The sequence below is a fragment of the Streptomyces sp. GL_140 genome, from assembly GCF_057834465.1.
Genome location: NZ_CM174404.1, coordinates 8,157,035 through 8,214,705, shown reverse-complemented (window position 1 = coordinate 8,214,705; position 57,671 = coordinate 8,157,035). Strand labels below are relative to the sequence as shown.

The 57,671-nt window shown below is 71.8% G+C and carries 15 protein-coding genes and 4 pseudogenes (2 of these 19 running past the window's edge); 11 read left to right on the top strand and 8 right to left on the bottom strand.

What is annotated here, in order from left to right; translation table 11 throughout:
• A pseudogene (locus AC3IYJ_RS38060) lies at positions 1–8,832 on the bottom strand (SDR family NAD(P)-dependent oxidoreductase) (its annotated part extends 829 nt beyond the left edge of the window); the annotation flags it as partial.
• A gap of 5 nt (positions 8,833–8,837) precedes the next feature.
• Positions 8,838–37,607 (bottom strand): type I polyketide synthase, encoded by a 28,770-nt coding sequence (locus tag AC3IYJ_RS38055; RefSeq protein ID WP_489399071.1) that lies wholly within the window; start codon positions 37,605–37,607, stop codon positions 8,838–8,840.
• A 450-nt stretch (positions 37,608–38,057) separates the two neighbouring features.
• Between AC3IYJ_RS38055 and AC3IYJ_RS38050 the strand changes: the two genes are divergently transcribed.
• The 3 genes from AC3IYJ_RS38050 (at position 38,058) to AC3IYJ_RS38040 (ending at position 42,356) form a co-directional block, all read left to right on the top strand.
• The gene (locus tag AC3IYJ_RS38050; protein WP_489399070.1) at positions 38,058–39,599 is read left to right on the top strand and encodes an ISL3 family transposase; all 1,542 of its coding nucleotides are present in this window, start codon (positions 38,058–38,060) and stop codon (positions 39,597–39,599) included.
• A 1,097-nt stretch (positions 39,600–40,696) separates the two neighbouring features.
• Positions 40,697–41,239: a hypothetical protein gene (locus tag AC3IYJ_RS38045; RefSeq protein WP_489399069.1), complete on the top strand. Its 543-nt coding sequence runs from the start codon at positions 40,697–40,699 to the stop codon at positions 41,237–41,239.
• Positions 41,240–42,182: 943 nt separating this feature from the next.
• Positions 42,183–42,356 (top strand): hypothetical protein, encoded by a 174-nt coding sequence (locus tag AC3IYJ_RS38040; protein ID WP_489399068.1) that lies wholly within the window; start codon positions 42,183–42,185, stop codon positions 42,354–42,356.
• Between the two features lie 307 nt (positions 42,357–42,663).
• On the opposite strand, the gene AC3IYJ_RS38035 is transcribed toward AC3IYJ_RS38040, so the two are convergent.
• Positions 42,664–43,101 carry a helicase associated domain-containing protein gene (locus tag AC3IYJ_RS38035; protein ID WP_489399067.1) on the bottom strand — a complete coding sequence of 146 codons (438 nt, stop codon included), beginning with the start codon at positions 43,099–43,101 and terminating at the stop codon, positions 42,664–42,666.
• Between the two features lie 1,147 nt (positions 43,102–44,248).
• Positions 44,249–44,931, bottom strand: a pseudogene (locus AC3IYJ_RS38030) (hypothetical protein); the annotation flags it as partial.
• A 679-nt stretch (positions 44,932–45,610) separates the two neighbouring features.
• Between AC3IYJ_RS38030 and AC3IYJ_RS38025 the strand changes: the two are divergent.
• The 3 genes from AC3IYJ_RS38025 to AC3IYJ_RS38015 all read left to right on the top strand — a co-directional run bounded on the left by AC3IYJ_RS38025 (position 45,611) and on the right by AC3IYJ_RS38015 (position 49,529).
• On the top strand, positions 45,611–46,405 hold the full coding sequence (locus AC3IYJ_RS38025; protein ID WP_489399066.1) for a hypothetical protein: 795 nt from the start codon (positions 45,611–45,613) through the stop codon (positions 46,403–46,405).
• A 170-nt stretch (positions 46,406–46,575) separates the two neighbouring features.
• The gene (locus AC3IYJ_RS38020) at positions 46,576–48,495 is read left to right on the top strand and encodes a hypothetical protein (RefSeq protein ID WP_489399065.1); all 1,920 of its coding nucleotides are present in this window, start codon (positions 46,576–46,578) and stop codon (positions 48,493–48,495) included.
• A 92-nt stretch (positions 48,496–48,587) separates the two neighbouring features.
• Positions 48,588–49,529 (top strand): phosphotransferase, encoded by a 942-nt coding sequence (locus AC3IYJ_RS38015; RefSeq protein WP_489399064.1) that lies wholly within the window; start codon positions 48,588–48,590, stop codon positions 49,527–49,529.
• Between the two features lie 243 nt (positions 49,530–49,772).
• On the opposite strand, the gene AC3IYJ_RS38010 is transcribed toward AC3IYJ_RS38015, so the two are convergent.
• Positions 49,773–50,351, bottom strand: coding sequence for a TetR/AcrR family transcriptional regulator (locus AC3IYJ_RS38010; protein ID WP_489399063.1), 579 nt, complete (start codon positions 50,349–50,351; stop codon positions 49,773–49,775).
• Between the two features lie 106 nt (positions 50,352–50,457).
• Between AC3IYJ_RS38010 and AC3IYJ_RS38005 the strand changes: the two genes are divergently transcribed.
• Positions 50,458–51,645: a serine hydrolase domain-containing protein gene (locus AC3IYJ_RS38005; protein ID WP_489399062.1), complete on the top strand. Its 1,188-nt coding sequence runs from the start codon at positions 50,458–50,460 to the stop codon at positions 51,643–51,645.
• Positions 51,646–51,918: 273 nt separating this feature from the next.
• Positions 51,919–52,189, top strand: a pseudogene (locus tag AC3IYJ_RS38000) (transposase); the annotation flags it as partial.
• 232 nt (positions 52,190–52,421) lie between these two features.
• Here AC3IYJ_RS38000 and AC3IYJ_RS37995 read toward each other — a convergent pair.
• Complete coding sequence (locus AC3IYJ_RS37995; protein ID WP_489399061.1) at positions 52,422–53,651, bottom strand: N-acetylmuramoyl-L-alanine amidase; 1,230 nt, start codon at positions 53,649–53,651, stop codon at positions 52,422–52,424.
• A 655-nt stretch (positions 53,652–54,306) separates the two neighbouring features.
• Here AC3IYJ_RS37995 and AC3IYJ_RS37990 point away from each other — a divergent pair.
• Entirely contained in the window at positions 54,307–54,783 is a 477-nt protein-coding gene (locus AC3IYJ_RS37990) for a hypothetical protein (protein ID WP_489399060.1), read from the top strand.
• Here AC3IYJ_RS37990 and AC3IYJ_RS37985 read toward each other — a convergent pair.
• A pseudogene (locus AC3IYJ_RS37985) lies at positions 54,749–55,128 on the bottom strand (hypothetical protein); the annotation flags it as partial. The gene AC3IYJ_RS37990 and the pseudogene AC3IYJ_RS37985 overlap by 35 nt on opposite strands.
• A gap of 261 nt (positions 55,129–55,389) precedes the next feature.
• Between AC3IYJ_RS37985 and AC3IYJ_RS37980 the strand changes: the two are divergent.
• On the top strand, positions 55,390–55,722 hold the full coding sequence (locus tag AC3IYJ_RS37980) for a histone-like nucleoid-structuring protein Lsr2 (RefSeq protein ID WP_489399059.1): 333 nt from the start codon (positions 55,390–55,392) through the stop codon (positions 55,720–55,722).
• Between the two features lie 138 nt (positions 55,723–55,860).
• Here the strand turns inward: AC3IYJ_RS37980 and AC3IYJ_RS37975 are convergent, their stop codons facing one another.
• Positions 55,861–56,892, bottom strand: a complete 1,032-nt coding sequence (locus AC3IYJ_RS37975) for an alcohol dehydrogenase catalytic domain-containing protein (protein WP_489399058.1) — start codon at positions 56,890–56,892, stop codon at positions 55,861–55,863.
• Positions 56,893–57,049: 157 nt separating this feature from the next.
• On the opposite strand from AC3IYJ_RS37975, the gene AC3IYJ_RS37970 reads away from it, so the two are divergent.
• Positions 57,050–57,671: the 5' portion of a thymidylate synthase gene (locus AC3IYJ_RS37970; protein ID WP_489399057.1), read on the top strand. 566 nt of this gene lie beyond the right edge of the window; the window shows 622 of its 1,188 coding nt (coding positions 1–622); it begins with the start codon at positions 57,050–57,052; the stop codon falls past the right edge of the window.

The window sequence follows — 57,671 nt, the reverse complement described above, 5'->3', positions numbered from 1 at the left end:
CAGCACGCCGGACAGCGCGTCCCGGTCGGCTGCATCGCACGCGACGACCGAGACCTCCGCACCGGCGGCGGCCAGCTCGTCCCGCAACTCCACCGCACCCGGAGCATCCAGCCCCCGACGCGACACCAGCAAGAGGCTCCGCACCCCATGGACGGCCACCAGATGCCGGGCCACCTCACGGCCCAGACCACCCGTACCACCCGTCACCAGGACCGTGCCGTCCCCCAACTGGACCTCCACCAGGCCCACGTCGCGACCCAGCCGGGCCAGCCGGCCCACGTGCACCACGCCATCACGGACCAGCACCTGCGACTCACCCGCCGCGAGCACCTCCGCCACCGGCAGCTCGCCACCGCCCTCGATGTCCACCAGCAGGAACCGCCCCGGGTTCTCCGACTCCGCCGCCCGCACCAGACCCCACACCGCGGCACCCGCCAGATCGGCCCCCGACACCGCGCCCCGCGTCAGAACGACCAGACGCGAACCCTCCGGCTGCTCCCCCGCCAGCCACTCCTGCACTGCACCGAGAACCTGGGCCGTGGCCTCGTGCACCGCCTTCGGCGACTCGCCACCGGGCACCGGGAAGACCGTGAGCGGCACGTTCTCGCTTCGGGCGGTCGTCTGCGTCTCCGTCGACACCATCCACTCCAGGCACAGCAGCCCCTCGCGACCCGGTGTGACCCCCACCGGCAGTACCGGTGCCCCGAGAGCAACCTCCGCCACCGACAGCACCGGCTCGCCCTCGGCATCCACGAGCTCGACCGCCAGCAGGTCCTCGGCGGTCGGCACGATCCGCGCCCTGACCACCGATGCGCCCGCCGCATGCAGCGAAACGCCCCGCCAGGACACGGGCGCCAACTCCCGCTCCCCCACGACCGCCCGTAACACTTCGGCGAGCAACGCCGGATGCAGACCGTAGAGGCCCGCCGCCTCGCCGCGGCCCGGCAGGGCGGCGTCCACGACCAGGCCGCCGTCGCCGGTCGGACTCGCGGCGGTCGCCTCGGGCGTCAGCCGTCCGGTGGCGTGGCAGGACCACGGTCCGTCGGGTGTCTCCTCGGGGCGCGAGTAGCACCCGACCGTACGAGCACCGGTGCCGTCCGGAACACCGACCGTCACCTGGACGACCACGGCGCCCGTCTCGGGCAGGACGAGCGGCTGGGCGGTGAGGGCGAGTTCCGCGATGTGCTCGCAGCCGGCCTGTTCACCGGCCCTCAGCACCATCTCCAGCAGCCCCTCACTCGGGAAGACCGCAGGCCCGCCGGTGAGTCCGTCCGCCAGCCAGGGCAGCGCCGCCAGGGCCAGGCGGCCGGTGAGCAGCAGGCTCCCGCCGGAGTCGGCGGGAGCCACCGCCGCGCCCAGGAGGGCGTGCCCGGTCGGGGCGAGGCCGACGCCCGACACGTCGCTCGTGCGGACGGCCGGAACGGGCCAGTACCGGTCGCGCTGGAAGGCGTACGTCGGCAGGTCCACCCGTCGGGCGCCCGTACCGTCGTACAGGCGCGTCCAGTCCACCGCCACGCCCGCACAGGAGAGTCGCGCCAGCCCCTCGACGAGCGTGCTCTCCTCCTCCCGTCCCTTGCGCAGCACCGGGGAGAACACGACGTCCGCAGAGCCCTCCCCGCCCAGGACCTCCTGGGCGAGGGCGGTCAGCACGCCGTCCGGGCCGAGCTCGACGAAGGCCGTCGCACCCGCCGTGTGCAGGGTGCGTACGTCATCGGCGAACCGCACGGTCTCGCGGACGTGCCGCACCCAGTACTCCGGGTCGCACACCTGCTCCGCGCCGGCGCCCAGTGCGATCCGCGGGGCCGAGAAGGACAGCCCCGACACCACGGCACGGAACTCGTCGAGCATCGGGTTCATCAGCGGGGAGTGGAAGGCGTGCGAGACCCGCAGTCGGGTGACCTTGCGGCCCATGCTGCCGAAGTGCGCGGCGATCTTCTCTACGGTGTCCTCGGTGCCGGAGACGACCAATGAGGTCGGACTGTTGATGGCGGCGATGGATATGAACTCACCGAGCAGTGGCTGGACTTCGTACTCCGTGGCCTGGACCGCGAGCATTGCACCGCCCTCCGGCAGCGCCTCCATCAGCCGACCACGAGCCGCGACCAACGCACACGCGTCCGCCAGCGACAACACCCCCGCCACATGCGCGGCCGCAATCTCACCCACCGAATGCCCCGCCACAAAGTCCGGCCTCACACCCAACGACTCCACCAACCGGAACAACGCCACCTCGACCGCGAACAACGCCGACTGCGCGAACCCAGTCCGGTCCAACGCCTCGCCGTCCCCACCCCACACCACATCCCGCACCGGCACGCCCAACGCGCCACACACCGCATCGAACGCCGCCGCGAACACCGGGAAACGGGCATACAGCTCCCGCCCCATCCCCAACCGCTGCGAACCCTGCCCCGAAAACAGCACCGCCAACGACCGCTCACGCGCGACCCCCCGAGCGATCTCGGCACCGCCCACCAGCACCGCCCGATGCGCGAACCGCGCCCGGGAAGCCGCCAGCGAGAAGCCCACGTCCAACCGGGAATCCGTCACCGCGGCCATGCGCTCCAGCTGCGCGTCCAGCGCCGCCTCCGACTTCCCCGACACCACCCAGGGCGCCACGGTCCGCACATCCGACGGTTGGGCTGCCGCTTCGACCGCCTGCTCCAGGATGACGTGCGCATTGGTGCCGCTGAGTCCGAACGAGGAGACACCCGCCCGCCAAGGCCGGCCCGCATCGGGCCAGGCCGTGGCCTCGGTGAGGAGGCTGATGGAGCCTGCCGACCAGTCGACGTGGCTGGACGGCGCATCCACGTGCAAGGTGCGCGGCAGCACGCCCGCCCGCATCGCCATCACCATCTTGATCACACCCGCCACACCGGCAGCCGCCTGCGTGTGTCCGATGTTCGACTTCACCGAGCCGAGCAGGAGCGGAGGCCGACCGGCCTCCCCCCGCTCCCGGCCGTACGTGGCCAGCAGCGCCTGCGCCTCGATCGGGTCACCCAACGGCGTACCCGTACCGTGCCCCTCCACCACATCCACATCAGCCGCAGACAGACCGGCCGCCGCCAAAGCCTGCCGGATCACCCGCTGCTGCGACGGACCGTTCGGCGCGGTCAGACCGTTCGACGCACCGTCCTGATTCACCGCAGAGCTACGAATCACGGCCAGTACCTCGTGACCATGACGGCGGGCGTCCGAGAGCCGCTCCAGGACCAGCACGCCCACACCCTCCGACCAGCCCGTACCGTCCGCCGCATCCGCGAACGCCTTGCACCGCCCGTCACCCGCCAGCCCGCCCTGCCGACTGAAGCCGAGGAAGCTCATCGGCGTGGACAGGACGGTCACACCACCGGCCAGGGCGAGTGAGGACTCTCCGCTGCGCAGCGACTGGGCGGCCAGGTGCATGGCGACGAGGGAGGAGGAACAGGCGGTGTCGACGGTCACGGCCGGGCCTTCCAGCCCGAAGGCGTACGACACCCGCCCGGAGATCACGCTGTTCGCCAGACCCGTGCTGGCGTGGCCCTCCACGTCCTCGCGCGAGTTCATGACGAGCGAGGCGTAGTCCTGCCCGGTGGTGCCCACGAAGACGCCGGTCCGGCTGCCGCGCAGCCGCGACGGGTCGATGCCGGCGCGCTCGAAGGCCTCCCAGGACGTCTCCAGCAGCAGCCGCTGCTGGGGGTCCATGGCGAGGGCCTCGCGCGGCGAGATCCCGAAGAACGCGGCGTCGAAGTCGCCGAGCGCGGAGAGGAATCCGCCGCGCCGGGTCGCGCTCGTTCCCCGGTTGCCGGGGGCGCTGTCACCGAAGAGGGCGGCCAGGTCCCAGCCTCGGTCGGTGGGGAAGTCGGTCATCCCTTCCCGGCCGTCCAGAAGCATCTCGAACAGTGCCTCCGGGGTGTACACGCCGCCGGGCATCCGGCATGCCATGCCGACGATCGCGATCGGATCGTCGGCGTCCGGCGCCGCGGGCGCGGCCTCGTCCACGGCCTGGTGCTCGTCGAGCAGTTCGGCCAGGAGGTGGGCGGCGAGCACGCTCGTGGTGGGGTAGTCGAAGACGAGGGTGGCGGGCAGCCGCAGGCCGGTGACCTGGCCCAGCCGGTTGCGGAGTTCCAGCGCGGTCAGGGAGTCGACGCCCAGGTCCTTGAACTCCCGTTCCGGATCGAGCGCCGTGACCGAGGTATGTCCGAGCACTCCGGCGACTTCAGTACGTACGAGGTCCAGCACGTGCCGGAGCCGCTCGGCCCGGGCCAGGCCGCCGAGCCGCAACCCGAGCGCGCCGGCGGTCGTCGACACGGCCATCCGGCGGGCGCCCTTGAACAGCCCGCGGAACAGCGGGGGCACTTCAATGCCCGGGCGCTGTTCGGTCCCGAGGCGGCCTAGGGGCACGAGGTGGGCCACGTCGGTGGCCATCGCCGCGTCGAGGAGGGCCAGCCCCTGCTCGACGGAGAGCGGCGGGACACCGGAGGAAGCAATCCGCTGCCGGTCGGCCTCGGACAGGGTCGCGGTCATACCGCCCGTGGGCGCCCAGGCACCCCATGCGAGGGACTGGGCCGGCAGACCCTGAGCACGGCGGTGTGCGGCGAGAGCGTCCAGGAACACGTTCGCGGCCGCGTAGTTGCCCTGCCCGGCCGAGCCCATCACACCCGATATCGACGAGAAGAGGACGAACGCCGAGAGGTCCATGGCCCGGGTCAGCTCCTGCAGGTTCCAGGCCGCGTCCACCTTCGGACGCAGGACCTTCGAGATCCGATCGGCCGTCAGAGAGGTCACCACACCGTCGTCGAGCACGCCTGCGGTGTGGATCACCGCCGACAACTCCACCCCGGCCAGCACGCCGGACAGCGCGTCCCGGTCGGCTGCATCGCACGCGACGACCGAGACCTCCGCACCGGCGGCGGCCAGCTCATCCCGCAACTCCACCGCACCCGGAGCATCCAACCCCCGACGCGACACCAACAGCAGACTCCGCACCCCATGAACGGCCACCAGATGCCGGGCCACCTCACGACCCAGACCCCCCGTACCACCCGTCACCAGCACGGTCCCGTCACCCAACGGGGACTCCACAACACCGAGCAAGGAGTTCAACCGGGCCAGGCGGCCCACGTGCACCACGCCATCACGGATCCGTACGTGCGACTCGCCCGCCGCGAGCACCTCCGCGACCGGCAGCTCGCCGCCGCCCTCAATGTCCACCAACAGGAACCGGCCCGGGTTCTCCGACTCCGCTGCACGCACCAGACCCGAGACGGCGGCACCCGCCAGGTCGCCCCGCACCACGACCACCAGGCGGGCATCCGTCGGCCGGTCCTGCGCCAGCCACTCCTGCAGCGCACCCAGCACGCCGGCACAGGCTTCGTGCACCGCCTCGGCCGTCTCACCGCCCTCGACACGCAGAACCGACAGCGCCGGCTCATCAACGGCGGAGGCCGCCGACACCTCGGCCGGAATCCACTCCAGACACAGCAGCCCCTCCCGCCCCGGCACTCCCCCCGCCGGCAGCACCGGAGTCCCGAGGAGCAACTCCTCGACCGTCAGTACCGGTCCGCCTTCGGCGTCCACCAGCACCAGCGAAGCCGCGTCCTCCGCCGTACGGCCGATCCGCGCCCGCACCACCGACGCACCCGCCGCATGCAGCGAAACCCCCCGCCAGGAGACGGGCACCAACTCCCGCTCCCCCGCGACCTCCCGCACCACCTCGGCCAGCAACGCCGGATGCAGACCAAACCGATCGGCCTCCCGCGCCACCCCACCCGACAACGTGAACTCCGCCTCGGAACCGACGACGTCAGTCGTCGGCTGGTCGGTGACGGCAGCGGGAGCAAGTACGCCCGTCGCGTGCTCCGTCCAAGTCCCGCCATCCACCCGTGAGAAGAAGGCGACCGTACGGGCACCAGACTGGTCGGGCTCCCCCACCCTGACCTGGACAATGACGCTGCCGTCCAAGGGCAGGGACAGGGGTGCGGTGTGCACCAGGCGTTCCACGCGGTCGCAGCCGACGTGGTCTCCGACGCGGAGAGCGAGTTCCAGCAGACCTGTCGCCGGTGTCGTCTGCCCCACCAGCCACGGCTGGGAGTGGGTGGAGAGGCGGCTCGTGAAAACCACGCCTTCCGACTGGGCGAGCGGAAGGACCGCCCCGAGCATGGGGTGTGCGTCGGCGATCAGTCCGGCCGCGGTGACGTCACCGGCATCCGGAGTGAGTGCCGGCCAGTAGCGCTCGTGCTGGAAGGCGTACGTCGGCAGGTCCACCCGCCGGGCACCCGTACCGTCGTGCAGGCGCTCCCACTCGACCCCCACACCTGCGCAGTACAACTTCGCCAGGCCCTCGACGAGCGACCTCTCCTCGTCCCGGCCCTTGCGCAGCACCGGGACCGCGACCACGGCCTCCACGCTCAACTGCGCCAGCGCGCACAGACTTCCGTCCGGGCCGAGCTCGAGGAAGGTGTCCACACCCTGCCCGGCCAGCGAACGCACCGCATCGGCGAACCGTACGGACTCCCGCACGTGCCGCACCCAGTACTCCGGGTCACACACCAGATCGGCATCAGCCGCCAGCGCGATCTCCGGCGCCGAAAACGTCAGCCCCGACACCACCGCACGGAACTCATCCAACATCGGGTCCATCAGCGGGGAATGGAAAGCATGCGAAACCCGCAGCCGCGTGACCTTGCGACCCAACCCCTCGAAATGAACCCGCACAGCCTCCACCGCATCCCGCGCACCCGAGACCACCACAGCAGACGGACCGTTGACAGCGGCGATGGACACGAACTCACCGAGCAGCGACTGGACTTCGTACTCCGTGGCCTGGACCGCGAACATTGCACCGCCCTCCGGCAGCGCCTCCATCAGCCGACCACGAGCCGCGACCAACGCACACGCGTCCACCAGCGACAACACCCCCGCCACATGCGCGGCCGCAATCTCACCCACCGAATGCCCGGCCACAAAGTCCGGCCTCACACCCAACGACTCCACCAACCGGAACAACGCCACCTCGACCGCGAACAACGCCGACTGCGCGAACCCGGTCCGGTCCAACGCCTCGCCGTCCCCACCCCACACCACATCCCGCACCGGCACGTCCAACCCGCCACACACCGCATCGAACGCCGCCGCGAACACCGGGAAGCGCCCGTACAACTCCCGCCCCATCCCCAACCGCTGCGAACCCTGCCCCGAAAACAGCACCGCTAGCGACCGCTCGCGCGCGACCCCCCGAGCGATCTCGACCCCGTCCACCAACACCGCCCGATGCGCGAACCGCGCCCGGGAAGCCGCCAGCGAGAAGCCCACGTCCAACCGGGAATCCGTCACCGCGGCCATGCGCTCCAGCTGCGCGTCCAGCGCCGCCTCCGACTTCCCCGACACCACCCACGGGGCGAGCACTGCCGCGTCCGAGGGGACAGGGGCAACCCCGGCCGGGCCTTCCTCCAGCACCACGTGCGCGTTCGTGCCACTGATCCCGAACGAGGACACGCCCGCCCGGCGCGGACGGTCGCCGGCCGGCCATTCGGCAGCCTCCGTGAGCAGCCGTACGTCGCCCGCGGACCAGTCGACGTGCCGCGACGGCGCGTCCACGTGGAGGGTGCGCGGCAGCACGCCCGCCCGCATCGCCATCACCATCTTGATCACACCCGCCACACCGGCAGCCGCCTGCGTGTGTCCGATGTTCGACTTCACCGAGCCGAGCAGGAGCGGAGGCCGACCGGCCTCCCCCCGCTCCCGGCCGTACGTGGCCAGCAGCGCCTGCGCCTCGATCGGGTCACCCAACGGCGTACCCGTACCGTGCCCCTCCACCACATCCACATCAGCCGCAGACAGACCGGCCGCCGCCAAAGCCTGCCGGATCACCCGCTGCTGCGACGGACCGTTCGGCGCGGTGAAACCGTTGCTGGCGCCGTCCTGGTTCACGGCGGAGCCGCGGACGACGCCGAGCACGTGCCTCCCGTTGCGCAGGGCGTCCGACAGGCGCTCCAGGACCAGTACGCCCACACCCTCCGACCAGCCCGTACCGTCCGCCGCATCCGCAAACGCCTTGCACCGCCCGTCACCGGCCAGGCCACCCTGTCGGCTGAACTCCATCAGGGAGCCGGGCGTGGACATGATGTTCACGCCGCCGGCCAGGGCGAGCGAGCATTCGCCGGCCCGCAGGGCCCGGACGGCCCAGTGCAGGGAGACCAGGGACGAGGAGCAGGCGGTGTCCACGGTCACCGCGGGGCCTTCCAGGCCCAGTTGGTAGGCGAGTCGGCCGGAGACGGCGCTGGCCGCGATGCCGGTGCCGATGTCCCCGGTGGCATCGTCGAGGGACCGGACGAGGAGGTAGGCGTAGTCCTGGCCGTTGGTGCCCATGAACACGCCGGTCCGGCTGCCGCGCAGCCGCGACGGGTCGATGCCGGCGCGCTCGAAGGCCTCCCAGGACATCTCCAGCAGCAGCCGCTGCTGGGGGTCCATGGTCACGGCCTCCCGTGGCGAGATGCCGAAGAAGTCCGCGTCGAAGCCGGCCACGTCGTCGAGGAATCCGCCGCCCCGGCTCACGCCGTGGCCGCGCGCGTCGACTCCGGCGCCGCGCAGGGCGTCGAGGTCCCAGCCCCGGTCGGCCGGGAAGTCCGACATGGCATCGGTTCCGGCCGCCACCAGGTCCCACAGGTCCTCGGGCGAGTGGACCCCGCCCGGGTAGCGGCAGCTCATCGCCACGATGGCGATGGGTTCCGTGGCGGCGGCGACCAGGCTCAGGTTCTGGCGCCGCAGCCGCTCGGTCTCCTTCATCGAGGAGCGGAGCGCTTCGACGACCTTGTCGTGGGGCGTGGGCATGGCCATGTTCTGCTCCGTCAGCTCCGTCAGCTCCATCGGTCCTGCGGTTCGTCGCGGTGGGCCGGTGCGGATGAGGGGTTGGATGTCGGGTCGGACGTCCGGTCCGATGTCGGGTCGGATGCGGGAGTGTTCAGGGCTGCCCGGACCAGTGCGTCCAGGTCCATCGCGTCGATGGAGTCGGCGTACGCGGCTGCCTCTGCCTCGCCCGCCCCGTCGGCGGGCTGTTCGCCCCGGCCGGGTTCGGCGGCCAGCTTCAGCAGCGGCTCCAGTACACCGATGCGGCGCAGCTGTTCCACGGACACGGAGGCCAGGAGGGCCCGGAGCCGTGCCTGGTCCACGTCCTGCGGCTCGGCGGTGTCGCCGGACGCCGCCGGGTCCAGCTTTCGGGCGATGTGCTCGGCGAGCTCGGCCGGGGTGGGGTGGTCGAAGACGAGGGTGGCGGAGAACTCCAGGCCGGTGGCAGCGGTGAGTTGGTTGCGCAGTTCCACGGATCCGAGGGAGTCGAAGCCCAGGTCACGGAACGCCTTCTCCGCGCCCACCGCTTCGGTTCCGGTGAGGCCGAGGACCTCGGCGGCCCGGGTCCGTACGAGGTGGAGCACGGCGACCCCTCGCCGGCCCGCGGGCAGTGCGGCCAGTTCGGCGCGCTGCTGCGGCACCGACGCCACCGCTACGGGGGCGGCCCCGGCAGAAGCTTCGTAGGGTACGGGAAGGCCGCTGAGCAGCCTGCTCGGGCGTACGGACGTGAAGGCGCGTACGAACCGGCCGGGGTCCACGTCGGAGATGACGGTGGTCGCCTCGGGCCCCATCACGGCGCGGCGCAGCGCCGTGACTGCCAGGTCCGGATCCAGGGGCCGGATGCCGGCCCGGTGGGCGGCTCCGGTCGCCCGGTCGGCGGCCGCCATGCCCGCACCGCCCCAGGCTCCCCAGGCGACGGAGGTGGCGGCGAGGCCGCGGGAACGGCGCTGCTCGGCGAGGGCGTCGAGGACGGCGTTGGCCGCCGCGTAGTTGCCCTGGCCGGGGTTGCCGACGGCTGCCGAGGCGGAGGAGAAGAGGGCGAATACCGACAGGTCCAGGTCCCGGGTGAGCTCGTCGAGGAGCAGCGCGGAGGTGACCTTGGCGTGGAAGACGGCGGTGAACCGGTCCGGGGTGAGGTTGTCGATGACCGCGTCGTCGACAACGCCGGCGGCGTGGACGACCGCGGTCAGCGGTGCGTGGTCCGGGATGGCGGCGAGGACGCCGGTCAGGGCCTGTCGGTCGGCGGCGTCACAGGCGGTGAGGGTGACCTCGGCGCCCGCTTCGGCCAGATCGGCGCGCAGGGCGGTGGCGCCGGCGGCGTCCGGGCCCCTGCGGCTGAGCAGGATCAGGTGGCGGGCTCCGGCGGCGGCGAGGCGGCGGGCGACGTGTGCGCCCAGGGCTCCGGTGCCGCCGGTGATGAGGACGGTGCCTTCCGGGTCCCAGGTACGGGCCGGAGGCGGGACGGGGGTACGGTCGGCCGTCATCGGGCTCAGGCGGCGGCCGTGGAGCGCACCGGTTCGGACGGCGACCTGGTCCTCCCCGTCCGGTGCGGCGAGGAAGCCGGTGAGCCTGCCGAGGGCCGCGGGTTCGGTGTGGAGGTCGGCCGGGAGGTCGATGAGACCGCCCCACCGCTGCGGGTGTTCGAGGGCGGCGACCCGGCCGAGGCCCCAGACGGCGGCCTGGGGCAGGCCCGGTACGGGTTCGCCGGGGCTGACCGCGACCGCGCCCCGGGTGACGCACCACAAGGGAGCGTTCAGGCCGGCGTCGCCGAGGGCCTGGAGGAGGGTTGCCGTCAGTGCTACGCCCTGTGGTACCTCGCCCGCCTCTTCGAGGGCGAGCAGGGAGACGATGCCCGTGAACGGTCCGCCCGAGGCGGCGGCGAGCTCGTGCAGTCGCTTCGCCATCCGTTCCCGGCCCGCGTCGGCATCGGCATCGGCGTCCGGGGCGACCTCGTAGCGGACGGTGTCCGGGCCGAGGTGGCCGAGGAGGGCCACCGTCCAGGGGTCGTCCGCGTGTGCTTCGGGGAGGACGACGAGCCAGGTCCCGGCGAGCGGGACGGTGCGGCTCGGGGTCCCGGAGAGCGGCTGCCAGGTGATGTGCTGCCGCCAGCCGTCCACGGTGGTCTCCTCGGCGCGCCGGTGCCTCCATTCGTCGAGGGCGGGCAGCACCTTGGACAGCGCCTCGCTGTCGACGTCGAGGGCGCCGGCGAGCGAGTCGAGGGGCTCGGAGCGCACGGCGCTCCAGAAGGCGTCGTCCGTGCCGGTGTCGGTGGCGACGGCCGCCGTGGCGATGGCCGGGCCCGTGTGGGCCCAGTACCGCCGGCGCTGGAAGGCGTACGTCGGCAGCGGCACCCGGCGGGCTCCGGTGCCGGTGAAGACGGACGGCCAGTGGAGCGCGCAGCCCTCGACGTGCAGCCTGGCGACCGCGGCGAGGAGGGTGTCCTGCTCGCCGCGCCCCTTGCGCAGGGCCGGTACGGCGGTCACGGAGGGGGCGCCCGGCCCGCCGTCGGTGTCCTGCGCCAGAGCGGACAGGGTGGCGTCCGGGCCGAGTTCGAGGAAGCGGGTGACGCCGCGGGCGGCGAGGGTCCGCAGCCCGTCGCCGAACCGGACGGTCTCCCGGACGTGCCGCGCCCAGTAGTCGGGGGTGCACACCAGCTCGGCGTCGGCCGGTTCCCCGGTCAGGTTCGACACGAGGGGCAGGCTCGGGGCGGTGTAGGTGATGCCCCGGGCCACCCGTGCGAAGTCGTCGAGCATGGCGTCCATGTGCACGGAGTGAAATGCATGGCTGACCCGCAAACGCCTAGTCTTGCGGCCCGCGTCCGCGAAGCCCCGGGCGATCCGGGCCACGGCGGCCTCGTCGCCGGCGATGACGACGGCCCGGGGGCCGTTCACCGCCGCCACCGACACCCCTTCGGCACCGGATTCGGCCTCGGCTTCGGCGAGGCGTTCGCGCACCTCGTCCTCGGTCGCCTGCAGGGCGGCCATCGCGCCTCCCGTGGGCAGTGCGGCCATCAGCCGAGCCCGGGCGGTCACCAGGGTGACGGCGTCGTCGAGGGAGAACACGCCCGCCACGTGGGCGGCGGCGATCTCGCCGATGGAGTGCCCGGCCACGAAGTCGGGGCGCAGGCCCCAGGATTCGACGAGCCGGTAGAGGGCCACCTCGAGGGCGAACAGTGCGGGCTGGGTGTAGTCGGTGCGGTCGAGCAGGGCGGCCTCCGGGGTGCCCTCCTCGGCGAACAGCATTTCGCGCAGCGGCCGGTCCAGCTCCAGGTCGAACCGGGCGGTCACCTCGTCGAGGGCCTGCGCGAACACGGGCTGCCGGGCGTGGAGTTCGCGGCCCGCGCCGGGGCGCTGGGCGCCCTGGCCGGAGAAGAGGAAGGCGGTCTTGCGGCTGTGGGCGGCGGCATCGCCGCGCAGCAGGTGGGGCCCGGTGCGGCCGTCGGCGAGGGCCGCGAGCCCGGCGAGGAGTTCGTCGCGGTCGCCGACGAGGACGGCGGCCCGGTGGTCGAAGGCGGACCGGGTGGTGGCGAGGGAGTAGCCGAGGTCGGTGACCGAGAGGGAGGGCCGCTCGGTGACGTGGGCGTGCAGGCGGGCGGCCTGGGTCCGCAGCGCCTCGGGGGTGGTGGCCGAGAGGGGTACGGGGATGCGTACGGCCGTCGTACCCGCGCCGACGGCCGGTTCCGGCAACTGTCGTGCGTCGGTGAGGGTGAGGGGTTCGTCGTGCACGGGGTCGGTCGCCTGTTCCAGGATGACGTGGGCGTTGGTGCCGCTGGCGCCGAAGGAGGAGATGCCTGCGCGGCGCGGGCGGCCGGTGTGCGGCCAGGAGGTCGCCTCGGTGAGGAGGTCCACCGCCCCGGCCGTCCAGTCGACGTGCGAGGAGGGCGTGTCCAGGTGGAGGGTCTTAGGCAGGACGCCGTACCGCATCGCCATGATCATCTTGATCACTCCGGCGACGCCCGAGGCGGCCTGCGTGTGCCCGATGTTGGACTTGACCGCCCCGAGGAGCAGCGGCCGCTCCGCGTCCCGGCCCCGGCCGTAGGTTGCCAGCAGGGCCTGCGCCTCGATCGGGTCGCCCAGCTTGGTGCCGGTGCCGTGCGCCTCGACGGCGTCCACTTCGGCGGCGGTGAGCCGGGCGTTGGCCAGGGCGCGCCGGATGACGCGCCGCTGGGAGGGGCCGTTCGGCGCGGTGAGGCCGTTGCTCGCGCCGTCCTGGTTGACGGCGGAGCCGCGCAGGACGGCCAGTACGTCGTGGCCGTGGCGGCGGGCGTCGGAGAGGCGTTCGACGACGAGGATGCCGACGCCCTCCGACCAGCCGGTGCCGTTCGCCGAGTCGGCGAAGGCCCGGCAGCGGCCGTCCGGCGACAGGGCGCCCATCTCGCCGAACTCGACGAAGCCGACGGGGCTGGACATGACGGTCACGCCGCCCGCCACCGCCATGGAGCACTCGCCGGCCCGCAGGGCCTGTGCGGCCAGGTGCAGGGCGACCAGCGAGGAGGAGCAGGCGGTGTCCACGGTCACCGAGGGCCCTTCCAGGCCCAGGGTGTAGGACAGCCGGCCGGACAGCAGGCTGGCGGACTGGGCGGTCTCGACGTGGCCGAGCTGGCCGATGGCGGGCCGGTAGTCGCCGCTGCCACCGCCGATGAACACGCCCGTGTCGCCGCCGCGCAGGGTGTGGGGGTCCACCCCGGCCCGCTCCAGGGCCTCCCAGGCCGTTTCCAGCACGATCCGCTGCTGCGGGTCGACGATCATCGCCTCGCGCGGGGAGATGCCGAAGAAGGCGGCGTCGAAGTCGGCGACGTCGTAGAGGAAGCCGCCGTTGCGGGTGACGCTGCGGCCACGGCCGTCCGCGTCACCATGGGCCAGCCTGTCCAGGTCCCAGCCGCGGTCGGCGGGGAAGGGGCCGATGGCGTCGACCTCGGCGCGCAGCAGCTCCCACAGGTCTTCGGGGGACTGCACGCCGCCGGGGTAGCGGCAGCTCATTCCGACGATGACGACCGGGTCCTGCGCGGTGTCGCCGACCGTACCGGCGGCCGTACCGGCGAACGTACCGGGTGCGGTCTCGGGGGCGACCTCCTCCGCTTCCTCCAGCAGTTCCAGGCGCAGCTGTGCGGCAAGGGCCGTCGGCGTGGGGTGGTCGAAGGCGAGCGTGGCCGGAAGGGTGAGGCCGGTGGCCCTGCCGAGTTGGTTGCGCAGGTCCACGGCGGTGAGCGAGTCGAAGCCGAGGTCCTTGAAGGCCTGCCCGGACGGGATGGCCTGCGCGTCCTGGTAGCCCAGTACGGCGGCCACTTCGCGGCGTACGAGGGCCAGCAGCACTTCGTCGCGCTCGGCGCCCCCGGGGCGGGCCAGCAGTTCGGCGCGCAGCGCGGCAGCGGCGCCGGTGGTGGCGGTCGCCGTCTCCGTGGCGGTGCCGGTCGGTCCTTCGGTGGGTGTCAGCGCGGCGCGGGCCTCCGGGAGTTCGGCGAACAGTCCGCTCGGCCGGGCCTGCCCGAAGGCGGGCGCGAAGCGTTCCCATTCCACGTCCGCGACGACCACCGTGGCTGTGCCGTCGCCGGTGCCCCGGCGCATGCCAGCCAGGGCCCGCTCGGGGTCCATGGCGGGCAGCCCGCTGAGCCGCAGGTGCCGGCCGAGGGAGTCGTCGGTGAGTCCGCTCCAGGCTCCGTAGGCCACGGAGAGGGCGGTGCGGTGGGTGGCACGGCGGCGTTCGGCGAAGGCGTCGAGCCAGGCGCTCGCGGCGGCCCCCTGCCCCTGGCCGCGTACGCCCCAGACGCCGGCGATCGAGGTGAACAGGACGAAGGCATCCAGGTCCCGGTCCCCCAGGGCGTCTTCGAGGGCGCCTTCCAGACATTCCACGCCGGCCCGGACCCGGTCCGGCCCTGTCGCCTCGGCGCCGTATCCGGTGTGGATCACCGCGGTGAGCGGCATGTCGGACGGGATCGCGGCCAGGGCCGCGGTCAGCGCGGACCGGTCGTCGGGGGCGGCGGTGGCCAGGGTGAGCGCGGCTCCGTGTTCGGCCAGCAGGTGGCCGAGCCCGGCGGCCCGGGCGGCGTCCGGTTCGCCTGTGCCTACGAGCAGCACGTGGGCCGCGCCCTGACGGGCCAGCCATCGGGCGGTGTGCCCGCCGAACTCGCCGGCGTCACCAATGACCAGCACGGTCCCGGACGGGGTCCAGAGCCCGGCCGTCGGGTCGGCGGCCGAAGACCGTACGAGTCGGCGTGCGTACGCGCCGGAGGGGCGCAGCGCCAGCTGGTCCTCCCGACCGGCACCGGCACCGAGCAGGGAGCGCAGCCGGGCGGCCGTGCGCGCGTCGGGTACGTCACTCACGTCGATCAGTCCGCCCCAGCGGGCGGGGTGTTCGAGGGCCGCGACCCGGCCGAGGCCCCAGACGGCGGCCCGGGCCGGATCGGCCGGCGCGTCGGCGCGGCCCACGGCCACCGCCCCCCGGGTGACCCACCACACCGGGGCCTCGACGCCGGCCTCCGCGAGGGCGTCCATGAAGCCGTCGGGCAGGTCGGGCAGCAGGGACAGCACACCGTCGAAGTGCCGGCCGAACCCGGCCAGCCGAGCCGCGAGGGCTTCACCATCGACCGGATCGACCGGATCGGACGGGTCGACCACGACGCGCACCGCGTCCTGTCCGAGGGCGTCCACGATCCCGGCCGCCCACGCGTCGTCCGGGTGGCTCTGCGCGACGAGCGCCAGCCAACTGCCCTCCAGGGCGTCGGCCGGGGCCGCGGCGAACGGTTTCCAGGTCACCCGGTAGCGCCAGCCGTCCGACACCGTGCTCTCGTCGTGGCCGCGGCGCCACGCGGACAGCGCGGGTACGAGCGCCGACAGCGACGCCTCGTCCCCGGACAGGCCGAGGGTGGCGGAGAGTTCGGGCAGGTCCTGCCGTTCCACCGCCTCCCAGAAGGCGGCATCGTGCACGTTCCGCTCCGGCGCCGCCCGCCCGGGGACGGGGAGGGCCGCGGGCTCGGGCCAGTACAGCTCCCGCTGGAAGGGGTAGGTGGGCAGGTCGGTGCGGCGGGCGCCGGTGCCCTCGTAGAGCAGGGTCCAGTCGACCCGTACGCCCCCCACGTGCAGCCGGGCCAGCCCGGTGACGAGCTCCGGCTCCTCGGGGCGGTCCCGGCGCAGGGCCGGGGTGACCACGAGGCCCCCGTCCGTCAGGTTCTGCTCGGCGAGGGCGGCCAGGACGCCGTCCGGGCCAAGTTCGAGGAAGGCGCCGGCCCCCGCACCGCCGAGGGCGCGGACGCCGTCGGCGAAGCGGACGGTGTCGCGGACGTGCCGGACCCAGTACTCCGGGTCGCACACCAGCTCCGCCGTCGCGAGCCCGCCCGTCACGTTGGAGACGAGCGGCAGCGCCGGCGCGGTGAAGGACAGCCGGGAGACGACCTTCCGGAAGTCGTCCAGCATCGGCTCCATGAGCGGCGAGTGGAAGGCGTGCGAGACCCGCAGCCGGGTCGTCCTGCGTCCCCTCCGCTCGAACTCGGCCCGTACGGCCTCCACCGCGTCGGCCGCACCGGAGACGACCACCGAGGCCGGCCCGTTCACGGCGGCGAGGGACACGAACTCGCCGAGCAGCGGCCGCACTTCGTCCTCCGCCGCCTGGAGCGAGGCCATGGCGCCGACCTCGGGCAGGGCCTCCATCAGCCGACCGCGCGCGGCCACCAGGGTGCAGGCGTCGGCGAGCGTGAGGACGCCCGCGACGTGCGCGGCCGTCACCTCGCCGATCGAGTGGCCGGCAACGAACTCGGGCCGCACGCCGAGCGATTCGACCAGCCGGTACAGCGCGACCCCGACCGCGAACAGCCCAGCCTGCGCGTACTGCGTACGGTCGGCCAGGGCGGCGTCCGTCCCCCAGACCACCTCGCGCAGCGGGCGGTCCAGGTCCCGGTCCAGTCCGGCGCAGGCGGCGTCGAAGGCTTCGGCGAACGCGGGGAAGCGCTCGTACAGTTCGCGGCCCATGCCCAGGCGTTGCGAGCCCTGGCCGGAGAAGAGGACCGCGAGGGACCGCTCGGCGGCCGTCCCGCGGGCGACCTCGGCCCCCGACACGAGCACGGCCCGGTGCGCGAGGTGCGCGCGTCCGGCCGCGAGGGAGAGGCCGACGTCCGGCGCGGACGTCTCCGGCATCCCGGCGAGCCGTGCCAGTTGCGCGTCGAGCGCGGCCTCGGACTTCGCGGACACCACCCACGGCGCCACCGACGCCACCACGGAGGGGATGTCGGCGGCCGGCGACTGCGGCGCCTGCTCGACGATCACGTGTGCGTTGGTGCCGCTGACACCGAAGGCGGAGACACCCGCCCGGCGCGGACGCCCGGTCGCGGGCCAGGCCAGCTCCTCGCGGACCAGGGCGACTGCCTCGTCGGCCCATTCCACGTGCGTGGACGGGGTGTCCATGTGCAGGGTGCGCGGGAGGACGCCGTGGCTCATGGCCATGACCATCTTGATGACGCCGGCCATGCCGGCGGCGGCCTGGGTGTGGCCCAGGTTGGACTTGACGGCGCCGACGAGCAGCGGCCGTTCGCGGTCCTTTCCGTACGCGGCCATCAGTGCGCCGGCCTCGATCGGGTCGCCGAGCGGGGTGCCGGTGCCGTGCGCCTCCACCGCGTCGACCTCGGCCGGGGCCAGACCCGCGTCGGTCAGGGCCTGACGGATGACCCGCTGCTGGGCGCGGCCGTTGGGTGCGGTCAGTCCGTTGCTGGCGCCGTCCTGGTTGACGGCGGCGCCGCGCACCACGGCGAGGACGGTGTGGCCGTGGCGGCGGGCGTCGGAGAGGCGTTCCAGGACGAGGACGCCCGCGCCCTCCGACCAGGAGGTCCCGTCGGCCGCGTCGGCGAAGGACTTGCAGCGGCCGTCGGGGGCCAGCCCGCCCTGAGCGGAGAACTCGATGAAGGAGTCGGGGCTCGACATCACCGACACGCCGCCGGCGAGGACGAGGGAGCACTCGCCGCCGCGCAGGGCGCGGACACCGAGGTGCAGCGCGACGAGCGAGGAGGAGCAGGCGGTGTCGACGGTGACTGCCGGGCCCTCCAGGCCCAGGGTGTAGGAGAGGCGCCCGGACATCACGCTGGCGGTGTTGCCGGTGGCGACGTGGCCCTGGACGTCTGCGGTGCCTCGGCGCAGGACGGAGGTGTAGTCCTGGCCGTTGGTGCCGATGAACACCCCGGTGGGGGTGGAACGCAGCGAGTCGGGGGCGATGCCGGCCCGTTCCAGGGCCTCCCAGGAGGTCTCCAGCAGCAGGCGCTGCTGTGGGTCCATGGCGAGGGCCTCGCGCGGCGAGATGCCGAAGAAGCGGGCGTCGAAGCGGCCGACGCCGTCGAGGAATCCGCCCTCCAGGGTGGCGGAGCCGCCCCGGTCGAGGGCGTCCAGGTCCCAGCCCCGGTCGGGCGGGAAGGCCGAGATGGCGTCCTCGCCGTTCGCCAGCAGCCTCCACAGGTCCTCGGGCGATGCGACGCCGCCCGGGAACCGGCAGCCCATGCCGACGATCACGACCGGGTCCTGGTCCGTGGCGGTCCCCGTCCCGGCGGTTCCCGTGCCGGAGGTCTCCGTCCCGGCGGCCGCCGGGGCTTCGTCCTGCGGCTCCGGGTCGCCCAGCAGCTCTGCGAGCAGGTGCGCGGCGAGGTCCTGCGGGGTCGGGTGGTCGTACACGAGGGTCGCGGGCAGCCGCAGACCGGTGGTCGCGGTGAGGGTGTTGCGCAGTTCGACGATGGTCAGCGAGTCGAAGCCGAGGTCGGTGAAGGCCTGGTCCGCGCCGATGGCGACGGCGTCGGCGTGACCGAGTACGGCGGCCACCTGGGCCCGCAGGAAGTCCAGGGCGAACTTGGCGCGGCCGGCCGCGGGCAGGGCGTTGAGCCGTTGCCGCAGGCCGCCCTCGTCCCCCGCGGCCGGCTTCGCCGGGGCCGCGGTACCCCGGACCTCGGTGAGGTCGGCGATCAGCGGGTTGGGCCGGGGCGCGGTGAACACCTGGGCGAACCGGGCCCAGTCGATGTCCGCCACGGTCAGCGCGGCCGGGTCGCCGTGGTCCAGGGCCCGGGTCAGCGCGTCGAGGGCGAGCTCCGGCGCCATGGGTGTGTAGCCACCCCGGCGGACCCGGTCCGCGATGCCGGTTCCGTCGCCGGTCATGCCGGTGCCGGCCCAGGGGCCCCAGGCGAGGGAGGTCGCGGGCAGGCCCTGACCGCGCCGGTGCTCGGCGAGGGCGTCGAGGAAGGCGTTCGCGGCGGCGTAGTTGGCCTGTCCGGCGGCGCCGAGGCTCGCCGCGGTGGACGAGAACAGCACGAAGGCCGCCAGGTCGCTCTCGCGGGTCAGCTCGTGCAGGTGCCGTGCCGCCGTGGCCTTCGGGCCGAGTACGGCGGCGAACGCGTCCGGGGTGAGCGTGTCGAGGACTCCGTCCTCGACCACGCCCGCGGCGTGGAAGACCGCGGTGAGCGGCAGGTGATCCGGTACGTCGGCCAGGACGCGGGCGAGCCCGTCGCGGTCGGCGATGTCGCATGCGACCAGGGTGACCCGGGCGCCCAGCGCGACGAGTTCCGCACGGAGTCCCCCGGCGCCCGGCGCGTCGGCGCCGCGCCTGCTGACGAGCAGCAGGTGTGCGGCGCCCCGGGCGGCGAGCCTACGGGCGACGTGCGCGCCGATCCCGCCGGTGCCGCCGGTGATCAGGACGGTTCCGGTGGGGGCGTACGGGCGTGCGTCGGCGCGGTCGGCCAGCGGGAGGCGGGTCAGCCGGCGGGCGTACACGCCCGCGGCGCGCACGGCCACCTGGTCCTCGCCGCCGGTGCTGCCGGTGCTGCCGGTGCTGCCGGCGCCGCCGGTGCTGCCGGTGCTGCCGGTGCCCACTGTCTGCGCGAGCAGTCCGGAGATCCGCCGTACAGCGGCCCGGTCCAGGGTCTCGGGCAGGTCCAGCAGGCCGCCCCAGCGTTCGGGGTGCTCCAGGGCCGCGCTGCGGCCCAGCCCCCAGACCGCAGCCTGCGCGGGCCGGCCGAGCGGGTCGGAGCGGCCCACGCTGACGGCGCCCCGGGTCAGGCACCACAGCGGGGCCCCGATCCCGGCGTCGCCCAGGGCCTGGACGGCGGTGGCCGTCGGCAGCAGGCCCTCGTCCTGGAGGGCCAGCAGGGACAGGACCCCGGTGAACCCGGCCTGCGCCGAGGCCAGTTCGCGCAACCGCTGGGCGAGGACTCCGCGTGTCTCACCGCGCGGCACGGTGAGGGTGAACCGGTCGCCGCCGAGGCGGTCGAGCAGTTCCTCGCCGTTCTCCCCGTCGGCAGCTACCAGGCAGAGCCAGGTCCCGGCGAGCTCGGCGGCGGCGCCCGGGGCCGCCGTCCCCGGGGCGGGCAGCGGCTTCCAGGTGCCGGCGTAGCGCCAGCCGTCGACAGTGGACTCGGCCCGGCGCTTGCGGCGCCAGGAGGTGAGCGCGGGCACTACGGCGGTCAAGGTGGCCTGGTCCAGCCCGAGATCGGCGCCGAGCGCGGGCAGGTCCGCCCGCTCGACGGCCGTCCAGAACGCGGCGTCCACGGGGTCGGCGGCGGGCCCGGAAGCACCCACCCGCCCGGCCTCCGGCCAGTAGCGCTGCCGCTGGAAGGCGTAGGTCGGCAGTTCCTCGAAGGCTGTGGCCGAGTCCGCGACACCGCTCGCGGAGAAGACCGCGGCCCAGTCCACCCGTACCCCGCGGGTGTGCAGGCGGGCCAGGGCGGTGGCCAGGGTCGCGGCCTCCGCGCGGTCCCGGCGCAGGGCCGGCACGGCGGTGACCCGCTCGTCGGCCGCGGCCTCCTGGGCCGCGCCGCTCAGTACGGCGTCCGGACCGATCTCCAGCAGCGAGGTGGCGTCCAGCTCGGCGAGGCGTCGGGCGGCATCGGCGAAGCGAACCGTGCCGCGCACCTGCTCGACCCAGTACTCCGGGGTGCACAGCCGCTCGGAGTCGGCGAGTTCACCGGTCACGGTCGACACCAGAGGGATCGTCGGTGCGTGGTAGGTGATCTTGCGTGCGACCTCGGCGAAGGCGTCGAGCATCGCGTCCATGTGCGGGGAGTGGAAGGCATGGCTCACCCGCAGCCGCCCGGTCCGGCGGCCCTGCGCGGCGAAGCGCGCCGCGAGTCCCAGGACGGGCTCCTCGTCGCCGGACAGGACCAGCGAGCGGGGGCCGTTGACGGCGGCGAGCGCCATCCGGTCCTCGTGGCCGGCCAGCAGCGGCCGCATCTCCTCCTCGGTGGCCTCCACGGAGACCATCGCGCCTCCGCCGGGCAGGGCCGACATCAGCCGGCCGCGCGCGGCGACGAGCGTGCAGGCGTCCTCCAGGGAGAACACCCCGGCCACATGGGCGGCGGCCAGCTCGCCGATCGAGTGCCCGGCCAGGTGGTCGGGCCGGATGCCCCAGGATTCGACGAGCCGGTGGAGGGCCACCTCCAAGGCGAACAGGGCGGGCTGGGTGTAGGCCGTGACGTCGAGCAGCGCGGCTTCGGCGCTGCCGGGCCCGGCGAACATCACCTCGCGCAGCGACCGGTCCAGTTCGAGGTCGAAGCGGGCCAGTACGGAGTCCAGTGCGTCGGCGAACACCGGGTAGCGGGCGTACAGTTCGCGGCCCGCGCCGGGACGCTGGCTGCCCTGTCCGGTGAAGAGGAACGCGGTCCGGCCGCGCGCGGTGGCGCGTGCGGTCAGCAGGGTGGGGTCCGGCAGGCCGTCGCGCAGTGCGGTGAGGGCCCGCACGCACTCCTCGTGCGTGTCGGTGACCACGGCGGCCCGGTGCTCCAGGGCGGCGCGGCCGGTGGCCAGTGCGCGCCCCAGGGCGGGCAGCAGCAGTGTGTCCGCCGCCCTGTCCTCCATCGAGGTGAGCAGACGCCCGGCCTGGGCGCGCAGTGCCGCCTCGGTCCGGCCGGACAGCACGAGCGGCACCACGCCGGCCGGCTGTGCGGTCGTCTCCGCCCGGGGCTCGGCGACCGGGGCCTGTTCCAGGATCATGTGGGCGTTCGTACCGCTGAGGCCGAAGGAGGACACGCCGGTGCGGCGGGGGCGGCCGGTGCGCGGCCAGTCCCGTTCCCCGGTCAGCAGCTCGATCGCGCCGGCCGTCCAGTCCACGTGGGAGGAGGGCCGGTCGATGTGCAGGCTCGCGGGCAGTACGCCGTGCCGCATGGCCATGACCATCTTGATGACGCTCGCGACCCCGGAGGCCATCTGGGTGTGCCCGATGTTGGACTTCACCGAGCCGAGCAGCAGCGGCTGCCCGGCGTCGCGGTCCTGGCCGTAGGTGGCGAGCAGGGCCTGGGCCTCGATGGGGTCGCCCAGGCGGGTGCCGGTGCCGTGGCCTTCGACGGCGTCGACGTCGGCGGCGCGGACGCCCGCGTTGACGAGGGCCTGGCGGATGACGCGCTGCTGGGAGGGCCCGTTGGGGGCGGTCAGGCCGTTGGAGGCGCCGTCCTGGTTGACGGCGGAGCCGCGGACGACGGCGAGGACGCGGTGGCCGTTGGCCAGGGCGTCGGACAGCCGCTCGACGAGGACCAGGCCGACTCCCTCCGCGAGGCTCATGCCGTCGGCTGCCTCGGCGTACGCCTTGCAACGGCCGTCCACGGCCATGGCGCGCTGCCGGCTGAAGCCGACGAAGGCATTGGGCGTGGCCATGATGCTGACGCCGCCCGCGAGGGCGAGCGTGGACTCGCCGCTGCGCAGCGACTGGCAGGCCAGGTGCAGCGCCACCAGCGAGGAGGAGCAGGCGGTGTCGAGGGTGACGGCGGGGCCTTCGAAACCGAAGGTGTACGAGATCCGCCCGGACAGGACGGACGGGACGGTGCCCGTGATCAGGTGGCCCTCGGCGCCGTCCGGGGCCGAGCCGCCGGAGGTGTAGTCCTGGTAACTGGCGCCGATGAAGGTCCCGGTGCGGCTGCCGCGCAGGGAGGCCGGGTCGATCCCGGCGCGCTCCAGGGCCTCCCAGGAGGTTTCCAGCAGCAGGCGCTGCTGCGGGTCCATCGACAGGGCCTCGCGCGGCGAGATGCCGAAGAAGCCCGCGTCGAACTCGGTGGCGGAGTCCAGGAATCCGCCGCGCGTCGAGTACGTCCTGCCTGGCCGGTCCGGGTCGGGGTCGTAGAGCCCCTCGGCATCCCAGCCGCGGTCGAGGGGGAAGTCGCCGATGGCGTCGGCGCCGGTGGAGACGAGCCGCCACAGGTCCTCCGGGGAGGCGATGGCGCCCGGGTAGCGGCAGCTCATGCCGATGACCGCGATGGGTTCGTCGTCGGCGAGCGCCGATGCGGCGACGGCCTCGGGGGCGGGCTGCGCGCCGGCCACCCGAGTGCGCAGGAACTCCACCAGGGAGAGCGGGTTGGGATAGTCGAAGACCATGGTGCTGGGCAGGGCCAGCCCGGTCACGGCGGAGAGCCGGTTGCGCAGGTCCACGGCGGTCAGCGAGTCGAAGCCGACGTCGCGGAACGCCCGCTGCTCGGACAGCACCTCCGGGGAGGCGTGGCCTAGGACGGTGGCCGCCTCGGCGCGAACGAGATCCAGCAGCGCCCGGTCCTGTTCGACCGCGGGCAGCACCCGCAGCCGGGCGGTGAACTCACTCTCCCCGGACCGCTGTTCGGAGGCCTGCCGCTCCAGCTTCCGTACCTCTGCGATGTCCTCGAACAGGGTGGTGGGCCGCCCCGAGGTGAACACCGGGTGGTAGCGGTCCCAGTCGATGTCGGCGACGGTGAGCACGTGCGCGTCCTCGGCCAGGGCCTGGCGCAGCCCGGTGAGGGCCAGCTGCGGGTCCATGAAGTTCAGGCCGCTGCGCCGGATCTGGCCAGGGTCGACCCGGCCGAGCTTCAGGTCGTCGGACCAGATGCCCCAGGAGATCGAGGTGGCGTGGGCGCCACGGGCCCGGCGGTGCTCGGCGAGCGCGTTGAGGTACGCGTTCCCCGCGACGTAGGCGGCGTGCCGGCCGCTGCCCCACATTCCGGCGGTGGAGGAATAGAGGACGAACGCGTCGAGCTGGTCGTCGTCGAGGAGTTCGTCCAGGTGCCGGGCTCCGCCGACCTTCGCGTCGATGACCTTCGCGAACGCCTCGGGTCCGGTCTCCTCCAGGGAGGCGAGTTCGATGACCGCGGCGGTGTGCACGACGGTCCGTACGGTGCGGCCGTCGGCCGTCAGGCCGTCGAGGAGGTCGGCGACGGCCGCACGGTCGGTGAGGTCGCAGCTGCGCAACTCCGCCTCGCAGCCCAGCTCGTGGAGTTCGGCGAGCAGTTCGGCGGTGCCGGGCGCATCGGCGCCGCGCCGGCTGGTGAGCACGAGGTGCCCGGCGCCCTGCCCGGCGAGCCAGCGGGCCAGGTGCGGCGCGAGCGTACCGCTCCCGCCTGTGATCAGGGTGGTGTCGCGCGGGCTCCATGTGCCCCCGCCGTCGGTGGCGCCGCTCGCGGTGGCGCGAGCAATGCGGGGGATGCGGGCGATGCGGCGGGCCAGGACGCCCGAGGCGCGCAGGGCGAGCTGGTCCTCGCCGGTCGTCCCGGTGAGGACGGCGGCAAGGCGTTCGCGGCCGCGTGCGTCCAGCGGGGTCTCGGGCAGGTCGATGACGCCGCCCCAGCGGTCGGGGTGCTCCAGGGCCGCGGTCCAGGCCAGGCCGTGGATCTGGGCCTGGGCGGGCCGGTTGAGACGGTCGGCGCGGCCGGTGGAGACGGCGCCCCGGGTCACGCACCACAGGGGTGCGCCGATTCCGGTGTCACCGAGGGCCTGGACGAGGGCGAGGGTCAGGGCGAGCCCAGTGGTGAGCGCGGGCACGGCCCGGCTCGGGGTCTCGTCGGCGGCGAGCAGCGAGACGATCCCGGCGAGGTCCGCGCCCACCTCGGCCGGCTCCCCGCTCCCGTTGGCGAGGCGGTGGGCGAGGACGGATCGGTCGGCGCACGCGTCGTCCAGGATCAGGTGCCGTACGTCGGCTCCGGCGGCCGTCAGCGCCCCGGTGACATCGGCGTCGGCCTCGGTGGCGGCAGAGCCGACGACGAGCCAGGTGCCGGTGAGCCGGGCGGCCGGGGGCAGCGCGCCGAGCGGCTTCCATACGGCGCGGTAGCGCCAGGCGTCCACGGCCGCCCGGTCGCGGCTGCGGCGCCGCCAGCCGGCGAGCGCGGGCAGGAGCGGGGCGAGGTCGCGCTCCTCCAGCCGCAGGCCGGCGGCCAGCGATTCGACGTCCGCCTCCTCGACGGCGGTCCAGAACTCGGCGTCCGCCGGGTCTCCTTCGCCTCCGGGGCGCGGCTTGCCGGGCAGCGCCCACAGGTGCTCGCGCTGGAAGGCGTACGTGGGCAGGGCGACGCGGTGCGCGCCGGTGCCCTCGAAGACGCGGGTCCAGTCCACCCGGACGCCGCGGACGAACGCCTCGGCGAGGGAGGTCAGGAAGCGGCCGGAGCCGCCCTTGTCGCGGCGCAGGGTGCCGATGGCGGCGACCCGGCGCCCGGTGTCCTCGGCCACGGTCTGGACGGCCATGGTCAGCACGGTGTGCGGGCTGGTCTCCACGAAGAGCTGGTGGCCCTGGTCGAGCAGCGCGGCCACGGCCGGGCCGAAGCGGACGGTGCGGCGCAGGTTGCGGTACCAGTACGCGGCGTCCAGCTCGGCCGTGTCCAGCCAGTCGCCGGTGACGGTGGAGAAGAAGGGGATCTCGGACGTGCGCGGGCGCACGGGTGCCAGGGCGGTGAGCAGTTCGTCCTCCAGCTGCTCGACCTGGGCGGAGTGGGAGGCGTAGTCGACGGCGATGCGGCGGGCCCGGACGTTCTCGCCCGCGAGGTCCTCGACGAGCGCGTCCAACTCCTCGGGGGCGCCGGCGACGACCACGGTCCGCGGCCCGTTGACGGCGGCGACGCAGATGCTCCCGCCGCGCGCGGCGAGGCGCTCCTCGACCTCTTCGGCGGCCAGTGGCACGGAGACCATGCCGCCGGAGCCCGCCAGCCGACGGGCGATGGCCCGGCTGCGCAGGGCCACCACGCGGGCGGCGTCCTCCAGGGTGAGCGCGCCTGCGACGGCCGCCGCGGCGATCTCGCCCTGCGAGTGGCCGAGGACCGCGTCGGGGGTGACGCCGTAGGAGGCCCACAGGTGGGCCAGCGACACCATGACGGCGAAGGTCGCGGGCTGGACGACGTCGACCCGGTCCAAGGAGGGCGCGCCTTCGGTCCGGCGCAGGACGTCGACCAGCGACCAGTCGGTGTGGGCCGACAGGGCGGCGGCGCACTCGTGCAGCCGTTCGGCGAAGACCGGGGACTCGTCGAGGAGTTCGGCGGCCATGCCGACCCACTGGGAGCCCTGGCCCGGGAAGACGAACACGGTCTTGCCGTCGAGGTCGGCCCTCCCGTGGACCACGGCGGCCGACGAACCGCCGACGGCCAGGGCCTCCAGGTGCTCACGGAGTTCCTCGGCCCGGTCGCCGAGGACGACGGCTCGGTGTTCGAAGAGCGCGCGGGTGGCGGTCAGCGAGTGGCCGATGTCGGCCGGTCGCGCGCCGGGCCCGGTGTCGAGGTGCTCGCCGAGCCGGGCGGCCTGGGCGCGCAGCGCCCCCGCGGTGCGGGCGGACAGCACCCAGGGCAGGACCGCACCGGCCCCCGGCAGGGCCCGGGCCGCCATCGAGGGCAGCGCGGGCAGCGCGGATCCCGGCCCGGCGGGCTCCGCGCCGGCCGGCGCGCCGGTGGGCAGGGCCGCTGCGGAGCCCGGAGCCTCCTCCAGGACGACATGAGCGTTGGTGCCGCTGATGCCGAAGGAGGACACGGCGCAGCGCCGGGCCTCCTCACCCGCCGGCCAGGCCGTCGGGCTGTGCAGCAGGGCGACCGTGCCTCCGCTCCAGTCGATGTGCGAGGACGGCTCGTCGGCGTGCAGGGTCCGCGGGAGCAGGCCGGCCCGCAGCGCCATGACCATCTTGATGACGCCCGCCACGCCGGCCGCGGACTGGGTGTGGCCGATGTTGGACTTCACTGAGCCGAGCAGCAGCGGATTCCCGGCGGCTCGGGCATGCCCGTAGACGGCCTGGAGGGCCTGTGCCTCGATGGGGTCGCCGAGGGCCGTTCCGGTGCCGTGGGCCTCGACGGCGGTGATGTCGGCGGCCGTGAGGCCCGCGTTGCTGAGGGCCTGGCGGATGACGCGCTGCTGGGAGGGCCCGTTGGGGGCGGTGAGGCCGTTGGACGCGCCGTCCTGGTTGATGGCGGAGCCGCGGACCACCGCCAGGATGTCGTGCCCGTTGGCCCGGGCGTCGGAGAGCCGTTCCAGGACGAGTACGCCGACGCCCTCGGCCAGGGTCATGCCGTCGGCGGCCTCGGAGAACGGCTTGCAGCGGCCGTCGGCGGCCAGTGCCCGCTGCCGGCTGAAGGCGATGAACGCGGCCGGGTTGGTCATGACGGTGGCGCCGCCGGCCAGCGCGAGCGAGCTCTCCCCGTTGCGCAGGGACTGGCAGGCCAGGTGCAGGGCGACCAGCGAGGAGGAGCAGGCGGTGTCGACGGTGACGGCCGGGCCTTCGAGGCCGAAGAGGTAGGCGAGGCGGCCGGAGAGCACGCTGGGGCTGGTGCCGGTGACGGCGTGCCCGGCGGACGCGTCGTCCATGCCGGTGCCGTACTCCTGGTAGGTGGAGCCGATGAAGGTGCCGGTGGCGCTGCCGTGCACGACCGCCGGGTCGATGCCGGCCGACTCGAAGGCCTCCCAGGTGGTCTCCAGCAGCAGCCGCTGCTGCGGGTCCATGGAGAGGGCCTCGCGCGGGGAGATGCCGAAGAATCCGGTGTCGAACTCCCCCGCCTCGTGCAGGAAGCCGCCTCGGGTGGAGTAGGTCCTGCCGCCCGCGTCGGGGTCGGCGTCGTACAGGTTCTCGTCCCAGCCGCGGTTGACGGGGAATTCGGAGGTGGCGTCCGCTCCGTCGGCGATCAGCTGCCAGAACTCCTGAGGGGAGCGGACACCGCCGGGAAAACGGCAGCTCATGCCGACGATGGCGACGGGTTCGTCGTACCGGCCGGCGACCGCGGCCCGTGGGGCGGCGGTGGCCTCGGCGGCCCCGAGGATCTCACCGCGCAGGAAGGCGGCGAGGGCGACGGGCGTCGGATGGTCGAAGGCCATGGTGCCGGGCAGCGTCAGGCCGGTCACGGTCGCCAGCCGTTTGCGCAGCTCCACGGCGGTCAGCGAGTCGAAGCCCGCGTCGCGGAAGGCGCGGGTGGGGGCGACGGACTCGGCGGAGGTGTGCCCGAGGACGGTGGCGGCCTCGCGGCGCACCAGGTCCACCAGCGTCCGGTCCCGCTCGGCGTCCGACAGCGTACGGACCTTGCGTACGAACTCCGAGGCGGCGGCTTCGGTCTCCGGGGCCGCCTCGAGAGCGCGCACCTCGGGCAGTTCGCCGAAGAGGCGGCTGGGGCGGGCCGCGGTGAAGACGGGGACGTACGTCTTCCAGTCGACGTCGGCGACGGTGACGGTGGTGTCCTGGCGGAGGATCGCCCGGCCCAGTTCGGCCAGGGCGGTGGCGGGTGCGAGGAAGCGCAGGCCCTGGCGGGCGAGGCTGTCGGAGACGGCCTCGTGGGTGGCCATGCCTGCGTCGGCCCAGGGGCCCCAGGCCACGGAGGTGGCGGTCAGGCCGCGGGCCCGGCGGTGCTCGGCGAGCCCGTCGAGGTAGGCGTTGGCGGCGGCGTAGGCGCTCTGCCCGGCGCTGCCCCAGATCCCGGCGACGGAGGAGAACAGAACGAAGAATTCCAGGTCCTGACCCTCCAGCAGCGCGTCGAGGTGGGTCGCGCCGAGCAGCTTCGCGGCGGCGTACGCGCCCACGTCGGCGAGCGGGAGGGCTGCGAGGGGTGCGGCCTGGCCCAGGCCGGCCGCGTGGACCACGCCGGTCAGCGGCTGCCCGGCGGGTACGGTGGCCAGCAGGGCGGCCAGTACGTCACGGTCGGCGACGTCGCAGGCGGCGAGGGTGACCTCGGCGCCCAGCCGCCGTATCTCCTCGGCCAGTTCGGCGGCGCCCGGGGCGTCGGGGCCGCGCCGGCTGGTGAGGATCAGGTGGGCGGCGCCGTGCCGGACCAGCCAGCGGGCCACCTCGGCGCCCAGCGCACCGGTGCCGCCGGTGACGAGCACGGTGCCGCTTGCGGTGAAGGCGCCGTCCTTGGGGAGTTCGGCGGCGGGCCGGCGCACCAGACGGCGGCCGTACGCGGCACTGCCGCGCAGCGCGAGCTGGTCCTCGGCGGCCTCGCCCGGGGTGGTGGCCAGCGCGCTGACGAGACGCTGCACGGTGGGCGCGGTGAGGGTCTCGGGCAGGTCGACCAGGCCCTGGATGGCCTGCGGGCGTTCCAGGGCGGCGACCCGGCCCAGGCCCCAGGCGGCTGCCTGGGCGGGCCGGATGACCGGGTCGGCGGCGCCGGTGGAGACGGCGCCGCGGGTGAGCGTCCACAGCGGCACGGTGCTGCCGGTGTCTTGCAGGGCCTGTGCGAGGACCGTGCCGAGCGTAAGGCCGGTGGGCAGAACCGTCCCGTGGAGGTCGGCGTCGGCGAGCGGCAGCAGGGAGAGCAGACCATGGTGCTCCCCCGCCGCGGTGAGCCGGGCGGCGAGTTCGGCGCGGTCCGGGCAGGCGTCGTCCAGGACGAGGCGCGTGAACCGGGCACCATGGCCGCGCAGGGCGTCCAGCAGCTCGGTGTCCTCGATCCCGTCGGTGGTCAGGACGAGCCAGGTGCCGTCCAGGACGGGGGCGGCGCCGGCGCGGACCTGCTGCCACCGGACGCGGTAGCGGGCGGAGTCCAGCAGGGTCCGTTCGGCGTGGTGGCGGCGGTAGGTCGACAGGGCGGGCAGCAGCGCGGCGAGGCCGGCGTGCTGCTCGTCGCGCAGTCCGAGGATGCCGGCCACGCCGTCGGCGTCGCCGCGCTCGACGGCGCCCCACAGGGCGGTGTCGCTGGGGTCGGCGGCTCCGACGGCCGCCGCGGCGGTCCGCTCGGGCCAGTAGCGCTCGTGCTGGAAGGCGTACGTGGGCAGTTCGACACGGCGGGCGCCGGTCCGGGCATGGTAGGCCGCCCAGTCCACGGCGATCCCGCGTACGTGGAGCCGGGCGAGGGCCGCGGTGACGCTCAGCTCCTCGCCCCGGCCGGTGCGCAGCAGCGGGACGGATTCGGTGTCGTCCCCGAGGACGTCCTGGGCGAGGGCGGACAGCACTGCGTCCGGGCCGAGTTCGAGGAAGGTGGTGGCGCCGGCGGCGCGGGCGGCGCGCACCCCGTCGGCGAAGCGGACGGCGCGGCGGACGTGCTCCACCCAGTAGCCGGGGGTGCACAGTTCCCCGGCGGTGGCCATCGCACCGGTCACGTTGGACGCGACGTCGAGTACCGGTGCGGTGTACGTCAGCTGTTCGGCGACGGCACGGAACGCGTCGAGTACGGGCTCCATACGAGCCGAGTGGAAGGCGTGGCTGACCCGCAGCCGCTTGGTCTTGCGGCCCTCGGCGGCGAACTGCTCGGCCAGCGCGAGGACTTCGTCCTCCTCACCGGCGATGACGACGGCGCGGGGACCGTTGACGGCGGCGACGGAGATCCCGTCGGTGAGCCGGGTGAGGACCTCGTCCTCGGCGGCTTCGAGGGAGGCCATGGCGCCGCCCTCGGGCAGTTCCTGCATGAGGCGGGCCCGGGCGGAGACGAGCGTGCACGCGTCGGCGAGGGTGAACACCCCGGCGCAGTGCGCGGCGGCGATCTCGCCGACCGAGTGGCCGAGCAGCGGGCCGGGGCGTACGCCGAGGGAGGTGATCAGCCGGAAGAGGGCGACTTCGATCGCGAAGAGGGCGGGCTGCGCGTAGCCGGTGCGGTCGAGCAGGGCCGCCTCGGGGCTGCCCTCGGCGGCGAACAGCACGTCGCGCAGGGGGACTTCGTACCCGTGGTCCAGGTACCCCAGGGCCTCGTCCAGGGCAGCGGCGAACACCGGGAACCGGGCGTACAGCTCACGCCCCGTACCCGCCCGCTGGGAGCCCTGCCCGGCGAAGAGGAAACCGGCCCTGGTGTCACCGCTCTCGCCTTCGCACAGCGCCGGGTCGGCCTCGCCGCGGGCCAGCGCGCGCAGGGCGCGCAGCAGTTCGACGCGGCCGCCGACGGCGACGGCGCGCTGGTCGAAGGCGGACCGGGTGGTGGCGAGGGAGAGGCCGATGTCGGCCGGGTCGAGCCCGGGGCGGGCTTCCGCGTAGGTGCGCAGCCGGACGGCCTGGTCGCGCAGTGCGGCCCGGGTCCGGCCGGACAGCTGCCAGGCGGTGACCCGGGTCTCCTCGCGGGCGGAGGGTGCGGGCAGGGCGGGAGCCTGCTCGATGATGACGTGGGCGTTGGTGCCGCTGATGCCGAAGGAGGAGACGCCGGCGCGGCGCGGCCGGCCGGTCTCGGGCCAGGCCGTCTCCCGGGCCAGCAGCTCGACGGCTCCGGCCTGCCACTCGACGTGCCGGGAGGGCTCGGCGGCGTGCAGGCTGCGCGGGGCGAGGCCCTGGCCCAGGGCCATGACCATCTTGATGACGCCCGCGACTCCGGCGGCGGCCTGGGTGTGGCCGATGTTGGACTTGACCGAGCCGAGCAGCAGCGGCCGGTCGGCGTCGCGGTCCTGGCCGTAGGTGGCGAGCAGGGCCTGGGCCTCGATGGGGTCGCCGAGGGTGGTGCCGGTGCCGTGTCCCTCGACGACGTCGACGTCCGCGGTGGTCAGGCCGGCGGCGGCCAGGGCCTGGCGGATGACGCGCTGCTGGGAGGGCCCGTTGGGGGCGGTCAGGCCGTTGGAGGCGCCGTCCTGGTTGACGGCGGAGCCGCGGACCACGGCGAGGACGGTGTGCCCGTTGCGACGGGCGTCCGAGAGCCGTTCCAGGACGAGAACGCCGACGCCTTCCGCCCAGCCCACGCCGTCGGCTCCGTCGGAATAGGCCTTGCAGCGGCCGTCCGGGGACAGGCCGCGCTGGCGGGAGAACTCGATGAGGGAGGTCGGGGTGGACATGACGGTGACGCCGCCCGCGAGGGCGAGCGAGCACTCACCGGTGCGCAGGGCCTGCATGGCCCAGTGCATGGCGACGAGCGAGGAGGAGCAGGCGGTGTCCACGGTGACGGCCGGGCCTTCGAGGCCGAGGGTGTAGGACACCCGGCCGGAGGCGATGGACGGCGAGGTGCCGCTGCCCTGGTGGCCTTCGAAGCGGCTGTCGGAGAGGGTGGCCGCGTAGTCGTTGTACATGACGCCCGCGAACACGCCGGTCTGCGAGCCGCGCAGCGAGACCGGGTCGATGCCCGCGCGCTCGATCGCCTCCCAGGAAGCCTCCAGCAGCAGCCGCTGCTGGGCGTCGGTGGCCAGCGCCTCGCGCGGGCTCATGCCGAAGAAGCCGGGGTCGAACTCGGCGGCCTCGTGCAGGAATCCGCCGGAGCGGGTGTAGGAGGTGCCGGGGTGGTCCGGGTCCGGGTGGTAGAGCGCGTCCAGGTCCCAGCCGCGGTCGGCGGGCAGGCCGGAGATCGCGTCGGTGCCCTCGCGGACCAGCTGCCACAGGTCGTCGGGCGAGGCGACCCCGCCCGGGTAGCGGCAGCTCATGCCGACGATGACGATCGGGTCGTCCGGGGCGGCGGCGGTGCGCGGGGCGGCGGCCACGGCGGCGCCCCGGTCCCCCATGAGTTCGTCGAGGAGGTGCCCGGCGAGCGCGGTGACCGTCGGGTAGTCGAAGATCACGGTGGCGGAGGTGCGCAGTCCGGTGGTGGTGCGCAGCCGGTTGCGCAGTTCGACGGCGGTGAGCGAGTCGAAGCCGAGGTCCTGGAAGCGGCGTACCGGGTCCACGTCCTGGGGTCCGCCATGCCGCAGTACGGCGGCGACCTGGGTGCGGACGAGCTCGACGACGGCCTCGGCGCGGGCCGCCCCGTCGAGGCGGGCGAGCCGCTGGACAAGTCCGGCGGCCGCCTCAGAGCCGACGACGACGGAGCGCCGGGCGGGGGTGCGGATGAGTCCGCGCAGCAGGGGCGGTACGTCGCCCAGCGCGCGGAGCACCGGCAGGTCGAGCCGGGCGGGCAGCAGGACGGGCGCGTCCAGGGCGAGGGCCGCGTCGAACAGGGCGAGTCCGTCCTGCTCGGCGAGGGCGGGGGTTCCGCTGCGGGCCAGCCGCTCCAGGTCGGCAGGGGTCATCCCGCCCGTCATGCCGGTGGTGGGAGCCCACGGGCCCCAGCCGAGCGAGAGGGCGGGCATTCCGGCGGCGCGCCGCAGCTGTGCGAGGGCGTCGACGAAGGCGTTCGCGGCAGCGTAGTTGCCCTGGCCGGGAGCGCCGACGGTGCCGGAGAGCGAGGAGAACACCACGAAGGCGGCCAGATCGGGGCAGGCTTCGGCCGTCGCCCGGTGCAGGTGCCAGACGGCGTCGGCCTTGGGCCGCAGGACGGCGCTGATCCGCTCCGGGGTGAGGGAGGTGACGACGCCGTCGTCGAGGACGCCGGCGGCGTGCACCACGGCGGTGAGCGGGTGGGCGGCGGGGACGGTGGCGAGCAGCCGGACGACAGCGGCGCGGTCGGTCAGGTCGCAGGCCTCGACGGAGACTTGCGCGCCGAGCGCGCACAGCTCGGCGGTGAACTCGGCGGCGCCTTCGGTGGCGGGCCCGCGCCGGCCTGCCAGCAGCAGGTGGCGTACGCCGCGCTCGGTGACCAGGTGGCGGGCCAGGGCCCGGCCGAGGCCGCCGAGGCCGCCGGTGATCAGGACGGTGCCCTCGGGGTCGAGGGCCGCTTCGGCCGGCTCCCGGCGGGCCCGGGCGAGCCGGGCGACCAGCACGGAGCCGTCGCGGACGGCCAGCTGCGGCTCGTCACTGGCCAGGGCCTGCGGGGGTACGGGGGCGGGCGCGTCGGGGTCGAGGTCGAGCAGGCCGAACCGGCCGGGGTGCTCGGCCTGCGCGGAGCGTACGAGGCCCCAGACGGCGGCGGCCGCCAGGTCGGTGACGCCCTCGTCGTCGGCCGCGGCGACCGCACCGCAGGTGACGAAGGTCAGCCGGGTGTCGGCCGTGGTGTCGTCGGCGAGCCAGTCCTGGATCTGCCGGAGCACGCGCGCGGTCAGGGTGTGCGCGGCGGCGGCCGGATCATCGGCCGGTGCGGCGACGGCGGGGGCGAGGACCAGGGCGGGCGGCGCCTGGCCCTGCGTCCGTACGAGCGGGGTGCCGAGGCCGTACGGGTCCGCGCCGAGTACGGCGACGGAAGCCGGGGCAGGCTGCGCGTTGGTCCCGCGCAGCCGGGTCCAGCGCAGTTCGAACAAGGCCTCGCGGGCCAGTGCGGGGGCGGGGCCGAGTTCCGCGTCGGGCAGGGCGCGCAGGACGAGCGAGCCGATGGTGGCGACGGGCCGGCCCTCGGTGTCGGCGACGGCCAGCGCGACGGCGTCGTCACCGGCGAAGGAGAGCTTGACCCGCACGGCCGTGGCGCCGCCGGCGTGCAGGGTGACGTCCTGCCAGACGAAGGGCACGCCGCCGCGCCCGTGTTCGCCGAGGCCGAGGAAGGCGCAGGGGTGCAGGGCCGCGTCGAGCAGGGCGGGGTGGATGCCGAACGCGTCGGCGGCGGTCCCGGTCGCGGGCAGCGCCACTTCCGCGTACACGTCGTCGCCGACGCGCCAGGCGGACCGTACGCCCTGGAACAGCGGACCGTAGGCGAAGCCTGCCTCGGCCATCCGCGCGTAGAGCCCGTCGAGCTCCAGCGGGCGGGCGTCCGCCGGGGGCCAGGCCCCGGCAGCGAGCCCGTCCCAGGCCGGGGCGTCCTGGTCGGTGGCGGCCAGCACTCCTTGGGCGTGCTGGGTCCACGGCTGCTCGTCGGCGGCGGCCCCGTCCTGGCCGGTGTCGGGCCGGGAGTGGACGGTCAGGGTGCGGCGGCCGGTCCCGTCGGGGCTGCCGACCCACACCTGTACCTGTACGCCACCCCGTTCGGGCAGGACCAGCGGCGCGGCGAGGGTGAGTTCCTCGACCCGGTCGCAGCCGACCTCGTCGCCGGCCCGGACGGCCAGTTCCAGGAAGCCGGTTCCGGGCAGCAGGACGGTGCCGCGTACGGCGTGTTGGGCCAGCCAGGGGTGGGACTGGATCGAGAGCCTGCCTGTGAGCAGCAGTCCGTCGGAGTTGGCGAGGGACACGGCGGCGGCCAGCAGGGGGTGGCGCGCGGCGCCCAGGCCCGCGCCGCGCACGTCGCCCGCGTGCCGACCGAGCGCCGTCCGGGGCCAGAAGGCGCGGTGTTCGAAGGCGTACGTGGGCAGGTCGACGGGGCGGGCCCCGGTCCCCGCGAACCAGCCGTCCCACTGGACGCGTACACCGCGCACGTGCAGGGCCGCGACGGCTTCGGTGAGGGTGTCGGCCTCGGGGCGGCCGGGGCGCAGCAGCGGGCAGGCCACCGGCTCCTCGGGGTGGGCCTGGGCGAGGGCGGACAGCAGGCCGTCGGGGCCGAGTTCGAGGAAGGCGCCGGCGCCGTGGCCGGTCATCCAGTCGAGCGCGTCGGCGAAGCGGACGGTGTGGCGGGCGTGGTCGGCCCAGTGTTCGGGCGAGGCGAGCCGCGCGGCGGCGGCGGGGACACCGGTGAGGGTGGAGACCACCGGGACGAGCGGGGCCTGCGGGGTGAGTCCGGCGACGACGGCGCGGAACTCCTCCAGCATCGGCTCCATCAGGGGCGAGTGGAAGGCGTGCGAGACGCGCAGCGTCCTCGTCCTGCGGCCGAGACCGGCGAAGTGCGCGGCGACGGCGGCGGTCCCGTCGGCGGTTCCGGCGACGACCACGGCGTTCGGTGCGTTGACGGCGGCGACGCAGACTCCGTCGGTGAGGTGGGCGAGGACCTCCTCCTCTGTGGCCCGGACGGCGATCATGGCGCCGCCCTGAGGCAGCGCCTGCATCAGGCGGGCCCGGGCGGAGACCAGCGTGCACGCGTCGGCGAGGGTGAACACCCCGGCGCAGTGCGCGGCGGCGATCTCGCCGACCGAGTGGCCCGCGAGGAAGTCCGGTGCGATTCCGAGGGATTCGACCAGCCGGAAGAGGGCGACCTCGATCGCGAACAGGGCGGGCTGCGCGTAGCCGGTCCGGTCGAGCAGGGCCGCCTCGCGGCTGCCCTCGGCGGCGAACAGCACGTCGCGCAGGGGGACTTCGTACCCGTGGTCCAGGTACCCCAGGGCCTCGTCCAGGGCAGCGGCGAACACCGGGAACCTGGCGTACAGCTCACGCCCCGTACCCACCCGCTGGGAACCCTGCCCGGCGAAGAGGAAACCGATCTTGGTACGTCCCTGGACGGCGCCCCGTACAGCGGCGCCGTCCTCGCCGTCCGCGAGGGCGGTGAGCGCGGCCGTCACCCCGGCCCGGTCGGCAGCGATGACCACGGCCCGGTGCTCCAGACCGGCCCGGGTGGTGGCGAGGGAGTACGCGAGGTCGGTGTCGCGCTGCTGCGACTCGGCGGCCAGGAACTCCAGCATCCGCGCCGCCTGGCCCCGCAGCGCCTGCGGGGTGCGCCCGGACACCAGCCACGGCAGCGAGCCCGGCGTCTCGCGGGCCGGGGCCTGAGCCTCGGGCTCGGCCCCCTCGTCCTCCGGGGCCTGCTCGATGATCACGTGCGCGTTCGTACCGCTGAGCCCGAAGGAGGAGACACCGGCCCGGCGCGGTTCCTCTCGGCGCGGCCACGGGGTGGGCTCCGTGAGCAGGCGTACGGCGCCCGCCGACCAGTCCACGTGGGTGGAGGGCTCGTCCACGTGCAGGGTCCTGGGCAGCAGTTCGTGGCGCAGGGCGAGCACGGTCTTGATGACGCCGGCCACACCGGCGGCGGCCTGGGTGTGGCTGATGTTGGACTTCACGGAGCCGAGCAGCAGCGGCCGGTCCTCGGGGCGGTCCTGGCCGTACGTGGCGAGCAGCGCCTGCGCCTCGACGGGGTCGCCGAGGGTGGTACCCGTACCGTGCGCCTCGACCACGTCCACCTGGTCGGCGGAGAGCCTGGCGCCCCTCAGGGCCTGCTCGATGACCCGCTGCTGGGAGGGTCCGTTGGGGGCGGTCAGGCCGTTGCTCGCACCGTCCTGGTTGACGGCGGTGCCGCGTACGACGGCCAGCACCCGGTGCCCGTTGCGGCGGGCGTCCGCGAGCCGCTCCATGACGAGCACGCCTACGCCCTCGGACCAGCCGGTGCCGTTCGCGGAGTCGGCGAAGGAACGGCACAGGCCGTCCGCGGCCAGCCCGCCCTGCCGGGCGAACTCCACGAAGGTGGTGGGGCTGGACATGACGGTGACGCCCGCGGCGAGCGCGAGTTCGGATTCCCCTGAGCGCAGCGACTGCGCGGCAAGGTGCAGGGCGACGAGGGAGGAGGAGCAGGCGGTGTCCACGGTCACGGCGGGGCCGACCGTGCCGAGGACGTACGCCAGGCGGCCGGAGATGATGCTGGTCGCGTTGCCGGTCAGCACGAAACCCTGCACGTCGTCGTCGGGTCCGGTGCGGTACTCCTGCGGCATCGCGCCGATGAACATGCCGGTGCGGGTGGAACGCAGGGCGAGCGGATCGATGCCGGCCCGCTCGAAGGCCTCCCAGGACGCCTCCAGCAGCACCCGCTGCTGCGGATCCATGGACAGGGCTTCGCGGGGCGAGATGCCGAAGAAGGCCGGGTCGAAGTCGGCGGCGCCCTGGAGGAATCCGCCACGGATGTCGGTGGTTCCGTCGGCGGGGTCGAGTTCCCATCCACGGTCGGCGGGCAGGCCGGTGATCCCGTCCCGCTCCTCCACGAGCATGGCCCACAGGTCTTCGGGGGAAGCGACTCCGCCGGGGTAGCGGCAGCTCATGCCGACGATCGCGATCGGCTCGGTGACAGCCGCCTCCAGCTCGTTCACCCGCTGCCGCGAGCGCTGCAGGTCCGCGCTGGCCCGCTTGAGGTAGTCCCGGAGTTTCTGCTCGTTGCCCATATCAACTCAACCCATCTGGAAGACCGGCGGACAGCAGGAGATCGGGCACGTCGAAGCGCGCATTCCTGCAGACCAGCGGCAAGTCTCCGATCGGCCTCGCCAGGAAAACCCCTAGTCATGGACCAGGTGCTTGCGCTGCGCGGCGGGGAAGGGCAGCACCGACCGCGTGCCCGAAGCCATGCAGAGACGGCTCCGCTCCCGACCGGCTCGACGACCAGCCGTCGCCTTGGTGCTGCCGCACGCACGGCGGGCCCGTGGCCGACGGCTGCACCGGCGCGCGTCGGGCCTGCCGATGTCTCCCGCTCGCCCGGAAGAAGGCGATGCTGCGTCGGCATGCGGAACGGATGGACCGCGAAGGCACCGCCGTACACCATGGCCCTGGGTCTTACAAGATTTTCGTAGCCGGTGATCGCTTCAACTTGCCTGTGGTGTTGGCTGGTTGTCGGTGAGATGCTGGCTGTGTGTGTCGTGAGGGTGGGGGACCTGCTGCCGCAGCTGGCCGCGGTGCAGGTCGAGCGGGTGGAGGCCAGCGAGGATCTGCTGAGGATCACGGCCCGGACCAGGGATGACGCTCCGGTGGCATGTCCGGCGTGTGGGCAACCGTCGAATTGGGCGCACTCTCGATACGAGCGGCATGTCGCGGACGAGGCGGTGGGTGGCCGTGCGGTCGTGATCGACTTATCGGTGCGCCGCTTGTACTGCGAGAACCCTGGTTGCGAGAAGGCCACCTTCGTCGAGCAGGTCCCGGGGCTGACCCGGCGTTACCAGCGCCGCACTCCGGCCCTGCAGGCGGTGGTCAACGCGGTCGCCGTGGCACTGGCCGGGTCGGCCGGAGCCCGGCTGCTGAGTGTGCTGCACCACGTGCTGACCTGGGCGAGCGTACTGAACTGCCTGATGCGCATCACGCCGCCGCCACGGCCAGTCCCGCGGGTGCTGGGCATCGACGAGTTCGCCCTGCGCAGGGGCCACCACTACGCCACCATTCTGATCGACGCCACCACCGGCGAGCGGATCGATGTCCTGCCAGACCGCAGGATGGAGACGGTGACTGCCTGGCTGCAGGCCCACCCCGGCATCCACGTGGTCTGCCGGGATGGCGCTGGGGGCTTTGCCCAGGCCACGACGGATGCCGACCCCGCGATCACTCAAGTTTGCGATCGCTGGCACCTGTGGCACGGCCTGGCCGAGGCGGCACAGAGGGAGGTCGCAGCACACAGCGCCTGCTGGGCCAAGGCCGGTCCGCCGCTTCGGGAGGGCACTCGTGCGCAGACCACCCTCGAGCGGTGGCACCAGGTCCATCAGCTGCTTGATGCCGGCGCCGGCCTGCTGGAATGCTCCCGCCGCCTGGGCCTCGCGTTGAACACCGTCAAGCGCTATGCCCGTCACGCAAAGCCCGAGCGCATGGTCCGTGCACCGCAGTACCGGCCCACCCTGGTCGACCCCTACCGCGACCACCTGCGCCGACGCCGGACCGAGGACCCGGCAGTGCCCGTCACCCACCTCCTGCGAGAGATCAAGGAGCTGGGCTACACCGGCAGCGCGAACCTCCTGGTCCGCTTCATCACCCAGGGCCGGGTCGAGGCCGACCACGCCAGCCTCTCCATGCGCAAGGCCGCCCGCCTCCTGCTCACCGACCCCGTCCACCTGCGCGAGGAGCAGCTGGTACTGCGCGACCAGCTCGCCGGAGCCTGTCCGCAGATGACGGCGCTGGCCACGGCATTGGGCGACTTCGCCTCCCTGCTCACCCCGGCACCGGCCAACGCCCGCGCGCTGACCGGCTGGATCACCAGGGTTCGGACCGCGGACCTGCCCTTCCTGCACTCCTACGCCACCGGCCTCGAACGCGACCGTGCGGCCGTCGACCACGCCCTCACCCTTCCCTGGCACAACGGCCGCACCGAAGGCGTCAACAACAAGATCAAACTGCTCAAACGCCAGACCTACGGCCGCGCCGGGCACCGCCTCCTACGCCAACGCATCCTGCTCAGCTGACATCCAGCTCGAAGCGATCACCGGCTACGAAAATCTTGTAAGACCCATGGCCCTGACCGTCCCCGCGCTGTCGCGGCGCCGTCGAGCTCCCGGCCCGGGGAGGCGGCGAGAACACGGAACTTCCTTGAGCGGAGCCCGGCGACCCGGCCGGCCCGCGGCGAACGGGCTCGCCGACTCCCCCGTGGACAACACGGACTGACGGTTCAGATCGTCACAGGCGGGCCCTCGCGGCCCTGCGTGCTCACTCCGTCGAGCGGGTGGCCTCCGGCGTGGGCCTCGATGGGGGATTGGCCCAGGACGCGCAGGTCGGGGCGCCGTCCCAGAACTCACTTCCAAGCAACGCAACGAGCAGCCCGGTGAACCTTCCCGGCCAGAGCGCTGGGCTTCAATCAGCCTATGAAAAAACGGAGTTACTAATCGTCAACTCCTTGCCGGCGCCGCGACAGCATCCCCTGCCGATTTCCAACTGAATGACCTGTCAAGAGGCGGAAGGTCCCGCCTTCCGGGACTAAATGCCATGGCGCCCAATTAGATAGGCAATAAAGATGATCTAGGGCGCTGATTTACACAGGGGCCCAAGAGGAGCGATGACGCGAAGCGCGAAGGCAGCGCGAGGCATTACGTGACTTTTCAGCCATCCACCAGATTCGCTGCGGATCGGCGACTCGGATTCTGATATATCTGTAGTCAGTCCGCCGCTTGAGGTATTAATCATAGATTTGAGGACATCCTCAAGCCGCCTCTTTCCAGACTTGAACCCGACAGGAGAACGGGAATGATCAATGACTTGACATAAGCACAGCGACACAGATGTGACGTCAAATTGAACTATGAACGCCGGGCGCCGCGGCCATCACGGCCCTCACCCTCCTGCACCCCAATCATCTCCCATCGAATCCTGGATGACGAGATGGGTGCATCAATTCTGACGAAGAGATTCACTCAACAAAGCAATGGAGAATTCAAATGGACCAGTGGATCATTGACGCGTGTTCCGTTATCGGCCGGGGCATCGTGATCCTGCTCCGCCTGCTCTAGTCCCGCCCTGCGAGGGTTGTTGATTCCTGCGATGTGACCAGCACTGCAGGCCGGGTGTTGTGAGCACCGTGGGCGTGCCCGCCGCCGAACCGGTGGCGGGCACGCCTCACCTCGTCCGCGGTTTGCCCTTTCCGTCTGCGGCGGTTTTCGTGTCGGCTCTCCGCCGGCCCGCTGAACATGTCCTCGGCTTTGAATCCGCCACCATTTCCGTCTTCGCATTTTCCGCCGGGTCCGACGGGTCATCCCTTGAAACCGATTCCGACTGCGACGCCTTTGCCACCATGACTGCCGCTGGCAGTCATGGCATCGTCGGCAGCACTTCCACTGACGGTACCGGCACTGATGGCGTCGTATTTTCTTACGCCACTGATCGTCACGTTCATGCGTTGATTGATTGCTGTCACGACAGAAAATCGTTCAATCAGCCGCCACCGCATGGAGTGCCGTCCATACATCGAACAGCGCAGATCCCTGCCACAGGTCCGCAGCGCCTCACCGATTCACTCCATCGGCACCAGGAGATTCCAAAAGGGCACGGGCGCGCGATCGAAGTAGATATGGATGAACTCAAAAATACTCGTCACGCTGTTTCAGAACCCTGAGTCGTCCGTGTCTGCACACATCACCGACGCGCTGCGCGCCGCCTGCATCATCATGACGGTGGTAACTGTGTTCGCCGGATTCGCCTCCGCCGCGTCGGCGGCCGGCGGGAGGGAATCCAAGGGTCCAAACTCGGCCACCGCCAAGGGGCCTTGGTGGTCCGTCGGAGAAGAAGGGGGTTCCGATGGCATGTTGGTGAGCCATCTGAATCTTCCCGACTCCTCGTACGAGGAGGCCGACCAGGCACTCGCCGCATCCTCCTCGGCGCGGGTGGTGAGGACAGCCCTCGCGGAGGCTGCCGGAGAGCCCCCGCGAGGGGAAGGCGATACGGACGATTCCTGCCACGTCACCGTCACCCTGAGCCAGTCCGCAGCGCGAGCAGTCACACGGGGCGGCACTGGTGCTGCGGCGGCAGCCATCACTGCCGCGACCGCCGGAATCGGAGCCGTGGTCGTGGCCATCGTCTCAGCAGCCTCTTCGGCGCGCTGGCCGGCCTCGCCAGTGACGCCCTCGTCTCATGCCACGACATTGAGCTCCGGGTGGCTCCCCTGCCCCTGAAACTCGAAGCCTTCTGCATCGGAGGCCCAGGGACCTATGACGGCACGGACCACGCGCCGCAGCGGTGGCTCTCAAGGGCGAGGATGGCTTTGGCGGCCTCGGTTGAGCCAGGTAGGCCTGCAGGGGTTCAATGAAGTGTCTTCGCGGTCGCCAGTCGTGCGATGGCGCGTCCAACGGGGTAGCGGAGTCTGGCATGTGCCCAGTTGAGCGACCGGTAGGTGACAGTGAGGTCCCGGCCGGGCCGCCGTCGGCATGACGGGGAAGCCCAAGTCCCCCTGGCGACCAGGGAACCATCGCCGACTGAGCACTCGAACGTGACGAGCACTCGGTGGAGCTGTGGAAGAAATTCACCTCAGGCGGCTACGGCCTGTCACGGCCAATGCCTCAGTGATCACCCTGCTGCAGCAGGAGAGGAAAGGCGACCGCTTCATCGAAGGGGACGCGTGCCAGGAGGCAGTGGTGGAGCCGGCCGAGCATCCGGTTGAACAGGTGCCGGAGGGCTCGTGCCAGCCCTGCCTGCCGGCGGCCTGCAATAAGCGTCCGCGCCGGACGAACCGCTGAGGGAAGCTAAAGCCCACAGGTGGCCGACGTGGTTGAGCCGGTTGTTCTTGACGAACCGCCGGCATCGAGCTGCAGGTGTAGGGCCCGTGCCTGCGTGCCCATGGCGTCTTCGACGAGGGCAACCGCCGAGGAGAGCCGCTGCGTTCGGCGTCCGTTTCGATGCTCCAGCGGCATCCCGGGGATGCAGACCCTACTTCCGGCTGCCTCGCGGTGAACTCCGCGAGGCAGCTGTACGACACGAATCCCCGAAGACGGCTATCAAGAAGAACAGGAAATCAAGTCAGCAGCTCGGGAAAAATCCAGAAGATTACCGCTTCCACCGCATGCCCAGTGCATCAAGCACGCCGATCACGGCTGGGCCGAGCTTCTCACGATTCACGCGGGCGGCGGCAAGAAATTCACCAAGCCTGTAGACAACGCCGTCGACGATCTCCATATGATCACGCGGCACTCGCAAGTGCCCTTCTCGCGTCCGGTAATGAGTAGCGGCGATCAGTCGATCCGCGATTCGGTCGGCGCCTCTCCGTTTGAGCTCACTGATCATGAAGCATGGATGTATGCGCAGTATCGATGTTTCAGAAGATGCCTGCTGCAGTACCTTATCGCACAAATTCGACACACTCTTGGTTCCGGCCGAGGCCCTCTGTTCAGCCAGCGGACTGGCAGAAGCCGCTGAACCGAAACCCAAGAAAGCGATTGATCCTACTGCAACTAATGCCGTCAGGCGGGTAATCGCGTATTTCATATGGCCTCCCGGGCCTTCCCTTGCACGAGTCGAGTCGGAGGTGAATTCCCGCCGAGCTCGACCAAGATCGTCACACTGAAGTAGACCGTGCTCCCGCCGCACATCAACAGGGACTTAAGTCCTACCCACGAGAGGGATAAGTTCCATGATTCACATGGACAAATGACCTGCCTGCGAAGGGGTGCAGCGGGCGCGCAGAGCCCACCGCTGTTCAAAGGCGGCGTCCGAATCCACGGCGACGGTCTCGTCCCATGGACTTCGGGCTCGACGGGACCTGTTTCGCGAATCCGGCAAGGACCTTCTTGAACTCCGCGACCCTGTACCGATGATGGGCTGAGGGGATGCCCTCACCGTTCCTGCACGCAGGAACGCTCCTTCAGTCCGCGGCAGCTGCTAAGGGCTTCCCACCGCAGGGATGTGACGATCCTTCACTCCACTTCCATCAGCACGCCGCAGCTCCGGCTGGCGAATCGACGGACCCGATCACCCTCACCAACTGGACTGCGGCGCGATGTGAGCTCGTTCAGCGGGTGCTGAAGCTCTGTCTCGGGGCCGGCGGTCGGCGGCGTCTGAATCCGCAGAGCGGTCGCGGCCTCGCCAAGAGGCCCACGCGGACAGGCATTTATGCCATGCCGGTATCGGACTTTGGACCCTGGCGGCCCTTCGGCCTGGAAGCCCCTCCGTGCGGATACACTCTCCGTCCACGGTGGGGACACGCTCTTCGCAGATCTCACAGCGGCTTACGCGAAGACCCCTGACGACTGGAAGGTGTTCTTAGAGGGCGCCGAGGGGATCCACTCCTACGACATGACCGCGAGCCTGCGTTCCCGGCGTCCACCAGAATCCGGTCGAGGATCCGTACTGGGAGAAAGTGGCGTACCGGGGACCTCGTTGGTGTGGGACAACTCCCGGATCCTCCACCACACCGACGACGCGCGCCCAGACTCGCGGCGCATCCTGCACAGGAGCACCACGGCGGACAAGACTCACCCGCCCGCACTCCCCCGGCCGGCTCGCGGACTGCAACATGGCCCGTGCAGGCCGTAGGTCCCCGCCCGCATCCGAGAGCACCACGCACAGCCACATCCCCTCCATGTGTCCGGCGCCGGGGAGGGCGTCGGGTCGTCGGGTCCAGGCGACCAAGTCTGCGCGGGGTCAGTTCCAGGGACTGGACCTGCTTGAGATCGAGCTCTGCGCGGGTGGCGGCGGCCGGCGATACGCGGACCTCGCGTCCCCAGTACGAGGCGGTCCGTTCGCTGCCCGGCAGCCCGTCGACTCGGACCGAGCCCAACGTGACGCTCCGGCCCGGGGAATCGACGAGGGCAACGTCGAACCGGGTGCCCGTAGTGTTGGGGACACGATCACACGCAGGGCCAGCGGATCGGCGCCGACCAGGGAACCCGGGTGCGCGGCGCGCATCCGCACCGGCGCGCCCGCCGTCGACCACTGCATCGCGACCGCTTCGCGGCCCGGCTCCTTCGCTGTCTCCCATCGGGCGAAGTGCGGTGACGCGCCGTCGGCGCCGACGGGCAGGCACGCACGTGCCGGATCGGGATCCACCTGGGCACACAGCCGTCCGCCGTCGACGGTGAGGGCCTCGTCCGCCACGAAGGCCTGTATACGGTTCACACCGACGGCGTGAGTCAGCACCCGCGCGGGGCCCGCCGACGGCGCGCGCCGGTCCGAGCCGTCCCGGAGCGGGCGCACCCGGTCGTCGCCCCCGGCGAACAGGTGGGCGGCCGCGGCTACGTACGTACTGCCGGCCGTCTGCTGTGGCACGGCGGTCAGTCGTGTCCTGGCGCCCGGGGAGCACACCGGGTCCGGGGTGTCTCCGGGCCCGAACAGAGTCGGCACCACGGCCACCCCTAGCAGCGCGACTGTCACCATCGCCACGGCCGTTGCCTCGGTGCTGGTCAGGGCCGCCACCACTGGCGAGAACCGGTCCCCGGGGGTGGCGGAGATGGCGGAGCACCGCGAACGGGTTCCCGCAGTTCACCGAGTAGCTCCCGGGCAGTTGACGGCGATGAGCCGACTGCGGCCCCTTCGCGAGTTTTGGTGAAATCCGAGAAGACAGTACCTGTGCGGGCGTCACGACGAGCTCGCATAGGGGACTTTCGGCTCTTTTTCGGCTGGTTTCTGGATGATCGAATCAAGCGTCCGGCTCCGACTGCGGTGCGCTCCGCGTGCGGTGAGCGAGCAGGACGAGAAAAGCAACGGCTTCGCGAACCGACGTGGTGGGGACATGTTTGATGAACTGAAGCGAGCTCCTGGCATTGGCCGGGGGCCCGCACGGCCCGCGCTGGCACCCACGGCAGCCGGAGCCGGCCCGCTGGTCGAACCGTCGGTCGTCCCCCAGCATCCTGGGGATCCCGGGCTGAGGGCATGGGCGGATGGGGCGTGTCAGCCCCCCGGGACCACGGAGTCTGCGTCGAAATCGGGTTCGGGTTCGGGTTCGGGTTCGGGTTCGGCCCATTGCACCTCCCCCGCATCCGGTTCCTGCGCCGAACACGTGTCGGTCGAGGTCCGGGGCACCATGAGTGCGCGGAACCGTGCCGAGCGTGAGCCCCGCCTGCGGGCCGCGGTGGCGGAGGCCGCGCACCGTGTCGCCTCCGCCCGGGATCGCATGCGTGCCGCTCTGAGCGGCCGTGCCGAGGACGTCGATCCCGTGGTTCTGGGGGCGCTGCGCTCAAGTCTGCCCGTCTTCCAGGACCACGAGCCCGGCAGCCAGGAATTCCAGCGCATGGCGCAGCACGTGCTGAACGTTCTCAGCCGCATCCACAACGGCCTCACCGCGCAAGGTGTCCGGTTCGCCTTGGTCGGCGAGCCGGGGACGTTCGACTTCCACGCCCGCGCGGCGGTGGCAGCGCAGGCATACGGCTGGATCGACCCGCCGTGGCTGGGTGTGCGGCACGACCAGTCCCGCCCCGAGCCTCCCGAGATCGGCCGGTTCGACGGCGCCGTCAATCTGCTTCCGGGCGGTCTGTTCGCGTGGGGAGTCATCCACGAGGCGAGCCACCGCTTTGCCCGCACTCTCGACTACCAGTACTCACCGCACGACGTCGAGCGCGGCGAGGACTCCGTCATGGGTCCCCTCGCCGAGGCCGTCAAGGACGAACCGGTCCAGCGCGAGGCCATCGCCCGACAGCGCGCCGTGCAGCTCGACCGCCGCCGGTCACGGCCCGCCGCTGTCTTCGTCTGCGACTACTGGGGCCGTGATCAGCAAGCCTGGTACGCCATGGGCGACCGCGCCCTCATGAATGCCGATTCGTATGCCCAGTTAGTGATGACGCTCACTCAGGAGTAACAGTGACTGTGCCCCATTACCATCCCGCAAGCCCTGGCGAGCCTGCCGCCCCTTTCCGCAGGACGGGCGCCATCCGTCGGCCTCAACGCCTCCCGCCGGTCGGAGCAGCCCACGCTGCCGGAGTTCCAGAATCTGCTGGATGGCGATCCCTGGAGTTGGTCACCGGTCGGGTGGTGGAGCCCGGGGAACTGCTCGCCCCGCACGAGGAGGGAGCGATCCGGATGCCGGCCCTCCTGAGCCCGCTGGGCCAGAACGCGGATCAGTTCGCGGGCGCTGCCGAATACGTAAGGGACCGTGCGGCCGAGGCGGAAGAGGCGGTGAACCAGGCTCTCGGCCGCGCGCTCGTCACCTTGGCCGCCGAAGGGCCGTTGGCCTGCGCCGATCGTACGGGAATGTGGGCGGCGGGGGCCGGAGCGGATGCCGCCGGATGGCTCGCGGCGCTTCCCGGGAGCCGCGTCGTGGACCTGCTGCCGCTTCCCGCCGTCCTGCGCGTCGTGATGCCGCAGCAGACGGTGGCCGCGCTGGTGGCGTCGGTTCCCTGGCTGGCGGACGAGGCAGCGGACGCGGTCCGCAGCGCAGCGGCTTCGGTTGAGGAAGTAGTGCACGATGCACTGGGCCGGACACTGACCGTCCTTTCCCGTGAAGGGCCCGCAGCCGGTGTGCGCGAGGCCGGTGCGTCTTTGGCCGAGGTTTCGCGATGGGCCGGGAACCGCGTGCTGAGCCTGCCCGGGGCGGCCCAGCAAGCCCTCATCAGCGCGGTCCCACTGCCCCACTGGTGCACCCGGCTGATCCTGCGCTGGGCCGCTTCCCTCATCACCGCGCGGATCTACGCCGCTGCCGGACGGGCCGAACACGCCGTGAGCGCGGGCGCGGACGTACTGGCAGGCGAATCCCTCCGTGCGCTGGAGACGGTGGATCAGGCACTGCGCCGCTTCGGCGCCGATGACGAGGCAGCCGCCGACGCGGCCCCGCCACTCACCGCACAACAGCGCCGCCAGCTGGAACTGAGGGCGTTCAAGGCCACGCTGCTGGGTCTCGGGGCGGACGAGGTGCAGGCACTCGTCACCTCGCTGAAGGCGAGCGCCGAATCTGCCGACGCGGAGCGGCTGGCCATCGCCCGGGAGTTCCAGACCATGCAGCGCATCGCTGTCGCGGGCGGCCCCGAGGCGTATGTGCACGAGCTCGACCCGGGACGTCGAAAGCTGATGGAGCGGCTCGAGATCCTGTGGGCGAAGAAGGAGAAGGCCACACCGTCCCGGATCCTTCCGCACGTGATTCTGCCAGGCCACTACAGGGACAAGCACCTGCGGGAGAAAGCCGAGCGCTGCGCAGCACGTGCCCGGCTCCAGGACATCATCGAGGAACTCGAGATGATCGGATCCGTCGCCGACCGCGTCGATGAGATCGCCGCCCTCAGCCCCCTGCAGCACGTCCTGGGCCCGGACGCCACCGGCATCGGCTGGCTCAGGCAAGGCGAACTGGACGCCTGTGAGGCCTTGATACGTGCGGCGATCGCCGAAGCCGACGGCTACGCGGACACGGGCCGACTCGGTGTCCTGCTCGACCGGCTGCGCCGCGAACCGGACGCCCGCTCGATGCTGATGGTGGTGCGCACCCGAGGCATCGAGGTCCTGCACGCAAGGAAGCAGAACGCAGACGAGCTCGTCGCGGAGTTCCTCCTCCAACAGTCCGAGCGTGAACCCCAAGGGCTGCGGTCCTGGCTGGAGTGGGCAGGAGTGATCGCTCCTGATCCCGTACGCGTCGCGGAGTACGACAAGCTGACAGGGCTTGTCGCGCAGGCGCGCGATCTTTCCGCAGCGACCGAATACCGGATCTCTCTCTTCCACTCACCCGAGTACAGCAAGCGCGTGCACAACGCGAATAGCACCAAGGCCTACCGGGACTGGATCAAACGTTATGAGCAGGAGCACGGTGAGCTTCCGCCCGGCCTGCCCGAGGAAGCGTTCAACACGGCTGCCCTGATGAAAATGGCCGACATCCTGAGCGAGTCGGTGGAGCAGCAGCCCCCAGTCGTCCCGGGCCCGGCGCCCGTGGCAGGAAAGGCATCAGCAGCCGAACGGCTCATCTGAGTCTGCCGAGGGGTACGGACAATCCTGTGACTTACAACCGTCTTGATGCCGCGGGAACGCAATCCCGTAGATCACAGTCAAGAGGGAGAACGATGAGCACAGGCACAGGCACCGCCATCCGATTGCCGTGGGGCGATATTCCCGCACGCGTGAGGGAATCTGTGGAGCTGTCTCTTGGCGGCCCAGCAGTAAGGGCAGAGACTCAGGACAGTGGGTTTTCATACGGAGTCGCCGCCCGCCTTGTTTTCGCCAATGGATCCAGGGCCTTCATCAAGGCGATCCCAGCAGGTGACGAACTGTCCGTCCGCTACCGAACGGAAGGCGAGAAGGCGCGCGTCCTGGCCCCATCCATCGCCTTCATGCCGCGGGTCCTGTTCATGGACGAAGACTTGCACGGCTGGACGGTCCTGGCATTCGCGGACATCGAAGGACACCCGCCCGCCCCCTCAAAGCCGGCGGAACTCCTGGCAGCAATCGACACCATGACGCTGATCCCGGGGAACATCACACCCCATCTCAAGAGAATGCTCCCTCCCATCGAAGAGGTATTCCTTGCGAACCGGCGCGCTTGGCAACTCTTCGCCACCAACGGGATCCCGCCTGGTCTGGATTCACGATGCCACCGCCACGTCGGGCGACTGGTGGAAATGGAGTCGGGCTGGGCCGCGGCATGCCAGGGGGATGCGCTGCTCCATGGTGATCTGTTCCCGCACAATATGCTCTACACCCCATCTGGGGAGGTCGTCATAGTGGACTGGGAACGAGCCTGCGTGGGTGCACCGTGGGTGGATCTCGTCATGTTCCTTGCGGTGACATCCGATTCCCTCGATCCAGAGGCGATCGTCCATTCGAACCCCCTCACCCGAGAAGTCTCGCCAGCCGATATCAACTGCATGCTGGCGGCATATTTGGGGCACTGGGCGTGGAGCTCCCAGCAGCCGGTCCAACCGACCCGGCCGAACCTACGCAAATTCCACACGCGCTGCACTGCCATGACGCTCGAATGGCTGTCCCGGCGCATCGGACTGGACTGACTCCGGCGGCCGCGGCTCGCGACGACGGAGCTCCTGGTAGCCGGGACCTCGACCAGGATCACCCGTGCCAACAGGAGCTCCCTGAGCAGTTGGTCGTCCCCGATACCGGGGCCGACGCACGGCGCCCCGCCCACCTCCGCGCAAGCCCGCCGCTCCGCACCGTACGGGGGCCGGCATGGCGGTCACGATCAGGGCCGTTCTCCCCTAGTACTCCAGCCGTAGTGACCCCAGGTGCGGCCGGGGCTACCTGCCGTCCGGCCTCGACGCATCAGTGAATTCGGCGAGGCGGGCCAGGGCCTCCTCGATCCTGGGGGTGTCGCCCGTGATGAGGTAGTCCTGAGTCAGCCCGGAGAAGGCCGCGGAGATCAGGGTGGCATCGATGCGGGCTGCCCGGGCTCCCCGGCCGTACGCCGTGAGCTGGTGATCGATGAAGTCGATCCAGTCCTCGATCATGCGCGGGTGGTGGCCGCTGATGCGTCGGCTCGACAGCAGGCCGAAGATCTCGTAGTTGAGGCGGAGGAGCGGGAGTGCCTCCGGCCTGGTCTGCCAATGCCAGAAGGCGAGGATCCCCGCGCCCGGCGAGCCCGGCGGCGCCTGGGAGGCCCACTTCTGCAGCGCCTCCCGTTCCTGTTGGTCGAGGTGGTCGAGGACGGCGGCGAGCAGACCGCTCTTGTCTTTGAAGTGGTAGGTGAGCACGTAGGTGCTCTGCCCCAGCGCCTTGGCCAGAGGGCGCAGCGAGAGGCTGGCGATTCCGTGCTCGGTCAGGTGGGCGACGACGGCGTCGAGGAGTTCCGCACGGCGGTTGTCAGGGGCTTGGGGCATCGGGATCTTCTCTCTTCGGTTGCTCGGGAAACCAGCATAGATTACAGTCGTCATCCATAACGACTGTCATCCATAACGACTGTCATTCACGGCTCAGGAGACTCCCTTGTCACCCTCTTCGCCCCTGCGTGCATTCCTCGGCCGGAACCGGCGGGCCGCCATCGCCGTACCGACGGCTCTGACCGTTCTGATCGCCGGCTCCTGGGCGGCCACGGCAGCCCTCAGCCTTCCGTCGCCCCTCTCCCTCATCCGTCTGTCGAACACCCCGCCCTCGCAGCAAGGCGCCCTCTTCCCGGCCCGCACAGTGCTCGCGTCAACCGAACCGGTACCGCTGCAGAAGGCCTCGCTGGACCTGCCTGCCACCGTGGTGTGGAAGGACGGGCGCAAGGACACCCGGCAATTCCTGATGGACACCCACACCAACGCCTTCCTGGTCCTGCGCGACGGTCACCTGATCCACGAGTGGTACCGCGACGGCGTCGGCGCCCAGACCCGCCATGCCTCCTGGTCCACTGCGAAGTCCGTGATCTCCCTGATGGTCGGACAGTCCATCGCCGAAGGGCACTTGCGCGAGGACGACCTTCTGGTGGACTTGCTGCCCCAACTCAAGAAGGGCGGCGCCTACGACCGCATCACCGTGCGGCACCTGCTGGACATGAGCAGCGGCATCGACGTGAGCGAGGAATACAGCCGCATACCACTGATCGGCACCCCGAGGATGTACCTCACCACCGACCTGCCGAACTTCATCAAGGACAACCGCACCTTGCGTTTCACCCCGGGCAGCACGAGCGACTACCGCAGCGTGGACACCCAGCTCCTGGGCCAGATCCTGCACCATGTGGAGGGCAAATCCGTGGCGGCGCTACTCCAGGAGCGCATCTGGCAGCCGATGGGCGCCGAAGCCGCTGCCACCTGGAACCTGGACAGCGAGGGCGGCATGGAGAAGGCCTTCTGCTGCCTGAACGCCACCGCCCGTGACTTCGCCAAGATAGGACAGCTCGTCCTTGACAACGGCCGGGTCGGCGACCGCCAGGTCGTCCCGCAAGCCTGGATCGACCGCCTGAGCACCCCCGTGGCGACCATGGCCGACGGATGGAGCTACTCCGCTCAGTGGTGGCATCCCAGCGGCGCCACGGGCGACTTCAGCGCGGTAGGCATCTACGGCCAGTACATCTACGTCAATCCGGCCGAGCGCACCGTGATGGTGAAACTCAGCGACCACGGCACACAGCAGGACGAGCAGGAAACCATCGACGCCATGCGGAACCTCTCCCAGAACCTGCACCGCTGAACCGATCCCACCGACATACCTGACGCCCCCCACCGGGCCGGTCCGCAGATGAATCAGAGGGCGATCACTTCCGGCAACACCGGCGAGTCGGACGGCACGCAATGGCACCGCACTCTGCTCCGGACTGAGCATGACTACACGGCGTAGCACACCGGTCGTGCCCACGTCAGCAATGAAATCTTTCGCGGGTTCCGACACGGGCACGGGTGCGGCCACCGCTGATCATCGTAAGTTGTGTGGACTGACGAAGAGACGGTGGCCGCAGGTCACAGCATGGATCCCGCCCGTTGGCAGGGTGAGTCCGAGGCCCTGTTGGGGCCGGATCGCGGGCCGCTTTGCACGGGTTGAACCCCGGCGCCGGGCCGGGCGGCTGGTGCTCGGTCTGCTGGCGGACCTGCCGCGCAAGAACAAGAAGGGCACGCACACCGTCGGGGTCCAGCGGCAGTACACCGGCACTGCGGGCCGGATCGAGAACGTCCAGGTCGCCGTCTACCTCGTCTACGCCAGCAGCCGCGGGCACGCCGCGGTGGACCGAGAGCTGTATGGCGGCAACCCGAAACTGCGGGCCGCACTGGAGCGCGCGGCATGGGACACGTCCCAGCCGTCGCCCGCTCAGCCGAAATCAGCACCCGGGCAGGCAAGTTCAGGGCCGACGCCCTGGCCGGCAAGCTACCAGAGCGGGCCTGGCAGAAGCTGTCCTGACGCCGACGGGCGGGCATGGCGGTTCGACGGGCCCCGGGAGCACTCGCCCTGCTGACAACGCAGCTGTTGGTTCCCTATCCGAGCCGGTCGGCGACCTTTTTGCGCAGGTCGGGGAGCATCTCGTACAGCTTGGCGCCCGGACAGGCCGTGGCGTTGACGTCCCGGTGGCTGGAGATGACGTCCACGTCGAGGACCTGGCCCTTCGGATACGGGTTGGTGCCACCCCCACCGGCCGAGACGAGCTGCGTCGAGCCTTCCGGGTTCAGCTGATACTGGCCGAGCTTCCACGCGAGCACGTCGGCGAGGCTGTCGAACATGGCTTCGCTGGGTTTCGGGTCCGGGCCGGTGTCGTCGCCGCTCTCGCTGTTGTTCGGCTCGAAGTTGCCGAGCATCGCCACACCGAAGGTGTTCGTGTTGAAGCCCGTGGCATGGCCGCCGAGAATGCCGGGAATGGCGCTTCCCGGCTTCATTTCGATGGAGCCCTTGCGGCCCTCCCAGACTCCGCCGAAACGGTCGACGATGAAGTGGTAGGGGAAGTCACCGTAACCACGGTTCTTGATGAGGTCCACGTAGATGCCATTGATGATCTGTGGCACCTGTTCTTGGGTGTAGGTGTTGTTCCCCGTCACGGTGTGGTGGACGAGGGCCGCCTTGATGGAGGGCTGCAGTTTGTACCCCGGATCGGCGAGTGACTCGTCGGCACCCCAGTCCTTGCGCTGCTTCACGCCCGGCTGGTCGACCGGCGCGGACCGCGGCTGGCGACTCGGGGCCGGGGCCCGGGAAGACACGGCAGGAGTCCGGGCCGGATCGATCAAGGACAGTCGCAGGTCGTGCGGCAGACTGGCCTTCGAGGACGTGAAACGGACCTCCACCCCGTCCGCGTCGCCCGAGTAGAAGGCAGGGGCGCCAGCCCTCTTCGCTTCCTCGTCCACCTCCTCAAGCTCAAGGGGAACGTTCCGCCACGATCCCCAGGCGCCGTTCCGGTGGATCCGCGCCTCGGCGGTCAGACCGTCTTCAACCGGGGACTCCTTCTTCCAGTTGAGGCCGATCGAGGAGAAATTCTTACCGGTAATCTCACCAGTGGTGAAAACCTTCTGGGCCTGCGATGCGGCCGTTTCCGAAAGGGCACCGGAAGGCTTGCCCGTGCCATCGGTGAGCGTTGCGTCCTCAGTCTCTGAGGAACCCTCCGCCTTTGCCCTTATCTCGATCGCGGTGGCCGCGATGCTGGGTCCCGCAGCGACTAAGGGCGCCGTCAGCGACACCACACCGAGAGCAATCGCCGGAATCTTCTTACGTAACTTCACGAACTCCCCTATGCCGCGCCCGGATCCTCAAGGGGTGGCACGAGGGGCGCAGGCCTGCGGTGGACAAAATTTACGCCAGCCTACATCACTAAAAGTCGCTGTTCGGCCCATGATCAACCCCTTCACTCGTATAAAGATTCATTTCTTCGAATACCACTCGCTCCCCCGGGCGCGTTGGACAAGACCCCCGGCTGTCAGACCACGTCGGTCCCGAGGCGGCCTCTGAGGTGATCCCCTGCCCGCAGTGCTCACACGCCTCACCGACCTTGACCCGGTCGTCAGGGAGTCAGCTGCCCAGCTGACCGGCACCACCGAGACCGCAGCCTGGGCACGCTCAAGGCATGGGGACACGACACCAGCAGCCTGGAAAGCGCTCCCTGACACCGGACCAAGGCGGCCCATGGAGCATCCTGAGCGGCTACATCACAGAAGTTGGCTCTATCCCCATTGCGGGGGTAGTGACTGTTTGATCATGGCGACAGGACGCTTCTCAACCAACCCGCAACAACCCCATCACCGAGCGCGAGTACAAAACGCCGAGAGGCAACGCTGACAGACAACCACCCCTCGGCCCGCGTTTGAGATCTAGTTCAGGACGGACGGAGGATGGAATCGTTGCCTCCTGTTGTCACAGGTAGCACCTAAGGTTCCGCCCATGAGCGTTCCCGAGGTCATTCCAATCAGACACGAGCCTGACTACCGCACGAGCACCATCGGGCGGTGGCAGGGCGGCCAGTTCTTCGCCTCGGTCACTGCAGCCTTCCCCGAGGGCTGGAGCGGCGACGACTGGCAGTCCCAGAAGCGTTGGTGCGCCGTGCTCCATCGGTTCGACGGGGCCGGCCGGCACCTGGACTCGCGCATCCAGTTCACCGGCACCACGGCGGACGGCGAAAAGAAGGCGATCGAATCGGCCCGGATGCTGCTTGCCGAGTGGCTGGATGCTCTTCCGGAGCGGCAGTACCGGGACATCGTGATCGCGCCCTTCGAGGTCCGGTTCGAGGGAGCCCTGTTCGGCCTGGTCGTGGAGGAAGACGTGGACGAGGAGGATGAGGAGGACGACGGTGTGTGGGCCGAGTTCCATCCCGACGGCCTGGCCTTCAACGCGCCGTGGAACGGCTGCTACGACACCTGAGCCGAGCCGGCGAGGAGCAGCGGGCCGGGCTCCGGACGGCCGCTCGGCTTCGGGCTGGCCGACTCACCATTACGCCGATCATCGCCCAGCGGATCATCGTCTCGGCGTGCGCCGGGCTGGTCTCGTAGTCCCGGGCAAGACGTCGGTGGGCGGTGAGCCACGAGAAGGTACGTTCGACAGTCCAACGCTTGGGCTGGACGAGGGTGTCGGTGACGATGAACCGTTTGCGTCCCTTGAACTTTTTGCCCGCGTCGAAGCCCCTGGTTGCGGTGGGGACGGTGTCGGCGGTGCGGACAGACTCGGAGTCGATCAGCCCTGCGGGGTCGGTTCGGCATTCCTGCCGTCGGCCGTCGGGGTGGCTGCCCCATCTACGACGAGGACTTGGCCTGGAGCCGGCGGTCGGCCGGCGCAGCCAACTGGGTCGGATTGACGTCGGGGAACTCCGCCTCGCCGCCGAGCGACCAGGTGGCCGGCCCGGACGAGGTAGCCGACGGCGGAGGCGGGGCACCCGAGGCCGGCGCCTTGGGAGCGGGACCCCCAGAGCCTCCGCCGCTGACCGTACGGACCCCGCCGTCGGACGTCCGAAAGGCAACATAGAATCATCCCATGGCCCAGAAAATCGTGACCGTCTACACCGATGACCTGACTGGTGAAGAGACCCAGGAAGTGTCGACCCACACCCTCGTTCTCGACGGTGTGGCGTACGAGATCGACCTCGCGCTCGACAGCTACGACAAGCTCCTGGAAGCCGTGGCTCCCTTCACGTCAGCAGGGCGCCGGATCCGGGGAAGCCGGGCAAAGGCTTCTGGTTCCCGCCCTGTCGACACCGCGCAGAACACGGCGCTGATCCGCGCCTGGGCCAAGGAGAACGGCCTCAGCGTCAACGAGCGCGGCCGAATCAGCGCCGAAATCCGCGAGGCATACGCCAACGCCCACTGACGCACGGGAGCCCCCTGGGTCTCCGTCGGATGCGACCTGTCGAACGTCGCTTTGAGCAGGTCGCTGTTGGGGCGTGGGGTCGCGGCGGATGGCGTCCGTCGGTGCGGTCTTGTTCGGGGCCTTCGGCTCCGGCTGCCGTCACGGGGTGATGACCAGGCGTCCGGTGACGTTGCCGTCGGCAAGCCGGGCCAGGGCTTCGTTGATCCGGTCCAGGGGGTACTCGGCCTCCACGTGCCCGTGGATGAGGCCCGCCCCGGCCATCTTCATGACGGTGTGGGCGTCGCCGAGCGTGGCTCCTACGGAGCCGCGGATCTCGGTCTCCCGTACGACCACGTCGAGGACGTCGAGGGTGGAGGGCTTGCCCGTGTAGCCGACGAGAACCACACGGCCACGGGTTCCGGTCATCCGTACGGCCTGGCCGGGGGTGTCCCTGTTGCCGACAGTGTCGATGGCAACGTGGCATCCCCGCCCGGCAGTTGCCGCGTGGACTGCTGTGACGGGGTCGCCGACGCGGGGGTCGATGACGGTGTGGGCGCCGTAGCGCCGGGCCTGTTCCCTGCTCGGCGCGTGTGGGTCGACGGCGATGACGCGGGCTCCGTCGGCGACGGCCACCTGGACGACGGCGAGGCCGACACCGCCCGCGCCGATGACCACGACGGTCTCGTCCGGGGCCGTTCGGGCGACGGCCCGGACCACGCGGACCGCGGTCGTCCCCGAGCAGCCGAGCACGGCGGCTTCGGCGAAGGACACCGTATCCGCGATGGGCACGAGGGAGCGGGCACCGGCCAGGTAGTACTCGCTCAGGCCGCCGTCGGAATCGAAGCCGACCTTCGCCGCGGGAGCCGGGCAGAGGTTCTCCGAGCCGTCCGCGCACCAGGCGCAGCGCCCGCAGCCCTCGTAGTAGTACGCCAGTACCCGGCCCCCGGGTGTGAAGCCGACTCCTTCACCGACCTCGGCGACCTCGCCGGCGATCTCGTGTCCGAGCACGATGGGCAGGTGCGGGGTGACGGCGGATCCGTCGGCCAGGTGCAGGTCGGTGTGGCAGAGCCCGGCCGCCCGGACCCGGACGAGCACTTGTCCCGGCCCTGGAACGGGGCGGGGGCGGGGTTCGATCTCCAGCGGTTTGCCCAGAGCGTTCAGCACCGCCGCCGACATCACGCTGTTGGCCATCGCAACCTCCCGGATCCGCCCGCCGTCGTTCGACGGCCGCTGGTCTGTGACCTTCACACGGCAACAGCCCCTCAAGGTGCGGCGCGCGAGCCGGATTGACGTTTCTTCCGTAGCTGACCTGGGACGATGTCGGCTTTCCCGCTCACTGGTTCACCCGATGGACGGACAATTCCCCATCGCGGGAGAGGGAGTCCGCCCGGAACCTGAACGCCGCCATGACCGAACTACCGGCTCCGCCCCAGGACTTGTCCCTACCTTCGACCGGAATCCCGCGTTCTTGGACGAAATGCGGCCAGGCCGCCGCACAGTACGTTCCCACGGGAGTGGATCACCGGCAGCAGAGAGCGACCTCGTGGACTTCGAAACGTTTCACCATGCCTACCCGCACATGCTGCGGTGGTTGATCGACGAGCCCGCCTATCGCAACGCGCCCCGCGGCTACGCCAGCCGCGAGCAGCTCGGCGTGCGCTTCCGGCTCGCGCGGGCGGACCAGCGGGTGCCGTTCGTGCCCGCCCGCCGCCTCAACATCGTCTTCAACTTCGCCGAGGCCCTCTGGTACTTGGCCGGCCGGGACGACCTCGACTTCATCGGGTACTACGCCCCGAGCATCCGCAAGTACTCGGCCGACGGACTGCGGCTGACCGGCACTGCCTACGGCCGCTCGCTCTTCGGCGCCTGCGAGGGCAGGCCCGACCAGTGGCCGGCCGTCGTGGAGACCTTGCGCACGGATCCGGACTCCAAGCGGGCCGTCATCCAGATCTTCCGGGGCGAGGAGCTCC

Excerpts from the sequence above, each read along its gene's own strand:
- AC3IYJ_RS38055 (WP_489399071.1), bottom strand. The coding sequence starts at position 37,607 with ATGGGCAACGAGCAGAAACTCCGGGACTACCTCAAGCGGGCCAGCGCG.
- AC3IYJ_RS38050 (WP_489399070.1), top strand. The coding sequence starts at position 38,058 with ATGCTGGCTGTGTGTGTCGTGAGGGTGGGGGACCTGCTGCCGCAGCTG.
- AC3IYJ_RS38035 (WP_489399067.1), bottom strand. The coding sequence starts at position 43,101 with ATGAAATACGCGATTACCCGCCTGACGGCATTAGTTGCAGTAGGATCA.
- AC3IYJ_RS38015 (WP_489399064.1), top strand. The coding sequence starts at position 48,588 with ATGAGCACAGGCACAGGCACCGCCATCCGATTGCCGTGGGGCGATATT.
- AC3IYJ_RS38010 (WP_489399063.1), bottom strand. The coding sequence starts at position 50,351 with ATGCCCCAAGCCCCTGACAACCGCCGTGCGGAACTCCTCGACGCCGTC.
- AC3IYJ_RS37990 (WP_489399060.1), top strand. The coding sequence starts at position 54,307 with ATGAGCGTTCCCGAGGTCATTCCAATCAGACACGAGCCTGACTACCGC.
- AC3IYJ_RS37980 (WP_489399059.1), top strand. The coding sequence starts at position 55,390 with ATGGCCCAGAAAATCGTGACCGTCTACACCGATGACCTGACTGGTGAA.
- AC3IYJ_RS37975 (WP_489399058.1), bottom strand. The coding sequence starts at position 56,892 with ATGGCCAACAGCGTGATGTCGGCGGCGGTGCTGAACGCTCTGGGCAAA.